This window comes from Pseudoalteromonas luteoviolacea, assembly GCF_021654285.1.
Lineage (GTDB): Bacteria > Pseudomonadota > Gammaproteobacteria > Enterobacterales > Alteromonadaceae > Pseudoalteromonas > Pseudoalteromonas luteoviolacea_J.
This window is the reverse complement of sequence record NZ_JAKFZS010000012.1, coordinates 1-57,671: the sequence shown is the minus strand read 5'-3', so window position 1 is coordinate 57,671 and position 57,671 is coordinate 1. Positions and strand designations below refer to the sequence as shown.

General features: G+C 40.9%; 56 protein-coding genes (1 of these 56 running past the window's edge). 30 read left to right on the top strand and 26 right to left on the bottom strand.

The features are described 5' to 3' along the window. A protein-coding gene (locus L1077_RS13135; protein ID WP_237137249.1) for a flagellin N-terminal helical domain-containing protein crosses the window boundary here: on the bottom strand, positions 1–761 show its 5' portion. Its footprint begins 28 nt before the window's first position; only the first 761 of its 789 coding nucleotides appear in the window; it begins with the start codon at positions 759–761; its stop codon lies beyond the left edge, outside the window. Positions 762–986: 225 nt separating this feature from the next. Here L1077_RS13135 and pseB point away from each other — a divergent pair, with 225 nt between their 5' ends. From pseB to L1077_RS13120, 3 genes are read left to right on the top strand one after another with little or no spacing between them, the layout of a single operon-like run. Beyond that, positions 987–1,988, top strand: coding sequence for a UDP-N-acetylglucosamine 4,6-dehydratase (inverting) (gene pseB, locus L1077_RS13130; RefSeq protein ID WP_237137248.1), 1,002 nt, complete (start codon positions 987–989; stop codon positions 1,986–1,988). Then, the gene (gene pseC / locus L1077_RS13125) at positions 1,985–3,163 is read left to right on the top strand and encodes a UDP-4-amino-4,6-dideoxy-N-acetyl-beta-L-altrosamine transaminase (protein ID WP_237137247.1); all 1,179 of its coding nucleotides are present in this window, start codon (positions 1,985–1,987) and stop codon (positions 3,161–3,163) included. Before pseB ends, pseC begins: the two co-directional genes overlap by 4 nt. 8 nt (positions 3,164–3,171) lie before the next feature. Beyond that, the gene (locus tag L1077_RS13120; protein ID WP_237137246.1) at positions 3,172–4,305 is read left to right on the top strand and encodes a Gfo/Idh/MocA family protein; all 1,134 of its coding nucleotides are present in this window, start codon (positions 3,172–3,174) and stop codon (positions 4,303–4,305) included. A 32-nt stretch (positions 4,306–4,337) separates the two neighbouring features. Here L1077_RS13120 and L1077_RS13115 read toward each other — a convergent pair whose 3' ends face one another. From L1077_RS13115 to pseI, 4 genes are read right to left on the bottom strand one after another with little or no spacing between them, the layout of a single operon-like run. Next, entirely contained in the window at positions 4,338–5,882 is a 1,545-nt protein-coding gene (locus L1077_RS13115) for a class I adenylate-forming enzyme family protein (RefSeq protein WP_237137245.1), read from the bottom strand. Next, positions 5,851–7,443 (bottom strand): PseG/SpsG family protein, encoded by a 1,593-nt coding sequence (locus L1077_RS13110; protein WP_237137244.1) that lies wholly within the window; start codon positions 7,441–7,443, stop codon positions 5,851–5,853. The genes L1077_RS13115 and L1077_RS13110 overlap by 32 nt, the downstream gene beginning before the upstream one ends. Continuing rightward, complete coding sequence (locus tag L1077_RS13105; protein ID WP_237137243.1) at positions 7,440–7,688, bottom strand: hypothetical protein; 249 nt, start codon at positions 7,686–7,688, stop codon at positions 7,440–7,442. Before L1077_RS13105 ends, L1077_RS13110 begins: the two co-directional genes overlap by 4 nt. Continuing rightward, positions 7,688–8,728: a pseudaminic acid synthase gene (gene pseI, locus L1077_RS13100; RefSeq protein ID WP_237137242.1), complete on the bottom strand. Its 1,041-nt coding sequence runs from the start codon at positions 8,726–8,728 to the stop codon at positions 7,688–7,690. Before pseI ends, L1077_RS13105 begins: the two co-directional genes overlap by 1 nt. A gap of 166 nt (positions 8,729–8,894) precedes the next feature. On the opposite strand from pseI, the gene L1077_RS13095 reads away from it, so the two are divergent. The 26 genes from L1077_RS13095 to L1077_RS12970 all read left to right on the top strand — a co-directional run bounded on the left by L1077_RS13095 (position 8,895) and on the right by L1077_RS12970 (position 34,318). Next, positions 8,895–9,638 carry a cytidylyltransferase domain-containing protein gene (locus L1077_RS13095; RefSeq protein ID WP_237137241.1) on the top strand — a complete coding sequence of 248 codons (744 nt, stop codon included), beginning with the start codon at positions 8,895–8,897 and terminating at the stop codon, positions 9,636–9,638. A gap of 8 nt (positions 9,639–9,646) precedes the next feature. Then, positions 9,647–10,711 carry an FkbM family methyltransferase gene (locus L1077_RS13090; protein ID WP_237137240.1) on the top strand — a complete coding sequence of 355 codons (1,065 nt, stop codon included), beginning with the start codon at positions 9,647–9,649 and terminating at the stop codon, positions 10,709–10,711. Between the two features lie 24 nt (positions 10,712–10,735). Continuing rightward, complete coding sequence (locus tag L1077_RS13085; protein ID WP_237137239.1) at positions 10,736–11,683, top strand: NAD-dependent epimerase/dehydratase family protein; 948 nt, start codon at positions 10,736–10,738, stop codon at positions 11,681–11,683. Next, entirely contained in the window at positions 11,680–12,291 is a 612-nt protein-coding gene (locus L1077_RS13080; RefSeq protein WP_237137238.1) for an SIS domain-containing protein, read from the top strand. Before L1077_RS13085 ends, L1077_RS13080 begins: the two co-directional genes overlap by 4 nt. After that, positions 12,284–13,279, top strand: coding sequence for a GDP-mannose 4,6-dehydratase (locus L1077_RS13075; protein WP_237137237.1), 996 nt, complete (start codon positions 12,284–12,286; stop codon positions 13,277–13,279). Before L1077_RS13080 ends, L1077_RS13075 begins: the two co-directional genes overlap by 8 nt. A 7-nt stretch (positions 13,280–13,286) precedes the next feature. Continuing rightward, complete coding sequence (locus tag L1077_RS13070) at positions 13,287–13,949, top strand: class I SAM-dependent methyltransferase (RefSeq protein WP_237137236.1); 663 nt, start codon at positions 13,287–13,289, stop codon at positions 13,947–13,949. Positions 13,950–13,957: 8 nt separating this feature from the next. Continuing rightward, on the top strand, positions 13,958–14,758 hold the full coding sequence (locus L1077_RS13065; protein WP_237137235.1) for a transketolase: 801 nt from the start codon (positions 13,958–13,960) through the stop codon (positions 14,756–14,758). After that, positions 14,755–15,675 carry a transketolase family protein gene (locus tag L1077_RS13060; RefSeq protein WP_237137234.1) on the top strand — a complete coding sequence of 307 codons (921 nt, stop codon included), beginning with the start codon at positions 14,755–14,757 and terminating at the stop codon, positions 15,673–15,675. The genes L1077_RS13065 and L1077_RS13060 overlap by 4 nt, the downstream gene beginning before the upstream one ends. Beyond that, positions 15,672–16,265, top strand: coding sequence for an HAD family hydrolase (locus tag L1077_RS13055; protein ID WP_237137233.1), 594 nt, complete (start codon positions 15,672–15,674; stop codon positions 16,263–16,265). Before L1077_RS13060 ends, L1077_RS13055 begins: the two co-directional genes overlap by 4 nt. Beyond that, positions 16,262–17,272 (top strand): aminoglycoside phosphotransferase family protein, encoded by a 1,011-nt coding sequence (locus L1077_RS13050; RefSeq protein ID WP_237137232.1) that lies wholly within the window; start codon positions 16,262–16,264, stop codon positions 17,270–17,272. The genes L1077_RS13055 and L1077_RS13050 overlap by 4 nt, the downstream gene beginning before the upstream one ends. A 57-nt stretch (positions 17,273–17,329) precedes the next feature. Further along, entirely contained in the window at positions 17,330–19,159 is a 1,830-nt protein-coding gene (locus tag L1077_RS13045) for a hypothetical protein (RefSeq protein WP_237137231.1), read from the top strand. After that, a complete protein-coding gene (locus tag L1077_RS13040; RefSeq protein WP_237137230.1) occupies positions 19,156–20,193 on the top strand; it encodes a zinc-binding dehydrogenase in 1,038 nt (345 codons plus the stop codon). The genes L1077_RS13045 and L1077_RS13040 overlap by 4 nt, the downstream gene beginning before the upstream one ends. A gap of 17 nt (positions 20,194–20,210) precedes the next feature. Beyond that, positions 20,211–21,179 carry a radical SAM/SPASM domain-containing protein gene (locus L1077_RS13035; RefSeq protein WP_237137229.1) on the top strand — a complete coding sequence of 323 codons (969 nt, stop codon included), beginning with the start codon at positions 20,211–20,213 and terminating at the stop codon, positions 21,177–21,179. Positions 21,180–21,181: 2 nt separating this feature from the next. Next, on the top strand, positions 21,182–22,342 hold the full coding sequence (locus L1077_RS13030; RefSeq protein WP_237137228.1) for an FkbM family methyltransferase: 1,161 nt from the start codon (positions 21,182–21,184) through the stop codon (positions 22,340–22,342). 2 nt (positions 22,343–22,344) lie between these two features. Further along, the gene (locus L1077_RS13025) at positions 22,345–23,628 is read left to right on the top strand and encodes a hypothetical protein (protein ID WP_237137227.1); all 1,284 of its coding nucleotides are present in this window, start codon (positions 22,345–22,347) and stop codon (positions 23,626–23,628) included. Next, positions 23,618–24,388 carry an AAC(3) family N-acetyltransferase gene (locus L1077_RS13020; RefSeq protein ID WP_237137226.1) on the top strand — a complete coding sequence of 257 codons (771 nt, stop codon included), beginning with the start codon at positions 23,618–23,620 and terminating at the stop codon, positions 24,386–24,388. Before L1077_RS13025 ends, L1077_RS13020 begins: the two co-directional genes overlap by 11 nt. 200 nt (positions 24,389–24,588) lie before the next feature. Next, the gene (locus L1077_RS13015; protein ID WP_237137225.1) at positions 24,589–25,104 is read left to right on the top strand and encodes a WbuC family cupin fold metalloprotein; all 516 of its coding nucleotides are present in this window, start codon (positions 24,589–24,591) and stop codon (positions 25,102–25,104) included. After that, complete coding sequence (locus tag L1077_RS13010) at positions 25,088–26,035, top strand: Gfo/Idh/MocA family protein (RefSeq protein ID WP_237137224.1); 948 nt, start codon at positions 25,088–25,090, stop codon at positions 26,033–26,035. The genes L1077_RS13015 and L1077_RS13010 overlap by 17 nt, the downstream gene beginning before the upstream one ends. Beyond that, positions 26,032–27,252: a DegT/DnrJ/EryC1/StrS family aminotransferase gene (locus L1077_RS13005; protein WP_237137223.1), complete on the top strand. Its 1,221-nt coding sequence runs from the start codon at positions 26,032–26,034 to the stop codon at positions 27,250–27,252. The genes L1077_RS13010 and L1077_RS13005 overlap by 4 nt, the downstream gene beginning before the upstream one ends. Positions 27,253–27,261: 9 nt before the next feature. Continuing rightward, positions 27,262–28,542 carry a class I SAM-dependent methyltransferase gene (locus L1077_RS13000; protein WP_237137222.1) on the top strand — a complete coding sequence of 427 codons (1,281 nt, stop codon included), beginning with the start codon at positions 27,262–27,264 and terminating at the stop codon, positions 28,540–28,542. Further along, complete coding sequence (locus L1077_RS12995) at positions 28,523–29,584, top strand: Gfo/Idh/MocA family protein (protein WP_237137221.1); 1,062 nt, start codon at positions 28,523–28,525, stop codon at positions 29,582–29,584. The genes L1077_RS13000 and L1077_RS12995 overlap by 20 nt, the downstream gene beginning before the upstream one ends. Continuing rightward, positions 29,563–30,447, top strand: a complete 885-nt coding sequence (locus tag L1077_RS12990) for a sugar nucleotide-binding protein (RefSeq protein WP_237137220.1) — start codon at positions 29,563–29,565, stop codon at positions 30,445–30,447. Before L1077_RS12995 ends, L1077_RS12990 begins: the two co-directional genes overlap by 22 nt. Further along, positions 30,435–31,898, top strand: a complete 1,464-nt coding sequence (locus tag L1077_RS12985; protein ID WP_237137219.1) for a PfkB family carbohydrate kinase — start codon at positions 30,435–30,437, stop codon at positions 31,896–31,898. The genes L1077_RS12990 and L1077_RS12985 overlap by 13 nt, the downstream gene beginning before the upstream one ends. 2 nt (positions 31,899–31,900) lie before the next feature. Continuing rightward, complete coding sequence (locus tag L1077_RS12980) at positions 31,901–32,605, top strand: nucleotidyltransferase family protein (protein WP_237137218.1); 705 nt, start codon at positions 31,901–31,903, stop codon at positions 32,603–32,605. A 68-nt stretch (positions 32,606–32,673) separates the two neighbouring features. Next, on the top strand, positions 32,674–33,351 hold the full coding sequence (locus L1077_RS12975; RefSeq protein WP_237137217.1) for a class I SAM-dependent methyltransferase: 678 nt from the start codon (positions 32,674–32,676) through the stop codon (positions 33,349–33,351). Next, complete coding sequence (locus L1077_RS12970) at positions 33,341–34,318, top strand: GNAT family N-acetyltransferase (RefSeq protein WP_237137216.1); 978 nt, start codon at positions 33,341–33,343, stop codon at positions 34,316–34,318. Before L1077_RS12975 ends, L1077_RS12970 begins: the two co-directional genes overlap by 11 nt. A 42-nt stretch (positions 34,319–34,360) precedes the next feature. Here the strand turns inward: L1077_RS12970 and L1077_RS12965 are convergent, their stop codons facing one another. The 21 genes from L1077_RS12965 to flgB form a co-directional block, all read right to left on the bottom strand. Beyond that, a complete protein-coding gene (locus L1077_RS12965) occupies positions 34,361–35,725 on the bottom strand; it encodes an NAD(P)-binding protein (RefSeq protein WP_237137215.1) in 1,365 nt (454 codons plus the stop codon). Positions 35,726–35,746: 21 nt separating this feature from the next. Continuing rightward, complete coding sequence (locus L1077_RS12960) at positions 35,747–37,063, bottom strand: DUF4910 domain-containing protein (protein WP_237137214.1); 1,317 nt, start codon at positions 37,061–37,063, stop codon at positions 35,747–35,749. 3 nt (positions 37,064–37,066) lie between these two features. Continuing rightward, positions 37,067–39,151, bottom strand: coding sequence for a motility associated factor glycosyltransferase family protein (locus L1077_RS12955; RefSeq protein ID WP_237137213.1), 2,085 nt, complete (start codon positions 39,149–39,151; stop codon positions 37,067–37,069). A gap of 22 nt (positions 39,152–39,173) precedes the next feature. Then, positions 39,174–39,470, bottom strand: a complete 297-nt coding sequence (locus L1077_RS12950) for a hypothetical protein (RefSeq protein WP_237137212.1) — start codon at positions 39,468–39,470, stop codon at positions 39,174–39,176. Then, on the bottom strand, positions 39,460–39,888 hold the full coding sequence (gene fliS / locus L1077_RS12945) for a flagellar export chaperone FliS (RefSeq protein ID WP_237137211.1): 429 nt from the start codon (positions 39,886–39,888) through the stop codon (positions 39,460–39,462). Before fliS ends, L1077_RS12950 begins: the two co-directional genes overlap by 11 nt. 17 nt (positions 39,889–39,905) lie before the next feature. Next, positions 39,906–41,327: a flagellar filament capping protein FliD gene (fliD, locus tag L1077_RS12940; RefSeq protein ID WP_237137210.1), complete on the bottom strand. Its 1,422-nt coding sequence runs from the start codon at positions 41,325–41,327 to the stop codon at positions 39,906–39,908. 21 nt (positions 41,328–41,348) lie between these two features. Beyond that, positions 41,349–41,759 (bottom strand): flagellar protein FlaG, encoded by a 411-nt coding sequence (locus L1077_RS12935; protein WP_237137209.1) that lies wholly within the window; start codon positions 41,757–41,759, stop codon positions 41,349–41,351. Positions 41,760–41,844: 85 nt separating this feature from the next. Then, positions 41,845–42,807, bottom strand: coding sequence for a flagellin N-terminal helical domain-containing protein (locus L1077_RS12930; RefSeq protein WP_237137208.1), 963 nt, complete (start codon positions 42,805–42,807; stop codon positions 41,845–41,847). 159 nt (positions 42,808–42,966) lie between these two features. Further along, a complete protein-coding gene (locus tag L1077_RS12925) occupies positions 42,967–43,932 on the bottom strand; it encodes a flagellin N-terminal helical domain-containing protein (RefSeq protein ID WP_237137207.1) in 966 nt (321 codons plus the stop codon). Between the two features lie 466 nt (positions 43,933–44,398). Then, positions 44,399–45,361 carry a flagellin N-terminal helical domain-containing protein gene (locus L1077_RS12920; protein WP_237137206.1) on the bottom strand — a complete coding sequence of 321 codons (963 nt, stop codon included), beginning with the start codon at positions 45,359–45,361 and terminating at the stop codon, positions 44,399–44,401. Positions 45,362–45,695: 334 nt separating this feature from the next. Then, positions 45,696–46,940 carry a flagellar hook-associated protein FlgL gene (gene flgL / locus L1077_RS12915; RefSeq protein WP_237137205.1) on the bottom strand — a complete coding sequence of 415 codons (1,245 nt, stop codon included), beginning with the start codon at positions 46,938–46,940 and terminating at the stop codon, positions 45,696–45,698. Positions 46,941–46,942: 2 nt separating this feature from the next. Next, positions 46,943–48,970: a flagellar hook-associated protein FlgK gene (gene flgK / locus L1077_RS12910; RefSeq protein WP_063363455.1), complete on the bottom strand. Its 2,028-nt coding sequence runs from the start codon at positions 48,968–48,970 to the stop codon at positions 46,943–46,945. A gap of 1 nt (position 48,971) precedes the next feature. After that, positions 48,972–49,964, bottom strand: a complete 993-nt coding sequence (gene flgJ / locus L1077_RS12905; protein WP_237137204.1) for a flagellar assembly peptidoglycan hydrolase FlgJ — start codon at positions 49,962–49,964, stop codon at positions 48,972–48,974. Positions 49,965–50,068: 104 nt separating this feature from the next. Further along, positions 50,069–51,163: a flagellar basal body P-ring protein FlgI gene (locus L1077_RS12900; RefSeq protein WP_237137203.1), complete on the bottom strand. Its 1,095-nt coding sequence runs from the start codon at positions 51,161–51,163 to the stop codon at positions 50,069–50,071. 11 nt (positions 51,164–51,174) lie between these two features. Then, positions 51,175–51,855, bottom strand: a complete 681-nt coding sequence (gene flgH, locus L1077_RS12895; RefSeq protein WP_237137202.1) for a flagellar basal body L-ring protein FlgH — start codon at positions 51,853–51,855, stop codon at positions 51,175–51,177. A 17-nt stretch (positions 51,856–51,872) separates the two neighbouring features. Then, a complete protein-coding gene (flgG, locus tag L1077_RS12890; protein WP_023401742.1) occupies positions 51,873–52,661 on the bottom strand; it encodes a flagellar basal-body rod protein FlgG in 789 nt (262 codons plus the stop codon). 18 nt (positions 52,662–52,679) lie between these two features. After that, on the bottom strand, positions 52,680–53,444 hold the full coding sequence (locus L1077_RS12885) for a flagellar basal body rod protein FlgF (RefSeq protein ID WP_063363459.1): 765 nt from the start codon (positions 53,442–53,444) through the stop codon (positions 52,680–52,682). Positions 53,445–53,554: 110 nt separating this feature from the next. Further along, a complete protein-coding gene (gene flgE, locus L1077_RS12880; protein WP_237137201.1) occupies positions 53,555–54,907 on the bottom strand; it encodes a flagellar hook protein FlgE in 1,353 nt (450 codons plus the stop codon). A gap of 38 nt (positions 54,908–54,945) precedes the next feature. Then, the gene (locus tag L1077_RS12875; RefSeq protein WP_237137200.1) at positions 54,946–55,623 is read right to left on the bottom strand and encodes a flagellar hook assembly protein FlgD; all 678 of its coding nucleotides are present in this window, start codon (positions 55,621–55,623) and stop codon (positions 54,946–54,948) included. A 15-nt stretch (positions 55,624–55,638) separates the two neighbouring features. Next, positions 55,639–56,070: a flagellar basal body rod protein FlgC gene (flgC, locus tag L1077_RS12870; protein ID WP_063363462.1), complete on the bottom strand. Its 432-nt coding sequence runs from the start codon at positions 56,068–56,070 to the stop codon at positions 55,639–55,641. A 2-nt stretch (positions 56,071–56,072) separates the two neighbouring features. Then, positions 56,073–56,486 (bottom strand): flagellar basal body rod protein FlgB, encoded by a 414-nt coding sequence (flgB, locus tag L1077_RS12865; RefSeq protein WP_063363463.1) that lies wholly within the window; start codon positions 56,484–56,486, stop codon positions 56,073–56,075. A 541-nt stretch (positions 56,487–57,027) separates the two neighbouring features. Here flgB and L1077_RS12860 point away from each other — a divergent pair. Beyond that, positions 57,028–57,540, top strand: a complete 513-nt coding sequence (locus L1077_RS12860; protein WP_239032987.1) for a phage virion morphogenesis protein — start codon at positions 57,028–57,030, stop codon at positions 57,538–57,540. Positions 57,541–57,671 lie beyond the last annotated feature (131 nt).

Below are 57,671 nucleotides of genomic sequence, written 5' to 3'. Positions count from 1 at the left end.
GATTGATTCGCTTGTCCTCTCAATGCAATCGATGTTTGAGATAGAATATCGTTTGCAGCTCTATCAGCTGATGCTTGTGCAAAGTCAGTATCAGCTATTCTACTTTGGCTCTCTGCAATACGATCGCTCTGATTACCTAAACCGCGTATTGTACTATCCAAAGTATTTTCAAATGCACCTAGTTGAGAGCGTTGTGAATTGACATCTTTTGCAACTTGATCAGCAGCAGTTATTGCTGCTTGAGCCCCTGCTTGAGTAGAAATATCTACACTTAAAATACCCGCAGCAACAGTACCGTCAGTTGGTGTAAAGCTTTGTGTGGTATTTGCATCTGGCCCAACTTGGAAGCTTGCCTGCTCACCATCAAAGAGAGGATCACCACCAAAAGTGGTATTTTCAAATGTCTCTGTGATCTGGGTTTGTAGCTGTGACACCTCGTCTTGCAAAGCTTGTCTGTCACTATCTGTTAAAGCCCCACTGCCAGCCTGAATAGATAGCTCTCTAATTCGGCTTACGGCATCATTAACACCAGATAATGCTGAGTCAGCAGTTTGAGAATAAGAGATACCATCATAAGCATTACGAATAGATTGCCCATATCCTTCTTGCTGCGAAGTTAAACGATTAATTATTTGCAGTGCTGCAGCATCATCTGCCGCCGAGTTTACTTTTTTACCCGTCGCTAGCTGTTGATTTAATTTATTATTCGTTTGCTCTGTTCTGTTAAAGAAAGAGTTACTCGGTGAATTGATTTGTAACATGCCACCTTCCTCCGCAATACTGACACTATAATCTTACGCCTATTAGTGCAAAAAGTCATCTATCGTTTAAAAATCACAATCCTGCTTGTGTTAAATACTGCAAAATTCGAAGAAGTGATATAAAGTGTTGAGTAATCACTTTTTTTAGGATGCAGGGGCACAATCTTTACCTAGTACTTTTTTCTATAGTGTAAAGAAATGATTGCACCTTTAGATGGGTAAAATATGTTTAATAACAAAACAATCTTGATTACTGGCGGAACTGGCTCCTTCGGCAAGAAATATGTTAAAACTCTGCTTGAAAGGTATCGCCCTAAAAAGATTATCGTTTTTTCACGGGACGAGCTAAAGCAGTTTGAGATGCAACAGACCTTTAACGCGCCATGCATGCGTTATTTTATTGGCGACGTGCGTGATAGGGATAGACTACGCAGAGCGATGCAGGGGGTCGATTACGTGATCCATGCTGCCGCACTTAAGCAAGTACCTGCTGCTGAATATAATCCCATGGAGTGTATTAAAACAAACATCAATGGCGCAGAAAACGTTATTGAAGCAGCGCTAGACTGTAATGTCAGTAAAGTCATTGCTCTGTCAACTGACAAAGCAGCCAATCCAATCAATTTATATGGCGCGACTAAACTTGCCTCTGACAAACTATTCGTTGCAGCAAATAATATCGCTGGCGGTCACAAAACCATGTTTTCTGTCGTAAGGTACGGAAATGTTGTTTGCTCAAGGGGCTCTGTTGTACCGGTATTTCAAAAGTTTATCGATGAACAACAAGACCACATCCCTATTACTCACCCAGACATGACGCGATTTTGGATAAGTTTACAACAGGGCGTTGATTTTGTTCTTAAAAACTTTGAGCGCATGTTGGGCGGGGAAATCTTTGTTCCTAAAATACCATCAATCAAAATTACTGACTTAGCGACTGCTATGGCCCCGGGTCTAAAACAAAAAGTTATAGGGATTAGGCCAGGTGAAAAGCTTCACGAAGTAATGTGTCCTGAAGACTTATCTTTTGACACGTTTGAATTTGATGACCATTTTGTCATCGCGCCTGGTATCAAGTTTAGTAGCCGTACAAACGATTTTGACGTTAACGCGCTTAACGAGAAAGGAAAAATGGTTCCACCTGGGTTTGAATACAATTCACTGACCAACGCTGAGTATCTATCCGTTGAAGAAATAGCTGAGTTTAATAAACAGGCACTGTTATGATCCCCTACGGTAAACAAGTCATATCTCAGTCTGATATAGAGGCAGTAGTTGAAGTCTTAAATTCACCTTGGTTAACGCAAGGACCCAAAGTGCCTGAATTCGAATCATCTGTTAGCCGATACTGCCATGCAGGTTACGCCACTGCGGTTAATAGCGCCACTTCGGCACTACATATCGCCTGCCTTGCTCTAAATGTTGGGCATAATGATATTGTATGGACGTCGCCCAATTCTTTTGTAGCCTCAGCAAACTGCGCGTTATATTGCGGTGCCAAAATTGACTTTGTCGATATTGACTCAAACACGGGCAATATGTGCATTCATGCACTTGAGTCAAAATTAATCACCGCAAGAGAAAATAACGCCCTCCCTAAAGTCGTCATTCCAGTGCATTTTGCAGGCCAACCCTGTGACATGGACGCATTGCACAAACTCAGTATCGAATATAACTTTAAGATCATTGAAGATGCATCTCATGCTATTGGCGGGCAATACAAAAGCGACCCAATAGGTAATTGCCAATACTCAGACATTTGTATTTTTAGTTTTCACCCAGTCAAAATTGTCACCTCAGCTGAAGGCGGTATGGCACTGACCAACTGCAAAGAATTAAATGAAAAATTGAAACTTTATAGAAGTCACGGTATCACAGCAGCGCCTGAACTATTAGAGCAAGACCCAGACGGCCCTTGGTATTACGAGCAACAAGCTCTGGGATTTAATTACCGAATGACAGATATACATGCCGCACTTGGTATGTCACAACTTGACCAGTTAAATCAGTTTGTCAACAAACGAAATGAACTCGCATCACACTACGATGCACTGTTCACCAAATATGATGAGATCAACCCGCTCACACAAAGCGATGACGTTTACAGTGCTTATCATTTGTATGTCGTGCGAGTCACCAACTCATCCCCACAATTACATAAACAAATTGTGACGAAGTTGAGAGCTAAAAATATCTTCTGTCATGTTCACTATATCCCGATTTACTTGCAGCCATACTACAGACAACAAGGGTTTGAACAAGGGCATTGCCCAAATGCAGAAGCGTATTATCACAGCGCGGTTACATTGCCTCTCTTTCCTGAGCTGGCACAACAAGAGCAGGATTATATTGTCACTACACTTGTTGAAACACTAACTGAATTGAGAAACGTGGAAAAATAGGGAAAATCATGTCAAAACGCTGTTTAAAACTTGCATTTATTGGGGGCGGCGCCAACTCAGCTGTAGGATATGTGCACTTTTCTGCTGCTCAACTAGATAACAGATTCCAAGTCGTCACAGGTGCATTTAGCCGAAATAAAGAGCAAAATGAACTTACGGCACAACAATGGGGTATAGACCCTAATCGCGTTTATGATAATTGGCAAGATATGCTCAAAGCTGAACGTCATAAAATTGATGCTGTGGTTGTATTAACACCCACACCGCATCACTTAGAAGCCCTTGAAACACTGTTTAAGCTCAACATTCCCACCATTTGTGAAAAGTCGCTTGTCTGTGGCAGTGATGAAATTCAGCAGTTAGCTCAAAAGTATGACGCACAAAAGCACTTTCTTGCGGTCACATTCAACTATTCTGGCTACGCCATGGTTAGGGAGCTTAAAAGCCTAATACAACATGGAAAGCTCGGCACGATCCAAAAAATACATTTAGAAATGCCACAAGAAGGATTCAAAAGACCACCTGAAATCGCGGGAAAGGCATCTCCACCTCAGGCTTGGCGTTTACAAGACTACGCAGTGCCGACAATCTGTCTTGATTTAGGTGTACATTTGCATCATCTATCTAGCTATTTACTTGAGCTAGAACCAGAAAAAACAAGTGCTCTATTCGCTACCCACTCTGAATACACTGATTTAGTGGATGATGTTCAAATGCTGTTAAAGTACCCAAACAACATCACAGGTAGTATGTGGATGTCTAAAACGGCGATCGGTCATAGAAATGGCTTAAAAGTACGTGTGTATGGCACCGAGGGAAGCGCACTTTGGTATCAGCTCAACCCAGATGAGTTAGAGCTCAACTTCAACGATGGGCGCAGAGAAATACTTGATAGGGCTGGCCAATGTCAGTATGCGAATCAATTTAGATACAATCGAATGAAACCAGGCCACCCGACAGGCTTCGTAGAGGCATTCGCGAATCTTTACACTGATATACATCTCGCTTTAGAGAGCTATCTAGCTTCACAAGACAATGCCAATGAATACGTATTTGGTTTTGAACAAGCCCGTGATGGCTTAGCATTGTTTGAAGCTGCAACACGCTCCAATCAATCTGGTACTTGGGAAAATATCAAATAATACCTATGAGTGAAGGCGATGCCTTCACTCATTTATTGGTTTTGTAGCTTAACGTCATTTCGCAGCACTTTGCCCATTTGATTTCTTGGCATCTCATCCAAACGTACAAACTGTCTTGGTTGCTGATAATCAGTTAATTCCTGCAAACACATTAGTCTCAGCACCTTATCTAAAAGTGCATCTCCTCGCTGCTCATAAGCCACTCGGATCACTTCCCCTAACAGAGGTTCTGCGATCCCAAATGCAACACATTCGATGATGTCAGGGTGGCGTTTGATCACAGCTTCAATGTCTTGTGGAAAAATATTAATACCACCACTAGAGATAACTTCTTTTTTTCTACCCACATAATATAAATACCCGTGTGCATCAAGATAACCCAAATCACCCGTGTAGAAAAAACCCTCAGAGTCATAAGCCGCTGCTGTTGCATCAGGCATCTTGTGATAACCACTAAACCCAGTAAGCGTTTTGCACGCAATCTCGCCCACTTCACCAACAGCCACTTGTTGACGCTCATCGTTACAGATTTTCAAATCCACAAAAGGAAGTGCCCGTCCAACACTGCCGTTTTTATCAGGCTCAGCCGACACACAAAAATCGGTTACAACGCCGACCTCAGATGCTCCATAGCATTCGTGAAATGCACAGTTCAACCTACTTAATAGCGCCTTTTTTGACTCCGCATTTAAAACCGCTGAAGAAGAAACAAGACAACGCAAAGAACTCAGATCAAAATTTGGGCCTTCATAGGCTAGGAAGCTCTCTAACTGAGCAGAGACTGCAAATAAAAAGCTTATTTTGTGAGTTTCTATGGCATCCAGCCAGCTTTGCAGGACAAACTTGGCCATGATCACTGTGGTTGCGCCTAACATCAACGGCATTAAAACGCCTCGCTGGGCGAGTGAATGGTACAAAGGTGTGGCCACTAAAACCTTGTCACTTTCAACCAAACCATAATAATTTTTAGTCGCTTCAATCGCACGCTGCACTTTACAATGCTGACTCAATACAATCGGTTTGGGTGCACCTGTAGAACCCGAAGTCATGGTCAAAATAAAAGGCGCATGCGCATCGACAGTGGTTTCAGCAAGGTCCAAAATCTCATTATCTTGTTCGTCAAAAACTTGCTGCCATGTCACTTCGTCTGCAACTGACTTTTCAAAGCTAATTAACTTGTCTTGCTCAATTAAGTCTTTCTCAAGCAATACCTTACTAATGGTTGGCCAAGCCAAAACGGCTGCAACAGGCGTTTTTTTCAAAGCAACTTCAAGGGCAGTACCTTTCAAACTCATTGGCAATGGCACAACAGCCAATCCCATTTTCGCAGCCGTCATTAATACCACGGGATACTCTATTCCGTTTGGTGCAAATAGCGCGATCCTATGTCCTGCTTTGAGGCCTATCTTAGTAAAATATAAAGCTAACCGACATACTTTTTGGTCCAGCTCTTGGTAACTTAAGCTGGTATGCTTGAAAATGACCGCTGTTTTATCAGGTGACGATTTCACATGGTCTTTAAAAATAGCGTAAATCCCACCCATCTTAGCCTCGGCTTGCTGGAAACTTTGCGACATAATTAAACTCTTCCTCTGATGCTTGGGGGAATATAATTTGTGTAACTAAAAACTCATCTGAAGCCTTATCTGCCTGGATAAATCCTTCTTTTTGGTTGAGTAAATTAACGAATTTATTCTCTTTATTAATCACAGCGACCCAAGTCGCGTTGGGATGTAACGCTTCACAATAGGCTAATTGCCATTTTAAAACCATTTGAGCATGAACAAAGTTTACCTTATCACTCGCCGCAAACCACCCTCCATACAGGTACTCTGTATCTTTGTGACGATATACTTGATGCCACACATAAATTAAAGGCAATCCATTGTCTTCCAATACAAATGAGTGTCGTTGATTGTTAAACCACCAAGTGTAATGATCAATGGACTTGATAGAGTCGGTGATTGTCATCCGCCACATATTTTCTGTACGATTGCGCGCTGATAAATAGCGATTAACATCTGACAATTGAACTTCTCGAACGCCCAAAGAGTCTGTTAATTGAGACACTAGGCCCTTAAGTGTAGGCGGCGCCTGATGCATGGGTAAACCACTCAACAACTGACCACTTGTCAAGTAATCAGCAATGCGCCTTGCTCCGTGACCATCGACCGATACCAAAGGGCTTAAGCGCTGTTTCTCAATGGCTGCTCTATACTCGAATAACGATTGGATCAGTCTGGCTATTTTATCAGCGGAAAAATTAAGCAAATCCTCAATATGATAAAAATGCCCCAGTTGCTCTAAGTCTTCAATGTTGTTGTTCTGGTTAACTGCGAGTGAAAAAGTCAGTGCAGGTGTTTTGGTCGCGGCCAGTTCATACAATGATGTACCTAATGCCCCTACAAACAACCCTGTTTTTCTGTAGTACTCAGATAAGCTACTTGGTGCATAAACCAGTGTTAACTGCGCGTACTGTTCACAAAGGGCCTCAAGCGCTTCAATATCTGTCGCTTTAGGGCCTATAATAGCAACAAACTCGCTAATTCCCGGGGCTTGTATGCATAGCTGCTCTATAACGGGTGTCAAAGCATGCCAACTACCACCGCCGCCAAGAGAGAAAGTAATACGATTTGTACGAGATAGCGAAGTAGACGCAGCTAAATGATACTCTGGAGATAAGATGGCAAACTCTGGCCCTAGTAGCTTATCTGTCTCAGCGGACACTAAGCCATCATATCGCTCTGAAGTCACGCTACCGGCCCATTTCATATCAAGTACCGCATCAGAAATATGTTGTCGAGCCAAGTCATCCACAGCCAGCAGCTTTATGCCATGTACTTTTGTTTCTGCTTCCCAGCTCTCACCAAACGTATAACCATCAACAACAAACCATTTAATCTCGTGCTTTTGTGACTTTAGATAGGTTAAACAGAAATTTGCGTCATCTTGGCAGCTGCCAGTTTGAGGGACGATGACAAGCTCAGCATTTAATTCGTTTTTAAAGTGCACTAATGCATCACTTTGATCAATAAAAAAAATGGTGGGTTCGCTGCGCTTTTCTAACTCTACTGCAAGCCATTTCATTCGCATAAAATGGCCCATTCCACATTGTGTATCTACACGAAATGCAATCATATGCTTTCCGTCAGAGCATTCACAAGGTTGCCCACTATGGCATTTTTTTCATCCAACAGTAATTCAGGGGCGACAGAGACAGAAAAGTGCGCCTCAATTCCCATCGTCAGTGTTAAAATTTCAAATGAATCCAACTCCCCCTCAGCAATGAAGTTATAACTCTCTAGTGAAGATACATCGAGCAATACCCCACGCTCTTCCAAAAATTGCTGAATATATTCAAGTAACGTCTCTTTAGAAATCATTATTGTAAGTCCTCCCAGCTTAGCTGTGTGCCACAAACAAGCGCCTTATTAACACGGCGGCCAATAAGCCTAGGTAACTCTTGGGGCATGATCTCACCACCTCCGGGACGCATTTGCCTTAAATGCGCTGCGGTCAGGACTTCATTTGCCTTAATATCTTTAATAATATAAACACAGCGACGGGCTTTTGACGCTTCACTAGGATAGTGAACCGTGCCCATCGCCTTTTCAATTTGACGCACACCATGTACCAGCGCTTTTAACTCATCCGGCGTCATTGAAAAAAAGCTATCTGCGGTATTATCTGTTTTATCCAAAACAAAATGCTTTTCAATCATGCAGGCACCGACTGCCACAGACGCCAAAGGTACATCATTGCCCAAGGTATGGTCAGATAATCCTACTGGACATCCAAATGCGTCACGCATATGTGGAATAGTTCGCAAGTTTATTGATTCAGCCGGTGCTGGGTAAGTGCTTGTGCACTTCATCAGTGCAAGCGCTTGTACACCTGCATCCTCAGCAACTTTGACTGCTTGTGCAATCTCGTTCAGCGTTGCACCGCCCGTTGACATGATCATAGGTTTTTTTGTAGCGGCTACATCTTTGATAAGTTGATGATCTATTAGCTCTGGAGATGCTATTTTATAAGCTGGTGCATCAAACTGCTGCAATAAATCCACAGCCGATTTATCAAATGGCGATGAAAAGCACGTCAAACCTATCTTAGCTGAAAGCTCGAACAGCTCCGCATGGAAATCCCAAGGCATATAAGCGCCTTTATATAAGTCATGGAGATACTGTCCTTTCCAGGGCCCCGTTGCTTCAAAATGCGGAAGCTTGCAGTCCATAGTTAGGGTGTCTGCAGTATAAGTCTGCAACTTTATAGCGTCTGCACCCGCCTCTTTTGCAGCGTGTACTAATTCCTTTGCTTTACTTAGTGATTGGCCGTGATTAGCCGACATTTCAGCAATGATGTAGCAAGGTGAGTCATGACCAACTTCCCTGCCTGATATCTGAAATTGAGATTTAAAATTCACAATGCTCTCTTCTTTTTTAGGCATATAATACAAATTGCGTAGCAAATTTCACGCCGACAATTAACAATGGTACAAAAAGCGCCCAACGCCAATAAACTCAACGCACACAATCAATTTTTTATTCTGTATTTGAGTGTAATGATTTGCTATATTGAACGCAATTATAATGATAACAACGACTTCGATGGAAAACGTTCAGATCATCATTCAAGCTAGAATGACCTCAACTCGATTACCGGGCAAAGTATTGCTCCCTCTGTGTAATTCTACTGTACTACAGGTCATGTTAGACAGACTTGCAGAATTTAAAGAGCACATCATTATTGCAACCACCAATGATGGTTCTGAAGCCCCCATTGTTGAGCTATGTAAAGAGCAAAAAATAAAATATTACCAAGGTAGTACTGAAGATGTGTTGTCTCGATATTACGAAGCTGCGACACAATATGGTGCGATAGATGATACTACTATCGTACGCCTGACAAGTGACTGCCCCCTCATTGATCCACATTTAACCAAGCAAGTCATCGATGAGCATCAACGCTCTCAATTTGACGTGGTCAATTTAGGGCCACACAGTGGATACCCTAGAGGGTTAGATTGCACAGCGTTTTCATATCAGCTTTTAAAAAAGACCCATCAGCTTGCAACAAGCAAAGCGGACAGAGAACATGTCACACTCGGCATGGCTAAATTTAGCTCGATTGCCACTTATTCATTCGCAGAAGGTGAATCGCTGGAGCATTGGCGACTGACTTTGGATGAGCCTGATGATTACACCGCAATCAAAGCAATTTATGCACATTTTGGTAATAACCTCGACTTTTCCTACCCTGAGCTAAAAAAACAATTAAAGGAAAAGCCTACGCTTACCGATATAAATAAACATGTAAATCAGAAATCTGTTTAGGGGAACCAATGGAATACATTATTTATGGCGCCGGAGGAAATGGTAAAGCTGTTTTCGACGCTATGTCTAAACAGGGAGATAAAGTTTTATTTTTCATTGATTTGTACTCAAATGAAAAAGATTACAAAGGGGTCCCTATTTTTAAGCCTGATGAAGTCTCACCAAGCCAGCATCCTGTACTTATTTCGCTTTCGTGCTTAAGCCATGTTGTAAAAGCACAAATGATTGAGAAAGGATTTCAAAATTGCTACGACCTTAATGAGGTTATGTCCGAGTTTAGCCATATTTTCAACCATTTTTACGACGAAAATCATAAACAAACATTGCAGCAAAGTGAAATTCAGTGCGCTGAAAAATTAAACGCATTACATACTAAACTCGTCAATGCTCAGAGCAAAGACTGCCTTGCGAGAATTCGGGCATTTAGACAAAACCCAAGCCACACAACCTATCTCAAAAATGATTGGGAAACGCAATACTTTCCCAAGGAGTTGATGAGTAAAGGCTTGATTAAATCGCCTCTTAAAATGATTGATTGTGGCGCGTTTAATGGCGACACATTGCAACTAGCTGTAAATATTACAAAAAAATATAATATAGAATTTGACAGTATTGTCTGCTTTGAACCAGACCCAACGAACTATAAAAAGCTACAAAATCGCTTGAGAAATAGAGATGCGCACTATCCGCGCGTTTTCACTCAACCAGCTGGTGTATGGTCTAAAAACACCCAATTGGAATTTAGTTCATGTGGCGATCAAAGCAAAATTGTCGAAAATACAACATCTGAAATTAATAGCTTACAAGTCGCAAAAATAGATGATATTTGTTTTGGACTTGCCCCTAATTATATCAAGATGGATGTCGAAGGCGCTGAAATAGAAGCACTTAAAGGTGCTAGTGAGATTATTAGGCAGTTTAAGCCTAATCTAGCAATTTCAGTCTATCACGAACCTGAACACCTATGGCAGATTGCGGAGTTAATTGAACAACTCCATAGTGATTATCAATTTTACTTACATTCTCACGGCGATTTTTGCAATGAAATCGTCCTCTATGCAATTGCCGAATAGACCGTAATTTAAAGTAGAGAAAATATGACAGACAAAACAATTTTAGTCACCGGTGCAACGGGTTACAAAGGCACCGTACTCGTACCTAAGCTTTTGGATAAGGGCTATAAAGTAGTCGCGTTAGACACGCAATGGTTTGGCAATTTTTTACCTGCACACAAAAACCTTTCCGTGATAAAAGGGGATGTAAGGGACGCAAACAGTATTGATTTAAATGGTATTGACGCCATTATTCATTTGGCATCTATTGCTAATGACCCCTGTGGTGATCTCAACCCTAAACTAACATGGGAAGTCAGTGCCTTAGCTACCATGCAATTAGCTGACAAAGCTAAAAAATCTGGAATTAAGCAATTTATCTATGCGTCCTCTGGCAGTGTATACGGCGTTAAAGATGAAGAGCAAGTGACAGAAGATCTCTCATTAGAACCAATTTCTGAATACAACAAAACTAAAATGGTCGCGGAGCGTGTGTTACTGAGCTACACAGATGACATGGCGGTGCAAATTGTCAGACCTGCAACTGTATGTGGTCTATCAGATCGTATGCGTTTAGACGTCTCTGTCAATATGTTGACGATGCAAGCGCTTAAAAATAAAAAAATCACTGTGTTTGGTGGTGCGCAAGTACGTCCAAACATTCATATCGATGATATTACCGATCTTTACATCTATATGCTTGAAAACCCAGAAAAGACTTCTGGCATATTTAATGCTGGATTCGAGAATATCTCGATCATGGATATAGCAAAAATGGTACAAAGCAAGGTTGATTGTGAGATTGAAGTCACACCGTCTAACGACCCGCGCTGCTACAGAATAAATTCAGATAAGTTATTGGCGACTGGCTTTGCGCCAAAGAAAAATGTCAGTACCGCTATTAGCGAGATAATAGATGCATTTGAAAATGGTCAACTTGAAGATCAAGACCGTTTCTACAACCTAAAATGGATGCAACGAGAAGTATTATGAGCAACAAACAAGGTGCAGTTTCTGAGCTGCCAATAGCACATCCAGCAGAGTCCATTACAGCGGACTATACAACGACATTAAGTCAGGTACTCACTCAACTGGACGGTAAACAAGTCGCTCAGCTCGTAGATACCTTGCTCGATATGAAAGCGCATAACGGCACCTTATTTATCTGCGGAAATGGCGGTTCAGCTGCAAACGCCATTCACCTTGCTAATGACTTTACTTTTGGTATACACCCTCAAGGCAACGCTCTAAAAGTAGAAGCGCTCGCTGCAAACAGTTCAATTTTAACCTGTCTAGGCAATGACATTGGCTATCAAAATATTTTTAGCCACCAGCTCAAAGTCAAAGCAAACAAGCACGATGTACTGTTAGTGTTATCTGGCAGTGGTAATTCTGAAAACATCATAAACGCCATTGCACAAGCACAAGTACTCGGTATGACCACGGTCGGGATATTAGGCTTTAAAGGCGGTACAGCCAAGCCGATGCTCGATCAGGCTTTTCATTTTGATGTACAAGATATGCAAATATCTGAAGATACCCAAGTGATCATCGGGCACATACTTATGAAAGCACTTTATCAGGAACTTAAAGATGTCTGATTCTCCTATTTTAGTACTTGGTAGCAATTCTTTTTCAGGCGCTTCTTTTTGTGCACATATGCTTAAAAAAGAGCAGCCTGTCATCGCTGCCAGTCGCTCAAAAGAGCCACATAATGCCCTGCTCCCTTACCGTTGGGTTGAACAAAAAAATAACCTTGATTTTCATCAACTTGATTTAAACCATCATCTCGATGAAATCATTGCTTTGGTTGAAAAGCATAAGATAAAACATATATATAACTTTGCAGCACAAAGTATGGTTGGACAAAGCTGGGATTACCCTGAACACTGGTTTATGACAAACTGCGTGTCTACCGTACAATTACACAACCGCCTGCGACATATTGATCACTTAGACAAGTACATTCATATCTCGACGCCAGAGGTCTACGGTAGCTGCGAAGGATTGGTGCCTGAACACCGCAATTACAATCCCAGTACACCTTATGCTGTTTCCAGAGCTGCTGCAGATATGAGCTTACATACCTTTTTTGATGTACATAACTTCCCTGTGTTATACACACGGGCAGCGAATGTGTATGGTGAAGGACAGCAGTTGTATCGCATTATTCCTCGCACCATTTTATTTGCGCTACTAGGCAAAACATTACCATTGCATGGTGGTGGCCATTCTACCCGCTCATTCATTCACATCGACGATGTATCAGCAGCGACTCACTCAATTGCTCAGCAAGGGCAGCTAGGTGACATCTATCATATTTCAACCGAGCGCACCATTTCCATCCGTGCACTTGTTGAGTTGATCTGTGACATGTTACAAGTCCCATTTGAGCAAGTGTGCCAAGTGACAGAAGACCGCCTAGGAAAAGATGCAGCATACTTATTAGATGCAACCAAGTTGCGTGAGCAACTTAATTGGCAAGACCAAGTGTCACTCGAAAATGGACTTGAACGTACCATTGGCTGGGTTAAAACACACCTTGATGATTTAAAAAATCTACCAGATTCATATATTCATAAACCGTGAGAAAGCTATGCTAGGACAAGAAATAGACCTATTAAAAAACTACCCAAAGTCTAAGCGAGACACTAAAGGCCGAGCCAACGTCATTACCGAAGCCGACAGAGAGATTGCAAGGCAATATGGTAAAGACTTTTTCGACGGTGACCGCACTTATGGTTATGGCGGATTCAGTTACTTCTCACGCTTTTGGCAACCGGTTGTACCAGACTTACAAGCTCATTTTGGCTTATCCGCACAAAGCCGCCTGCTAGACGTTGGCTGTGCTAAAGGATTCATGCTCTACGATTTACAGCAATTAATCCCTGGCATACAGCTACAAGGCTTAGATATATCTGAGTATGCTCTTGAGCATGCAAAAGAAGAAGTTAAAGACATATTGACTCAGGGTAACGCAAAATCTCTGCCCTACGAAGACAATAGCTTCGATGTGGTGATGTCGATTAATACTATCCATAACTTAGATGAGCAAGAATGTGCATTAGCACTGAAGGAAATCGAACGAGTAAGTCGAGGTAAATCATTTATTACTGTAGATGCTTACCGCAACGATGAAGAAAAAGAGCGTATGCTGGAGTGGGCATTAACAGCCAAAACCATCATGCATGTAGATGATTGGAAACAATTTTTCCAAGATAACGGCTACACTGGCGATTTCTATTGGTTTATTCCGTAAAGTAAATTATGAATCTTGAAACTATAGCGGCAAAAATGAGACATACATTATGTGATGTCTCTAGCCAGACTAAAACCCCCCACTTAGGCAGCTGCTTATCCTGCGTTGATATTTTAGCCACGCTCTACTGGCGCGTTTTAAATATTGACCCCAGCATGCCCAATGCCAGTGATCGTGATTACTTCTTATTAGGGAAAGGTCACGCAGCCAGCGCCCTTTATACAGCACTTGCTTACCGTGGCTTTTTTGACATTCAGGCTCTGTACGAGCATGGGCAAACAGGCAGCCAATTTGAAGAACACCCGGGTATCAATGCCCCCGCTGGTGTTGAAACGGTATCAGGATCGTTAGGACACGCACTTTCCCTCGCAGCAGGTATGGCACTGAGCACAAAGCTTCAGCAAAAAGAGAATCGTTTTTATGTTTTAATGGGAGATGGCGAGCTCAATGAAGGCACTGTGTGGGAAGCTGCTATGTTTGCAGCTGGGAAAAAGCTTGATAACTTGGTCGCAATTGTAGACTTCAATAAGCTTCAAGGTACTGGGAAAAGCTGCGATATCATGCACTTAGAACCATTGGAAGAAAAGTGGCGCGCTTTTGGTTGGCACACCATTCGTATTAATGGTCACGATTTAAATAGCTTGCAAAATGCTTTTGAACAGGCAAAGCAATACTCTCAACCAGTCTGTATTGTGGCGGATACCATTAAAGGTAAAGGCGTATCCTTTATGGAAAATGACAACAACTGGCACTACCGAATTCCAAAAGCTGATGAAGTAGATATGGCGAAAAAGGAGCTTGGACTATGAGAAATGCCTTTGCAAGGGTCCTAACCGAACTGGCGAAAGACGACCAACGATTACTGCTTTTTTATGCTGATATCGGTAACAGACTATTTAATCCATTAAAAGAGTTTGCATCAGACCGCACTGTTAATGCGGGCATCGCGGAAGCAAATATGGCATCTATGGCTGCAGGCAGTGCCATGATGGGGCACAAGCCTTTTATATATACCATCACGCCGTTTACCACTGCGCGTAACTTTGAACAAATAAAGATTGATATTGCCTACCAGAACCAACCTGTGATCATCGTTGGGACAGGGTCTGGACTATCGTACGCAAATTTGGGCCCAACCCATCATTCATTTGAAGATATCGCATTGATGCGCTCCCTACCAAACATGAATATTGTTTGCCCAGCGGATGCACAAGAGCTCGAAATTTTAATGCCTCAGCTTATTGAGCTCAATCAACCATGCTACTTTAGGATCGGTAAGAAAAACGAACCAAGTGTCCATGACGCTGAACCAGCTTTAAAATTTGGTCAGGCACATACTATGGTCGCTGGTGAAAAGGTAACTATCTTAGCGACTGGAACGATTATGCCACTCGCGCAAGCGCTGCATTATGAATTATCAGCAAAAGGAATTAACGCTGAACTAGTAAGTTTTCATACTGTGAAGCCTCTAGATGAAGACTACCTAACTTCAGCATCAGCTCGCTTTGATCACATTGTTACTCTCGAAGAGCACAATGTTAATGGTGGCTTTGGTAGCGCAGTACTAGAGTATGTATCAGATCACACGGCAGCGGTTAGAGTTCATCGTTTTGGTATACCCGATTTCTTTATTGACCAAGTGCACTCACCAGAGGATGCCCGTATCAAAGCAGGTTTAACCGTTAGTAACATATTAAATAAACTTGTTCACAGAGGATTGCTATGATTATTGGGATTGATTTTGATAATACAATAGCGGACTACACAGGTGTTTTCTATGATGTTGCATTAAAGTTAGACTGGATCCCCGAATCCACAGGACGATCCAAAACAGAAGTTAAGAGTTATTTTATAATTAGTGACAATGAGCGAAAGTGGACCGAGCTACAAGGTATTGTATACGGTAAAGAAATTGATCAAGCTCGCCCATATACTGACTGCCTGCAAGTCCTTGAACAATGGCATGCAAAAGGTCATACTTTGAAACTCATTTCACACAAAACACGCTATCCAATTATTGGCGAGCCTGTAGACTTTCATCATGCTGCAACTAATTGGCTAAAGAGCAATGGTTTTATAGGTTCAAATGGCGCGCCCTTTTCTGAGTCTGACCTAAACTTTAACGAGACAAAAGAAGAAAAGTTATTATGTATTGATAAACTAAATTGTGATTTATTTATCGATGATTTAGAGTCAATTTTTAATCATAAACTATTTCCTGCTCGCTGTAGAAAAGTCTTATTTAATAATAATTCTAACAACAAAGAAGGTTTAACTCACATTACCAAGTGGTCTGATATCCCTGAGGTAATATGATAAGTGAAGCAATAAGACTGTGGTTGAAACAGACATTAGAAACCGATGAACTGACTATAACTACATTAAGTGGTGGTGCTAATAATCGCGGCTATCAAGTTGCATCTCACCAAGGGAGTTGGTTTTTAAAATCATTCTCCCCTCACCATACACAATCAACTAATAAACTTACGAATGAATTCAGCTTCTCACAGCACCTATGGAACAACGGAGTCAAATCTATACCTGAACCCATTGCTTCTTGCAAACAGAATTATGTAAGTCTATTTAAATTTACACAAGGGGATAGCATCGAATGCTCTTCACCTAAATTAGTCTCAGATGCACTTCAATTTATTGAAAGAATTAATGATATTCCGTTAGATAATAAAAGTTTAAATGTAGCCTCAGAGAGCCCTTCGAGCCTTATTGGTTTTCATACCATAATAGAAAGACGCCTCGCCAGATTTAAGGCAACTGAAAACAGTAAATGTTTAAAAGAGCTGCTAGAAAAAATCCAAAACAGGGCTGATAAAGTACGTTGCCTATTACCCGAAAATGCGGGAGTAAAGCTAGAAAGAAATATCTTATCCCCCTCAGACTTTGGCTTTCATAACGCAATGAAAACTAAACAAGGGCTAGTTTTTTTCGATTTTGAATATGCTGGCATGGATACAAGCTGGAAACTCTTATGCGATTTTTTTTCACAGCCCGCCGTTCCTATTGAGATGAATTCTCTGAAGTTATTTTTTGATAGCCAATTATTTCAACATATTCCTATTCAACGAAATATCTTCTTAACAACATTAGAACTTACTCATTTAAAGTGGTGTTTAATTATGTTAAACGAGTTTATTGACGATATACAAACACGTCGAAAATTCTCTTGGAACAAAAGTTGCATAACATATGATGAACTTGAGGAAGTAAAGTCAAAACAGCTAGCTAAGAGTCAAAAATACTTTGAATCAATCGCAGCGAGAATTGAATCTGCAAGCACCTTTTGTGACTTAAGCGCGGTTAAATAAATAATTAGGTTTAGTACCATTAAAAAAAACTAACCTAATGAAATAGTGAGGATTATCATGTCTCAAATAACGACGAGATTTGAAGTTGTCTATCGAGAAAATAATTTATCAGACAACGATTATTACGTTTACGGATCTGGAGGCGGGAGCTTAGATATTCTGCAATTTATTGAAGAAAATGGCTTAAGAGCGCCAATTGCAGTGATAGATCGCGAAGCGAAGAAAACACCGATAGATGTACTAAATGCTTATGAATTGAAAAATGTAGACCACCCTGTGGTAGTGTCTTCTATTTCATTTTATGGTGAGATAAAGCATGCACTCGTTAAGCATAATGAGCAGTTCAAATCTAAGCTAATTCCCTTAATGCCCTACAGTGAAAACGTAACAAACCGGCTTTATATCTCTGAATCTGCTTGGAATGAATATCAGTCTCTCTCAGAATCGGCATACAGAGGCATACATAATTGGAACGGCTCCCAATTACAAAATCAAGGGTTCTATATTTCTAAATCTGGTGAAGACTTTGCTCATGGCTTTCGCTTACTCTGTGAAAAACTACCAGAGCAAGTACAATTGATTGACTCAAGTCAGTATGACTTTGACTATTTTTCCAATGCCCTAGGCGAACAAAACACAGATTTAAAACGCCTTGAAGTAACGCCTGCCGCTCAACTGGCGATTGAAGATTTCTTGGAAAAGCACTACGAGGAAATTGCTCAGCAATTAGGTAGTCATTGGAAAGTTGTTAATTGCCGCATCACTAAGCTCGCTAAAGTGTTAAATTCTAATGTGGGGTCAAACAAACTTCATTTGGACAATATGCCTAAACCAGTGAAAAAGATCCTACTATATATAACGCCCCCTTCTGCTGATACAGGTTCTACTATGATACAACTCGAAGATGGGAGCCAAATAACCGTTGAAGGTGAAGCTGGGACTTTTTTACTCTTCCAAAACAGCCGTCTTCAGCACAGAGGCCTATCCACCGATAAACTTAATAGATTGGTTTGTGAACTCACCATAGCAACGAATCAATACAAAGACACGCAAGTTCGTACAGTAGGCTTGGTTTCAGAATATCCTTATAAGCCTTGGCAACGGTGTGGTGCTTACAAAGTTAACCTTGGTGGAGGTGCTAACTTTAATGGTGAAAACTGGATTTGTTACGATGAATGCGATGGGGCTAATATCCAACCTATTAGCTTTACTCCAAAAACGATTTTACCCAATTTGGATAACTCATGTAGCCTCGTATATTCTTCACACTTTTTTGAACATATTGATCATGAAACACTGACAAACTTACTAACAGAAAGCTGGCGGATCCTTCAACCAGATGGTGACCTATTGATCAAAATCCCTGATTTTGACTCTGCTAGGACTGCAGGTTTAAATGGTAACATGCAGTATTTCAATCAATTCTCACAATCAAAAGAGCTACTTAAAAACTGGCAAAAACATGGTGTTGATCCTAAGTGTGCTTTATCACATGCCGCGAATGTAATTACTAGTTTCTGGAATTCAGATTATGGTCATCTATACAAAGATCAAGCATCTGCTCGTTCTGGGTATTGTGGACCTGTGAGGCTAACTAGTGAAGAATATGCCGAGATCTTTAAGATAGAGTCCATAAACGAAATTTCGAAAATCTTGACGCAAAAAGTACGCGACAGCGAAAAAGACTTCCAATTTAATCATCAAAATGCGTGGACCAAATTAGAGTTTATAAATTTAGTATCTAGTTTTGGCTTTGAATTAGTTTCAACAAGCTATGAATTGATAGAGTATGCATTTCCGGACGTACCTGACTTCGAAGCACACAAACCAATTAGTAACTATTATTATTTCAAAAAAATAGCCAATACCAACAAGGGGAAATCATGAAAGCAGCCGTTTTATTCAATACTGGTGAACCTTTAGAGATCATTGATGGTATTGAAATGCCTCCGCTTACACGAGGACAAGTTCAAGTTAAGTTATTATATAGCGGTCTCTGCCACTCACAGCTGATGGAGGTCCAAGGCGGCAGAGGCGAAGATAAGTACTTACCTCATTTACTTGGCCATGAGGGTGTTGGTATTGTAGAAAAAATTGGTGACGGGGTGACCAAGATTAAAGCCGGTGATAAAGTCGTGGTTGGCTGGATCCAAGGGGAAGGGCTAAATGCACCAGGCGGAAAATACCCCCATAAAGATTATTTAATAAATTCAGGCAGCGCTACCACCTTATGTGAGAACTCCATTGTTGCAGAAAACAGGCTTGTGAAATTACCCACCAGCTTTCCCGACAAACTTGCGGTACTATTAGGCTGTGCTCTACCAACAGGCCTAGGATTAGTATTCAACGAACTAAAACCCGAAAAAGAAAGAACAATTGCCATTTTTGGTCTTGGCGGCATTGGTATGAGTGCATTGCTGGCGGCAAAACTCAGTGAGCCTACTAAATTAATTGCAGTGGATGTAAATGAAGAGAAATTATCTTTAGCAAAACAGCTTGGTGCTACCCACACTGTTAATGCAAGTAAAATAGATGCAGTAAAAGCAGTTCTCGATATTACTGATGGTGTTGGTGTTGACTATAGCTTAGAAGCAGGTGGAACTGTAAGAACCATTGAGCAAGCATTTGAATCTGTCAAAGATGGTGGCGGACAATGTGTATTTGCCTCACACCCTAGTAACGAGCTAAAAATTTCTTTAGAGCCACATGCCTTTCATCGTGGCAAATCTATTCGCGGTAGTTGGGGCGGTGGTAGTAACCCTGATAAAGATATTCCAAAATTCGTAGAGCTATATCAGCAAGGCCAACTGAACTTGGAAGCATTGCTAACCCATAGCTATGAATTAGAAGATATAAATCAAGCACTTCAAGACTTACATAACAAAAAAATTGTGAGAGCTCTGATTAAGATTGCGCAATAGCAACTTAGGAGATGCAAATGAGTACATACAAATTACCCCTCGAGCCATACCCAAGTAGGGTTTTGATGGATTTAAGCTCAGACTGTAACCTGAAATGTCCTATGTGTGTTGTGCATGGCAGCACAGATGACCCCAAAGTTAACGCAATCATCAAAAAGCACATGAAGGTTACTGATGCCAAGCAAATTCTAGATGAAATAGAAGGTCATACCAAGACCATTGGCCCTGGCCTTTGGAGCGAACCGTTAATGGGCCGTGATATTTTAATGCACTTGCGCAGCATGAAGCGCAGGGGGTTCACAATTTCAATGAACTCCAACGGCCTGCTTATGAATAAAAAAATGGCATCGTCACTGGTAGAGATTGATGTTGACAGCATTACAGTCAGCGTTGATGCAACCACGAATGAAACATTGAGTAAAATTCGCGGTGTTGAGAAACTTGAAAAAATTGAGGCGCATGTAAAGCAGTTGCTGGCAATCAGAGGTGATAATCCAAGCCCTCGAATTGGCGTATCCTTTACTAAGCAACCTGAAAATGTCCATGAAGTTCAGGACTTCATAGACAAATGGGTCGAAATTACTGATTTTGTGCGCATTGGTGAAATATTTGAAGATGGAAAATTTCCACACATTGATATAAACCACGAGCAGAGAAAACCTTGTGCCGAGCTCTATGAAACAATGTCTATCCATACTAATGGTGATGTCTCTATTTGCTGCCTTGACGGTTTTAAAGATGTTGTCGTGGGGAACGTCGTAGAAACCAGTGTTAAAGAGGTCTGGCAAGGTGAGGCGATGACAAAAATACGTGAGCATCATGAAAATGGCGAATGGGATAAAGTTCCATTTTGTAAAAACTGCGATCGCTGGGCATCAAATATCTTTGAAGAAAAACAAGAAGGCAACCTGCTTATTAGGACATCAGCCGAATTCACTTTTTACAATCGATTGGACAGATTAAACTCTTGGAAAAAATGTAGGTAGATATGGACAACACTTCTTATCTAGAAAAATTAATTAAAGTCATTGAAGGTAAAGACGTTGAACAGCTTCGTGATTCTCAACGCTGTAAGCATATTGATCTCAATACTTTAATAAATCAGCCCATCACAATCGTTGGTGCTGCTGATGAAGGAGTTAGACTCCTCACTATCTTTAATTCTCTTCAAGCGTCTGATGTGCGCATTGTTGACATGAATGAAGAAAAAGTAGGAACTGAAGTACTCGCAGACAAATACATCAAGCAATTTTGCGCTGAAAATATCGTCAATCGACACGTTATTCTTGCCACACACCGTACTTACCGCGTCTATATTAAGTGCAAAGAGCTTAAAGCAGCCTCTGTAAGCACATTTATGCACCTTCAAGCTTTATACCCTGAAAGCTTTGAGCCGCACTTTTTTCATAAAGATATGCTAGAAACTCTAGTAGATAATATATCTTCTTTAAAAACTCTAAAGTCTAACCTTGCAGATGACGTGTCTGTTGGTGTGCTTGCATCGTGCTTAGATTATCGCTTAAATGGCGACCCCACCGTTATGGGAGATTTTATAGATTGGGACCTATATCTTCCGACCAATATTGATTTATCGCCTTTCGCACATAGCTATGTTGATTGTGGTTCTTTTGATGGAGACAGTGTCGCTATACACTTAAGCCGTTATAAAAATACCGTCAAACAAGTTTATGCATTTGAACCAGATCCGAATACATTTGATCGTCTCAAAGACAACATGTCAGCTTACCAGCAAGTACAATGCATAAATAAGGGTGTTGGGGATAAAGTTACTAAGTTAAATTTTTCCGCCAATAATGAACGAGCTTCACTATTTTCAGAGTCAGGTGAACTGAGCATTGATATTACTTCGCTAGATGCTGAATTAGAAAATGCTGCCCCCTCATTTATTAAAATGAACATTGAGGCGTTCGAACCACAGGCAATTGAAGGAGCACGAGGTATTATCAATAAAAATACTCCTTTGTTAGCTATATCAGCTTACCACCAGCCTGAGCATCTATACTCTCTACAATTTCAGATAGAAAGTGTTGCACCTAACAAGTATGACTTTTATTTAAGGCAACATGATGGCGGTCTTGTTGAGACCGTACTCTATGCAGTGCCAAAATCATCACAAGGTCATATCTAAGCATGAATACATCTTACATCGTGCTCTATGGCATAAATAGCGTCACCGATCTGCTACTTAAGCAATATCCAAACGCATTATTAGCGACAACAAATGGCGGTGAAAACTATAATGGTAGACGTGTTTACAGCCTTAATGAACTTGCACGTAAAGAAAAACAAAGTATTGAAAAAATCATTATTTGTTCTATGTTTGTCGATGATATTGCCAATTCATTAGTTGAGACTGGCTTTGAGCTAGACAAAATTGAATTTTATAATATTACGTACAGCCAAGTTATGCGCTGCATTGACACCATCAGGAAAGACAATAAACCAGAGCAAATATTGCATGTCGTTTATGACCTTAGTGTAAATCTCCCATGCTTCGATGCATTGAGCTTTGCAGCAGTAGCTGAAGCGCACAGAGTTAAGCTAGGTCTAAAACATATTCACTTTTATATACTATCCCCTGAAGTGAATAAGGAGAAGCTTTCATTCTCTGCACACTACTCTCAGAGTGAAATAAACTGGCGCATTGCCAATATAGTCAGGCCAATTTTCGAAAGCTTCTCTTCCTATATTGGCACAACAGATATTACTCACCGAGACGAACTGTATCACTTCATTGGGTCCAAAGAGCATGTGTTCCCTTCTTCAATATTGTCTGAAGGGACGGGAAAAGCATATGGTTTGCTTAAATTAGAAACATACTATGATGCTGGAATACCATTACCCGAGCTGACAGTACCTTATTCAGCCCAAGTTATGGTAGATAAATTACTACAGAGTGAAGAAGCCTTTGGGAAAAAACTAATTACGCTAACGCTTCGTAATACAACGACACACCCTGAGAGAAACTCCCCTATTACTCCTTGGTTGGAGTTTATTGAAACACTCGACAAAGAACAATATTTCCCCATTGTAATCAGGGATACATCCGAGTGCTTAAGCCCCAGCCCACTCTCACACCTTGCCTTAGAGCTACCGGCGGCTTCTGTTAGTTTTCATTTAAGAATTGCACTATACAATTCGGCATATATAAATTTGAGCTCATCAGGTGGCCCAAGTTTTGCCTATTATTTCCTGAAAAACTGCTCTTCTATAAGGTATTCTCCAATTGACGATAGTCATTTTGCAACATCAAAAGCAACCCTAGAAAGAGCTGGCTTTAAAATAGGTCAAGAACAATTTTTCGCGCAAAATGGTACTCATCAAATACCGTATGATGTAGAAACCACTGAATCTATTTGCTCTTATTTCAATCAGCAATGTGTAATTTTGGAGCGCCAAATTGATGAGATTTAATAATTGGTTAGAAGACGCCTTGTTCCGTCCTATGAGCGTAAACCGCCAAAGCACTGTAATGGTTCACAGTGCCTTCACACAGTTAAGTAGGCAAGATGTGCAAGCAGAGTCATTGTGCCAATTTCTAACACGTTACTTTTGCGAAGGTAACGTGATAATGCCAACCATGACATGGCGTACAGTTAACAAAAACAACTGTGCTTTTGATGAAAAGGCAACGCCCTCTCATACGGGTGTACTCACTGAGATATTTAGGACACAGTTTGCGACCCACCGTAGCCTGCACCCTACTCACTCTGTCGCAGCGCTAGGTGTTGATGCTCAATACCTCACCCATTCTCATCATTTAGACTCTGGCCCTTGCTCAACAAGAAGTCCCTATGGCCTTATCGAAAGCTCCGATTTGAAAAGTTCTTCTTTTATTCTGTTAATTGGGGTTGCGCTGGAAAGTTGCACCTATATTCACTTATTTGAGGAAATCTATAATCCTGATGCTTTTCTTGTTGATGACGACACGCCCTATTCACTGAAAAGTAAATCAGGCGAAACCCATGTTTATACGTTAAAGCGCCACACTAAACGAACTCGGGATTTTCATCAGTTTGGTAAGAAATTGGCCAATATCGGTGGTATTAAAATGTCTCAATATGGTGACTGTGATATCACATTAGTGAATGTTGAAAAGTTATCACAGGTATTGCATGAAGAATTTAACAAGTCACCACATGCAACCTTCTGTAATCACTCTTATCAAATGTAAAACATAGGGCGCACGATAAGCACTTAACTATATTCAACAAGGCAAAAAGTGATGTTGGCTTAGCGTGTTCTATAAGAAACACATCATTACCGATATCTAAAAGTAATTTAAGTCACAATTGAAGTTAAGTAAGGTGCTTAATCAAACTCAATAGGAAATATTTTTGGTACTCTGAGTACATTTGATAAAGACGATATAAAATGATTAACGCAAAACAAATTGATGAGCCAATAATACAACTTTCTTCGCAACACCTTTGTGAATTGAAACAGCTCGCAAAAAATTCTGAAATTGGGCGGTTTAGATTTTGTCTACACAAAGATCACGAAGCTGCGATTCAAGAAATGATTATTTGTCTATACGGGGATAATTACTTTGCACCACATCGCCACCCAGAAGGTGTTATAGAATCGTATCATATGATTGAAGGCGCAATGGATGTTTACACTTTTAATGACGAGGGAAGTGTTATTGGTTGTAGCGCATTGTCTGCTTTAAGCCATTCCTCTACTGAAGAAAATAGCTTTTTCCATAAAGTTACGACACCCATATACCATACTGTGGTGCCAAGAACAGAATACGTTTTATATCATGAAGTGCTCAGCGGCCCTTGGCTCCCTGAACATACCAGCCAAGTGGCGCCTTTTGCACCTGATAGCTCAGATGACCAAGCCATCAAAAAATTTGTCGAGAACTTGAATGCATTTAAAAAGTAAAGATACATTAAAAATTGCAGTAGTTGGTGTAGGCCGATGGGGAAAGAACGTCGTTAGAACAATACGCGAAGAAATGCCTAACGTTCGCCTTACTCATATTGTCACAAGTAACCCTGCGGTTAGAGTAAAATACGAGAATGAGTTGACTGTATTTAAAAGTTGGTCGACCTTACTAGAACATAGAAACGAGTTTGACTGTATTGTGGCTGCGCTTCCGCCTGATATTAACTTTTCTCTCGCGAAAGATGTCTTACCATTGGGGATCCCGCTGTTTATTGAGAAGCCTTTGGCGATGAGCCATAACATTGCTCAACAATTACTAGACTTAGCGAAACAGCATAACAGTATCATTCAAGTCAATCATATCGACTTATACAACCCTGCTGTTAACGAAATTCAATCTCGCTTAGATAATAGTAATATTCACATCAAAGGGGCTATTGGCGCAGCATACCCACACCATGCTGTAATGACACCACTTTGGGAGTATTCCCCACATTTCATAGCTGCAGCACTGACAATCATCTCTGGGTCTCTAATTTCTCTTAAGGCAAACTACTTGCCGATCCCAGAAGATCTAAAAGATGATGAAAAAAGAGAAGTTGTAAAATTAAAACTGAGTTTTAGTGATGGCTCACATGCAGAAATTTGTGCTGGTAACGGTATGCCCGAAAAAACGCGATGGCTACACATTCAGCAAAACCAAAATCAGTACCTGTTTAAAGATCGTGCTGAAGTTCCATTAACAATTAATGGGCAAAAAATAAATATTGATACTCGCCTCCCATTGACTAAATCTTTGCTGCATTTTGCCGATAAGGTAAATAATCAAGATACTGATCTACAGGACTTTATTAGTGCTATAGAAGTTATTAAAATTCTTGAACTAGCAGATAAATCCTTAGCACAAGGGCAACCTATTAAATTATGAGTACAGCAAAAAGCACCTTAGCATTATATGGTGGAACTCCTATAATTGAATCAAGCTTTCCTCCACGAAAAGCATTTGGTAAAAATGAAGAAAAAGCAATTCTTGAGGTATTAGATTTTTATCGAGAAAAAGGGGAAGACCCATGTTATAGGGGCCCGTTTGAGCAACAACTCTGCGCTTCATTTTCTGATTATATGGGCGGAGGGTATACAGTTGCTGTCGCTACTGGTACTGCTTCAGTTTACGTTGCACTAGCCGCATTGGAACTGCCAAAAGGCAGCGAAGTAATAATATCACCAGTAACCGATGCGGGCCCGCTGAGTTCTATTATCATGCAACAAATGGTCCCTGTCGTTGCTGATTCAGAGCCGAACAGCTTCAATACAAGCTGGCAGCAAATTGAGAAAAAAATTACCGACAGAACCAGCTGTATCATGTTAGTGCACTGCGCAGGTCTACCAACGGACGTCGACGTTATTGCCAGAGAGGCCAAAAAAAGAGGGATTAAAGTGCTCGAGGATTGTGCTCAAGCACCAGGGGCAAGCCTGAATGAGAAACTCGTCGGTAGCTATGGTGATATCATGGCAACCTCAACAATGTATCGTAAAAATATAGCCGCTCCTGGCAGTGGTGGATTGGTATTCTGTAAAGACGAAACTCTGTATCAAAAGGTACTTGCCCACTCTGATCGCGGTAAACCTTTATGGTCTGAAGACTATATAGAACGAGACCCATCTCAACACTTGTTCCCTGCGCTCAACTGGAACACCAATGACTTTAGTTGTGCTGTCGCACTCTCATCTTTAAAACGTTTGCCGCAGACCATTGCTAAAAGAAATGCCTTTATGGAAGCAATCCAAGCGCGCTTAAATGAACAGTCACAAGTATGCAGCATAGCACCGTGGCATGGTACCCCGTCAGTTTTTTACATTCAGGTTTTACTCGATGTTGAAAAAATTGCTCAGAGAAAGGATGAGTACTGCCAAGCCCTCATAGCAGAAGGAGTACCAATGAACCCGAATTATAAATTTTTGATCTCTGATTGGAATTGGTCACATGAATATTTCAACACGCCTACTGAGACACCCAATGCAACCAGTGCCCGTGACCGTTCTTTTAACCTTTATGTTAACGAAAACTATGACGAATCACATGTGAATGCTATCGTCGAAGCTATTTTGAAAGTAGATCAATACTTTACAACTTTTACATCTTAAGTGAATGATATGAAAGCAGAACAACATCAATTAACGACAAAACGAGAGAACTGTAGACTATGCTTAAGCGAAAATGTGCCCGTGGCAATTCCTTTTGCCGCTACGCCTTTAGCTGAAAAATATGTTTCTGATCCTAGCAGCCCTCGAGCACCAGCTTTACCTGTTGATCTATATATTTGCAACGATTGTGGCCATGTCCAAATCCTCGATGTTGTTGACCCAACTTATTTGTGGGCTGACTACACCTACCATTCTGGGCAAACAAAAGGCATTGTCGATCACTTCAAAGAGGTGTCTGAAATGATACTGGATCTATATGGTCCGTTTGATAAGCAATTCGCCATTGATGTGGGAAGTAACGATGGCACTTTTTTAAAGTGTTTTAAACAAAAAGGCTTCAAAGTTTTAGGTATTGATCCCGCCACGGCTATCGCAGAAAAAGCGACCCGTGAAGGTGTAGAGACAATTGCCGATCTAATGACGGAAGAAAAAGGTACGTTCATTAGCGAGCAATATGGTACAGCCGATTTGGTGACGGCATTTAATGTGTTTGCACATGCAGATGAAATGATTGACCTACTTAAGGGCATTACTAAAGTGTTGAGTAAAGATGGACTCTTTGTTTTTGAAGTGTCCTATTTGAAAGACATAATAGATAAAATGCTGATTGGTACCATCTTCCATGAACACCTGTGTAATCATTCACTACAGCCACTAGTCAAATTTTTGGCCGCTGAGGGACTTGAAGTGATTCATGTTGAGCATGTTTCTATTCAAGGTGGTTCTATCATCGGATTTGCTCAGCATAAAGGGGCGCTAAGACAAGCACAGCCATCAGTTGCAGCAATGATAGCGAATGAAGAATCTGCCAACCTTCACTCCATGGAATCAATGAACTCGTTCGTCGAAAGACTAAATGCTATGAAACAAGAAGTAAAAGCAATAGCAGGCTCGGCCTTAGCTAATAATGGTGTAATTGCCGGTTATGGGGCCGCACGCAGCGGTCCAATGCTTGTAACACAATTTGAGCTAGGTAGCCAAATTAGTGAAATTTACGATGATCACCCTCAGAAAATTGGCAAATATACACCAGGCGATCATATTTTAGTTAAAGCAACCTCTGAACTCAGTGAAACACAGCCCAATTTAGTCGTAATTTTAGCTTGGATACATGCTAAAGCAATCGTCAAAAAACATATTGACTACCTTGAAAGTGGCGGAAAATTTTTAACATTAACGCCAAAAGTGCAAGTAATTACCAAAGAGAACTATGCAGAATTTATCGCCTAAAATAAAACTTGGCTTTGTCGGTGCTGGCTTTATTGGCCAAGTTGCACATATCGAGAATTATGCACAACTTGAAGAGTGTGAACTAAAAGCGATTGCTGATTTACGCCCCGTACTGCGTGAGGAAGTAGCCGATAAGTTTGCTATCAAACAACGCTATGAGTCCCATAAAGAGCTTTTAGACAATGCAGATATTGATGCAATTGTCATTGTAACAGCTCGTGTTCATACTGCGGATGTAGTAAGAGACTGTTTACTTGCAGGTAAGCATGTATTCAGTGAGAAACCTATGGCAGGTAACAGTTTAATTGCCGCAGAGTTGGTTGAACTGGCGGCACAAAAAAACTTAGTGTACTGTGTTGGCTATATGAAACGACATGATCTTGGAGTCATCAAAGCAAAACAGTTATTTGATCAAGTGATGGCGAACAAGTCGTTGGGTAACTTGCTACAAGTCAGTGCACAATGCTATATGGGCGACAGCTATTGTAAAGCAGCAGGTTATATCCACGGCCAAGAACAACGACCCCAAATGCAAGATGAAGCATTGTTTGCTCCTGACTGGCTAAGGGATGAACACAAATCGTTATTTGCTCGTTATGTTAACGTGCATTCGCATTTGCTAAACTTAATCCGTCATTTTTTAAATACAACACCACGCGTTGAGTACTTCAACTATTTATCCCCGTTGGCACATACATGTGTAATGCGCACCGAATCACAGCTCATCGTATTAGAAACTGGCGAAGTAAATCAAAAAGACTGGCAAGAGAAATGTACTTTCATCTTCGAACTAGGCCAGCTCATCATTACCTTACCTCCTGCACTGTTACGTAATGTGCCAGCTCATATAGAGCTACGCAAGCATGGTGAAGTATCTGAAAATACTCACTTCCAAGTAGAGTGGTCTTGGTCATTTAAAAATCAAGCAAATGCATTTATTAAGGATGTTAAAAACAAAAACACTGACAGTACAATAAGTGCGCAACAAGCTTTGACCGATATTCAGTTAGCAGAGGCAATATGGAAAAAACTCAGCAATTAACACCGATAGTGTTTGGCGCAAGTGGCCTACTCGGTGGTCACTTGTTCCAGCATTTCTCTAAACAAGACCCCAACACATTAGGGACCTATGGCAAACACCCTGCTACTGGTTTACAACACTTTGATTTAGAGACATCATCATTAGATGACCTGCAACTCGATCACAACCTTAATTATGTTGCTATAATTTGTGCTTCGTTGACAAACATTGCCCAGATTAATGCTGCCCCCGAGAAAACAGCCAATATTAACGTGCATGCAACCATTCGCTTAATTAAATCTCTGTTTGACCAAAAAATCCCTATTGTATTTATTTCGACAGATAATGTCTTTCCTGGAACACAAGGCAATTATTGTGACAGAAACCATGATGCAGCTGTATCTGAATATGGTATTCAAAAGCGCAAAGTAGAGTCACAGCTGATGTCAATAACAGATAGCGCTGCCTGTGTACTTCGTTTGGCAAAAATTATCGGGAACAAGCCAAATGATGGGACCTTGCTAAATGATATCGCTAATCAGCTCACCTCTGGTGAGACTGTCAGAGCGGCTTCAGATTTAATATTTAATCCGACAGCAATTGAAGATATTGTTAAGGCTGTTGATTTCATTGTTAAACAAAGAGCTCAGGGCACTTATAACTTTTGCAATCCACAACCATATAGTCGACTGGAGTTAACGTATCTAATGGCCAAGGCGTTAGATAAAAACGCGAATAAAATTGAGCCCATTTTATTCTCTGAATTAGATCCATCTGGTAAGCGTCCACTAAACACCAGCATGATTAACTCGACACTATTTGCAGACTTTAACTTCAAATCAATTGCTGCATGTATTGAGGAACAAGTTGTATGGCAGAGATAAATATTACTCCTAGATGCGTCATTGTTCAGGGTAACTTTGATGTGTTGCATCCCGGCCATATACGACTGCTAAGCTTTGCCCGTAATTGTGGTGATAAGTTGATCGTTGCAGTCAACACAGATCAAGCAATGGCTGTTAAAAGTAGGATCAATGAAACTCACCGCCTTGAAATGGTCAGCTCTCTTGAATGTGTAGATGAAGCTTTTTTAACGTCTGAATCTCCACAATGCATCGTTGAAAAGTATAAGCCTTATGCGATTGTGAAAGGCAAAGAATTTGAAAGTCGACACAATCTTGAACTTGAAATGCTCAACCAATATGGCGGGAAGTTGATTTTTGGTTCAGGTGAATATGAAACAATTGCAGAGCAATATATTCGTAAAGCGAACAACCTAACACATAACTTTGATTATTCCGAAGCAGCAGCATTTGCTCACCGACATAATATTACGCATAGTAAGCTGCGTAATGTGATGAGTCAGACTCAAGCGTTAAAGGTCATAGTGATTGGCGAGGTAATTGTAGATGAGTATGTACAAGGAACAGCCGTTGGTATGTCTCAAGAGGACCCAACAATTGTCATGACTCCAAACAAAACGGAAAAGTTTTTAGGTGGAGCAGCTATAACGGCAGGACATATCAAAGCTCTCGGAGCTCGAACAGTCTCGTTGTTCTCAGTTGTAGGTAATGACAACACGGGTACTTATGTCAAAGAAAATATCAATCTGTACAACTTAGATGCAAACCTTTTTACAGATACCACACGGCCAACCCCCTTAAAGACAAGATACCGTGCTTCCAGTAAAACCTTGCTGAGAGTCAATCAAGTTAGACAGCACAAGATATCCAAAGAGCTACAAACCGAAATCTTACAGCAATTAAAAACTGCAACTTTAGATGCTGACTTACTGGTATTCTCTGATTTTAACTATGGTGTTTTACCACAATCATTTGTCGAAAGTATTGCTAAACTATGTAAGGAAAATAACGTTAAAATAGTTGCTGATAGTCAAACATCCTCTCAAGTTGGGGATATTTCGCGCTATCATGATATGGATTTGATCACGCCGACAGAAAGAGAGGTCAGAGTTGCATTAAATAACCCAGACGATGGTTTAGTCATATTGGCAGATAAATTAGCAACCTGTTCAAATCCAAGAAATTTGGTCATTACATTAGGTGAAGAAGGCATCTTTATCCATATTCCAAATCGAAAAACAGGTGGATGGGAAAACGACAGGCTCCCAGCATTAAACTCTAATGCAATTGATCCGGCAGGCGCGGGCGATTGCTTTTTAGCAGCAAGTTCATTGGCTCTTGTTGCTGGTGCCAGTTCATGGGAAGCCTTTTATTTAGGCAGTTTGGCAGCTGCTTGCCAAGTTTCTTCATTAGGAAATGTGCCACTTTCAATCGACGTATTCGAAAAAGCAATTTCAGAGTCATTCCATTAGATATGAAAGCTATTTTACTTGCAGCGGGTCTTGGGACCCGCCTAAAACCAATTACAGACTCACTTCCCAAGTGCTTAGTACCAATTCATGACCAACCGCTGCTCGGATTATGGATTGACAAGCTCGCCGCCTTAGGGATACAAGAAATCTTAATCAACACTCATTACTTTAATGAGCAAGTGGAGCAGTATATTGATTCCCACCCCCACAAGGCTTTTATAAAACTAGTCTACGAACCGAAACTGTTAGGGACCGCGGGCACCTTAATTCAAAATAGAACGTTTTGGCAAGGTGATGAATGTTTAGTAATACATGCCGACAACTACTGCCAAAGCAATTTGCAAAGTATGCTAAAGACACATCAAAACCGTGATAAAAATACTGATTTGACACTGCTACTATTTGAAACTCCGACACCACATAGCTGTGGTATCGTAAAATTAAACGAGCATCAAGTTGTCACTGAGTTTCATGAGAAAGTTACAAACCCTCCAGGCAATCTCGCCAGTGGCGCCTTATTTCTATTTTCCTCGAGTGTATTTGATAACTACTTCTCAACGTTAAAGGTAGGGGAACACTACGAATTAAGCACTGACATTGTCCCTAAAATGGTCAATCGGATCCAAGGCTGGCAAGTAGATGGTCATTACCTAGATATAGGCACACCTGAAAGCTATGGCCAAGCGTTGAAGATAAGCAAAACATAAACAAGACTTAAAGGGATAACTAGCATAAATCTTGCTATAAAACCTAAACACAGATAAAGGTAATTAACATGTCATTTTGTCAAAATTGGGATAATTTATACCGCGCCAGCCAGCACATGTCTATTTGGCCATGGAGCGTAGTAGTTGCAGCTTCACTGCGTCACACACAACTTCGAAACGCCGATGAAGACTTCAGAGTATTAGAAGTAGGATGTGGTGCAGGTGCTAACTTCCCATTCTTCTTGTCTTACTGCAAAAATGTGTACGGTATAGACGGAAGTGAATTCATCATTAACCAATTAAAGTCTCGCTTTCCTGACATCGCTGACACGCTATTCACTGGGGATTTTACCCAACCATGGCCATTTGAAAATGACTTTGACTTAATTGTGGACCGTGGTGCATCCGTGCACAACCCAACAGCAAGTATTGAGAAGTATTTAAAGCAAGCTTTTGAAAGGCTCAAACCAGGCGGTATTTTATTAATTACAGATTGGTTTAGTACAACTCACTCTGATTACGACAAGGCACCAGTTTCGATTGATAAGTACACTAAAACAGGCTATACCAGCGGTTCGTTTGCCGAAGTTGGCAATGTAAACTTTTTTGATGAGCCACTGATTCGAAACCTTGTTAGTGCATTTGAAATTATTTCACTAACGCACGGTTGCGACGAAGATATCGCATCAGGGCATAAACATGCATGTTGGAATATGATTTTAAGAAAGCCACAACATGAAAAGTAAATTCAAATTAGTACAATGTGAACTAGATGGTGATTGGGATAATTTTATAAATCAATCACCAAATGGGGCTGCATTTTTTCAAAGTGACTTTATACACAACCTTGGCGTCCCTTACCATGCCTACTATTGTTGTAAAGGCAACGAGAAGTTTGCTGCAATACTGGTGATCACCAATTCAGAAGGCAGCGCTATTGTTGGGCATCATGATGTCATATACGATGGTATAGTGCATCGAGATACCAAACATTTGAACACCGCTCAAAGCCACTCAGAACAGTTTTCTGTTCAAGAAACTATCGCTGAATTTCTCGCCCATAACTATAACTCAGTGTACTTAAAATTACATCCAAGCATTTTAGATATCCGATCTTTCCTTTGGGTAAATTATCATAACGCTGGTCCAACTTTTACAGCCATTCCGCGTTACACAACATGCATAAATATCTCTGAATTCGCAGATGAATTTATCTCCTTAGAAAACAGCCAAAACTACTTGAATAGCTCAGTATCAAGACGTCAGGAAATCAGATACGGTATTAAAAAAGGCGTCGTTGTTACCCAATCGAAGCAATTTGACACGTTTGCGCAGTACTATTCTCTCACGATGGCAAGGCAAGATATCCACATTGAGCAGGTTGCTATTGAGCAACTTGCCCAACAACTAAAGAACCTTGCGCATTGTGGTAGGTTGATCATGTTTGAAGCGAAAACCCAGTCAGGTGAAACAGGAAGCTTTGCATCATTTTTACTCCATAAAGATACAGCCTACTATTACTATGGTGCAAATAAACCAGACATGAGAGATTCACACACAGGTACTGCCGTGATTTGGCAAGCCATGCCGGTTTTAGCTGGATTAGGTATAAAAAAGATCGATTTAGAAGGGATTAATAGCCCCCAAAGGGGCTGGTTTAAACTCAGTTTTGGTGGAGATATTTCACCATACTTTCATTTGCAGCTAAGCTAGCAACACGCCAGAATCACTGCTGTAATTCTGGCTTTACACACATTAAAGCTCATTAATAGAGTTATACGCATCAATCAAAACATCTGCCTGGCGCCAACATTTACCACTATATCGTCCCGACACAATCAAATTATCTACACTTTTATCCAATAACTCAAAGTTATGAAGATTGACATCTTTAAACTCTTTCGTCGGAACAGGGAATGTATTATTAATAACCTGTGTTTGAGAACTTATCACCTGTGCGCTTTCATCGACGATAGACATTGCTTTAAGCTGCGCGACTACATCTTCAAGTGAATAAGAGGACACGTCGTCTGGTGAGCACAATATCTCTGCTGACAAATGATTATGGGATACACTTTTATCCAAATTAGGGTATAAAGTCAGTCTAAAAATATCGGTGCTACTGTCCCAAACCCAAAGATAATGAGATTTTTGATTAGTCAGAGGTTTATCAAAGTTTAAGTGAAATATAACCGCTGTTCTTAATTCCATTTGACCTCGTTGCGGCTCTATACCTAACGCATTCAGCGCTATAAACGGCGGTGCACTCCAAAACAGCAGATCGCATGACAGTACTCTGTCCGAAGCCAGTTCAATATGGGTGATTTTCGTACCCGAACGAACTATCTTTTTAACTCGCTCTGATGTAATTACTTCGACGCCAGCTTTTTCAACTTGAACAAGCAACTCTTGAACCCAATGGCCAATGCCTTCCCCATTATTCGGATAAAAGTATTTCACATCAGGTAATTTATCACGCTCTTTTCTCGCTAAAAAATCCTGCTCAGTTTGATATCCCAATTTACTGTCAAACGCTGGGAGCTCTTTAAGCTGAGCAGCAACATCAGCAGGTAATGCCAAGATACGCGTGAAACCAAAAAGACCAGCTTCCATAGTCAGTCCGCGAATATCCGTTAACTTACCATAAAGCTTTTGCAAGATAGGCACTACAATGCTGTGTGTAAACACGACCCCCAAAGAATTAATGCAATGGTCATAAATAAATTGCTCTGATGGCTGGTGAGTTAAATTAATCAACTCACCACATCCTTGGGAGTAAACCGCTGGCTCTAATTTTTGAGCATTTGGAAAAGGGCTTGATAAATCCCAGCTTCCGGCAAAATAATTACCCGACTCGAGTTTATCAATCGTATTCCACTGTGATTTACCGTCTACATGACCAAATAATATTTGGTCAAGTTCTTCTACGCCCGTTGCGTTAGGTATGTGCGAGCCCATATCATATGCTGCACCTTTACTATCCTTTATCGAGCAAAACAGCCCACCTATGCACTCTGCTTGTTCTATCAAAACAACGTTATACCCTCTTTTTTTTAACAACAAAGAGGATACCAATCCACAGACTCCACCGCCTACTATTACTGCGTTTTGATTTACCATGACAACTCCTACACTGCTTTTTTAGGATTCAACCATCTTCAAGAGCGCTTGTTCTTCCAACTTGTGAATAGCCGTTGCCATATCACCGACAGATACCCCCAGTTTTTTCGCAATATCAATGGTGTCATGTTCACCATCACCGTAACTAAGCAGCATCTTTATTTGATTTAGCTCATCCACCTGCTTTTTTCTTTCTTCACTAAAAAAGCTAAGTGTTGGATATAGCCCACGATCACCAAGTTGTGGCTCACCATAAGGATACTGGTTTTCAAACACAGCGGTTTGTTCCATCTCAAGGAAAATTCGCTCTAGTTTATCAATGCTATCTAGCAGCGGTTCAATACCCATATATTCTTTATCGTCCAAAGACGTATGATATTGAGAGTAACCATCATGAAAACTGCGACTTACACAGCAAACTGGTAACTGGAAACCCGGTGAGTTGTACTGCCTTTCATCTGAGCCAGATAAAGGTGAAAAAGCAATATTGCGATGATCATGTCCATGATCATTGAGGTGATACAGTAACTTGTCTAATAGACCGCTATCATTACGGCTGTGTTTGAAGGTTAATTCTTCCTGTTTGCCCCCAACACAGTTAATCACCAAGCCTGCAACCATATTCTTTGAAAAGTTCTTGTGCTCTAAATGCAACAGGCCAAGACTACCTATGGTTTCTGGATGAAGTGCAAATCGATAAGTATAGCGCCTACTTTTCCATTTTTTAATACGATGATATAACCCGAGTAATACTAGTGGACCGCTCAGCTCATTATTCGCCATAGATGGATGGCATAAATATGAACTTAATAAAACCTCTTGTTTACTTTCACCTTGTAATACCGATTGCGCTATATCTAACTGACCGTCAACAAATTTACTTTTGATTACTGCTTTGTAGCTGCCTTGAGATAGCTTGTCTCGTTCAGCTTGTGCTATGCAAAATCCCCAGCGACGTTTGTAATAACTGGTGACATAAGGGATAGCTGTGGGCTGCTCCGGCAAACTATACAAATGGTTTTGCAATTCATCCAAATTAAGCGCTTTATCCACCGCCTCTGAATAATTTACTACCTCAAGATTCAAGCGATGCATATCAGCAACCCGCTCCCCATCAGGTGCTTCTATATAAGCTTCCGTACAATGCCACTCCTGGGGGACTTGCCAATCAAAGATTTTTTCGCCAGTTTTAATGGAGTTTATTTCCAAGGGAATATAACGATTAAATATATCGTAACTTTGGCGCAGACCGGGTCCAGTTATGGATCGTAAAATAGGAAAAAGCTCGTCAAATAATTGGCTATAGAAATCCACTGATTCTTGATACTGCGAACTCACTGCTTACTCCTTGCCCAAGTCACACTTGGCACGATAATTAAGTTCATAAAAGTCTTTCATTTCAGATATGTAGCTTATCCATAGCGTATTTAATTTGGTGTAACTTTGTAAAGTATAGTGCTCGTCTTCATAGGTATAAAGTAACGTCAACAATGGGCAGTGGTAATATAATAAAGCGCCTTTAACCATATGAAATAAATGCGACAATGGCGTGTTTTTATAAGAATAGACAAAACGAGCTTGACGCATTAAGCAATCAGATGCTGCTTTTCTATTTTTAACATCTTCATTCGCTAATTCGATTAAATGGTCACATAATTCATTAAAAGCTGAAATGGCTACATATTGTTCATCGACTTTATCAATATCGAATCGCTTGAAGAAATCAGATTTAATCGCTTCAACTTGCACCTGTTTATTAAGCTTTTCTGGAATTGGTAACAGTTCCTCTGCAGGAACAGGGTGAGCGCCTTCTAATCTTGCACCATTACCTACATTGTAAATAGCTCTTTTAGGGTAATAATCGATTAACTTTTCCAATTGGCTATGGGCAACAGCAAAGAGTTCATTGGTTTCTACCTGTCCACCAAAATTCGCGGGTAAGTATTTACCATCCATTGTCAGGCATATCATCCCTTCTTCATCATCATCATTCTGATCGACTTTATATATGCTGTCTTTACTATGGTGCTCTCCTGTTGGTAAATTACCATTGTCGACACCGAACAAGTAAATATTTTTAAATCCTGCATACATGGCAAATGATAAAGCCGCATTTGCAACAACAGGGTTACAAAATGGGATCAAAGGCAATCCTTTACCACCATTAAAATGATTCAACATTTCAATCAAAAAGGTTCCTGCCTCATTATCCTTTGCGGCAATACCTGCCCATTTATATCGCTCTACGTTATCAGGATATAAAGTATTTAAACCAATTAAATTTGTTTTCTGGTATATTTCTTCTGGCACTATATCGCCAAAGATTTTGTAATTAGAATAAGGCCTTTCTACCAATATATGAAAATCTACTGGTATGCCTTTGTTATATAAAGTCGCAATAGAAGTTCCCGCTGCTAGTACTATTGCGTTTTCATGATTTTGTTTAATGAACTCTTCCGCTTCATCAAGTGAAGGGCCATTACCAATAATAAAAATAGGTGTTGAGTAATCTACATTTGAAGACTCTTTGCTAGCTAGAAAGGCAACGTTTTTTTCCATTAAATGAATACTGTGCGCCAACCCAGTTATCGCGTCATTAAAAAAACCATGTCCAAATTGAAAACGGAAGTATTCACTTGACCACTGTTGAATTAACGCAACGATTTCAGGCTGTGGAGTATGCTGGTAGCAAAAACTTTTCACAATTGAAAAAGCGCCAACTTTATTGGCAATAATTTCTAAATCTTTTATGAACGTATTGGTGTCTGCACCCAATTGAAAGAACAAATTACCACCTTGCTCATCAACCGTTTTAATAATATCAAACCAATCAGCACAAAATAAGCTTGCAAAAAACGTCTCTAAATCAGGCTCAACAAAAAATAAATAGTCAAACGTTGTCTGCTCAAGTAAAAGAGGTATGTGATAGCCTAGGCCAACGCCAAATATAAGCCCCGTCGGAAAATTTGCAGGTAATTCATTGAGACGTTCAGGTTCATCTTTTTGAACCTCCTGCAATGCTTCAGATAGTGCAGCCATATAACGAACATGTATTCTATCGTCATCACCAGCTGAAGGATAAGAGCTATAATCAGTAGAGCAAAACACCGGTTTTTGTATGCTATTCATCACCTGAACCCTAGTTTGCTCGATTGGGTCCTCGCTGTAGATCGGTGCGCTATAACCTTTTGGTACAAAGTTTCCATGCCCAGTCTTGGTTACATGGATACAGAAGTCCTCACGGACGGAGTAATTTTTAAAAGTTTCAGCAATATCAGGGAAATACTCTTCAAAACATGCAATATTTTTTGAAAAACGTTCATTTGCTTCTGTAGCAAATTGAGCTTCTCTTTGCTGCTGCTCGATTGACACATTAAGCTGTTCGCTCAAAGATTCGATTTGTTGTTCTAATGATTTATCTTTCATATGGGTAGAGTTTTGTGGTGGGTCACACGCTTTTGTACGCGTTAATTTTTTTCTTGTTTCCTTGCTGTGTTATCAACTGCTGAGAAACTTTTACTTTTTGCTTGGTCAAATATTGATTCAGCTGGCTCAAACGCTCATTAAACTGATTAAGAAGGCTCAATTGATACTCAGAGACCTCCCCATTACAATCAGAAAAAAACTGTTTAACACCTGTGTCTACGTCGACCATCAGCGTTTCCGCATCATCAAGTTCACCAGCCTTACATAAAGACTCTAGCCGCGTCAGGTTATCTTCTACATTAGATAAACTAGCCGACATTGGCATCTGCGCCATTTTGAGACAAGGTCTTTTCCCTAACATCGTAAGGAATAGCGTCCCAAGCTGACTTGATCTCTTTCAATAGATTCGTTACTTCATCAATAATTGAAGGATCATTTTGTAAGCTTGCATCAAGTAGCCTATCTAGCATGTAAGAATATAAAGCGTACAAGTTTTCAGTCACCTCGCCTCCCACTTCAAAATCAAGACAATCTCTCAACGCAGAAATAATTGCAGATGATTTAGAAATATGTTCAGCTTTTGCCTCAAGATGCTTTTTCTCAATCGCAACTTTAGCCAACACCATTTTCTCAATTGCGCCTGCCATCAGCATTTGGATCACTTCGTATCTATCGGCACCTGCAACTCGAGTTTTAAGTGCCTCACGCTGATAATTTTTGACTCTTGCGTTATACATAACGGCTCCTTAATTTGTTATTTCTTAGAAGTAAACCCAGGTAGATTGGCAAGCTGGGCTCCTAGATAGTTTTGCGTTTGCTGCATCTGCGCAATCAAAACATCCAAGCCAGCATATTGCTTACGTAGTCTATCTTCCAAAGATGCCATCCGATATTCATGGTTTAAAACATCTTCTTCTAGTTCCTTAATCTGACCATTTAAGCTATCTTCCCGCTGCTTAAGTATTCCACTTGAGTCTACGTAGTTACCAAGTAACGATTCAAGTTGTTTGGCAACCCCATTCTCTCCTGCAAACGCTGTGCCAATATCATCAAAATTTGAATCCATCGCTTCATTTAAACTGCGCACTAGAGTCGATTTTTCTAGATACCCTTCGTCATCCACACCTAAACCGATATCAAATATAGACTCAAACGGACCTGCATCCGTTAACGACGTTGATAACGCACTAATCAATTGGTCGTCTAAACTTCGCATTGACGAGTCACCATTCAGCGGCTCACCAATTCGAGTCCTAAACCCTATCTGCCCAATGACCGCGTTGTAGTTTGTTATTAGTTCATCGATGAGTGTGTTAACAGACTCTCTATCGTAGTCAATGTTAAGTCTAGCCGTTTCATACTCACCACCACTATCTTGCACACTCTTGGCTTTTGCTGTAATGGTCATATCTTGAACGGCGTCTTTAAAAGTATTTGTCTCACTGTTAACAAGTAAGCCATCGATAGTAATTATAGCGTCTTTCGCCTCATCATCCGCACTAATGACCATCCCACCAGTCGGATTCAAAGTATCATCATAGGTCTCCAGTGCATCCATCTCTGCGGTATCACTGGTAATAACTAAATTATTACTTGACCCAGTTACACTTGATGTTAGAACAAGCTTACTGCCAACGCCAGTAATGCCCGTATTAACAATGTTTGCAGTTAACCCAAAGTTATTATCATCCGCATTGATAGCATCTCTGAGCTCATTGAGCGTCATCCCAGCAGTCACGGATAAATCGAAAGACTTGGAACCCGCAGCAAATGATAAAGTGCCCCCTGAGGCGCTAACAACCGAATCAGCATTATCAAAAGCACCGTCTGTACTAACAGCTCGACTGCCTTGTGCTAGCTGTTGTACCGCGATATCAAAATTACCTACCGAAATATCAGAAGTTGGCGTAACACTGATAATATCTCCGCTAGTGGGTTGCGTTATATTTGCAACACGCTTATTGAAGTTCTCAATGTCCGCCAATTTTTCGACGGTATCATTTAAGGTAGACAAGGAAGACTTTACTTCGCCAATCGCTGAAAGCTCAACACTCAGGCGTTCATCTTTAATTGCGAACTGTTGCATCTTGGGTCTATTTTCAGCATCTACCGACGCTTTAATAATACTTTCAAGATCCAAACCGGAGCCTACTCCAGCAGATGTAATAAGTGGCATTTTGCTACCTCCAACTAATAATCAAGCTGTTCTATCAAACAACAAGCCCTTTCCTGATACTTTATCGGCAAATTCATCTAAAGCCTTAGCAACTTCTCGAAACTCTTCTGAAGGTATTTCCCTAATCACTTCTTCACTGTCTCTGTCAATCACTCTAATGAAAGGAGGATCTCCATTTTCATCAAACTCAAAAGACAAATTAGTGGAAGTAACAGGTAAAACATTGTTAAGCCTGTCTAGGTTAGCCTTAACCTCTTCAAACAATTCCGGTTTTACCGGACCCTTATCTTCCTTTTTTTCTGGGGATTGCTCAAGCTTAACTGTGTCTTCGACCGCTCGTAGTATTTCATTTCCGTCTTCGGGCTTCACTATGTCAGGGGTTGGCATCATGTTGTTCGATCCCACTCCCAATGCAGATTGAACATCTTTCATAATACACCTCCAAGCAACAAGCCTAGATTACAGTATACGTCAAGTTTGATATGAGTCCCAAACTTGACGTAACCGTAACGCCAAATTAACCAAGTAGAGAGAGTGCGACCTGAGGTCTTTGGTTAGCCTGACTCAAAATTGAACTACTTGCTTGTTGTAGGATCTGCATTTTAGTCAATGCCGCCGTTTCCTGCGCAAAGTCAGTGTCACGAATTCGCGATTGTGCAGCTGATAGGTTTTCAGAAACGTTCGACTGGTTACGGATAGTAGATTGGAATCGGTTTTGAACCGCACCTAGCTCCGCACGCTTTTTGTCAACAACCGCAATCAAAGCGTCCATACCCGCTAGTACTGCCTGCGCATTCGCCTGTGAAGATACAGAGATACCACTGGCGGTGAACACGGTAGCAAATGTCGCGTTATCCGCTGACGAGCCAACTGTGTCACTGATTGTACCAGCTGTAGCACTTAAAGAAGCACCTGTTACTGCACTGGCTACACCTGCAATACCCGATAAGGTAAACCCGCTATTAGCTTCAATTGAATTAGCTGTACCACCAATATTCTTCATGCTAAAGCCAATGGTTTGCACAGCATCTGCACCCACCTGGAAATTAGCATCATAAGAGCCGTCAAGTAAGTTCTGACCACCAAAGGTGGTATCCGCTGCAACCCTATTAGCTTCTTCAGACAGTGAGCGAATTTCCTCTTGGATCGCTAATCTGTCTTCATCAGTATTTGAGCCGTTTGAAGCCTGTTGCGCAAGAGTTCTAATACGCTGGAACATTTGCGTTGTTTCATCTAAGGCACCCTCAGCTGTTTGCGCTAAAGAGATACCGTCATTTGCATTTCGAATACCTTGATTTAAGCCATTAATTTGGCCTGTCAAACGGTTCGAGATTTGCAAACCTGCCGCGTCATCTTTCGCACTATTAATACGAAAACCTGACGATAGTCTTTGGAAAGATGTATCCAAAGAGCTCGACGAGTTATTTAACTGTCTTTGTGCGTTCAATGAACTCACATTGGTATTTACATACAAAGCCATAATAGCCTCCGCTTTATCGATTAACTCGCAATAGCGGGATACCCCTACCCTGCTATTACGAAGTATTAGAGTCCTAGAGTTATAGTTCTCTAACTCTGCTATCGACCGATAAAGTGAAAGCTTTAGCTAAATTTGCAAATATTTTTAAAAATTTATTAATTAACCTTGTAAAAGACTTAATGCAGCCTGAGGTCGCTGGTTTGCTTGACCTAAAATTGTTTGGCTAGCTTGCTGTAAGATCTGGTTTTTAGTAAGTTTAGCGGTTTCCATAGCAAAGTCAGCATCTCTGATCCTAGATTTTGCAGCCGCTAAATTCTCGGAAATATTAGACTGGTTTCGAATCGTAGACTGAAATCTGTTTTGGACCGCACCCAGCTCTGCTCGCTTTTTATCTACCACGGCGATCAATGCATCCATACCTGCCATAACAGCCTGAGCATTGGCTTGGGATGAAACACTGATACCACTTGCAGTATAAACCGCAGCAAAAGTCTTTTGATCAGCCCCTGTTCCTATTGCGGTACTAATCGTTGCTGTTGTAGCACTTAATGATGCACCACCAACGCCACTTGCAACACCTGCAACACCAGATAATGTGAAGCCACCGTTGGTAGCCAGTGAATTAGCTGTTGAACCGACATATTGCATACTGAAACCAATTGTCTGAACAGCATCAGCACCCACTTGGAAATTAGCTGAATAACTACCGTCTAACAAGTTTTGACCACCAAAGGTCGTATCTGAAGCAACACGGTTAACCTCTGACGCTAGCTGCCTTATTTCCTCTTGTATTGCCAAACGATCTTCATCAGTATTTGAACCGTTTGCAGCCTGTTGTGAAAGCGTACGTATACGCTGGAACATGCTTGTGATTTCATCCATGGCACCCTCGGCAGTTTGAGCCAAAGATATACCATCGTTTGCATTTCGGTTGCCTTGGTTTAATCCAAGTATTTGCGATTGCAAACGGTCGGAAATCTGTAAACCTGCCGCATCATCAGCAGCACTATTAATACGTAGACCAGATGATAGTCTCTTAAATGACGTATCAAGTTCTACGCCTGATTGTTGCAGCTGTCTCTGTGCGTTCAACGAGCTGACGTTAGTATTTACAAATAAAGCCATGATTCACTCTCTCTATTCAAAAGCTCTTATGAAGAGCTATTTATTCGTCTAAGAGGCAATCCAAATCGTTAAATGTTTTTTAACGATGGGGCAATGGACTGCCACTTAACACAACTTTTTAAAGTTTGAATATAAGAAAGCAAGCAACGTGCCAAAAATAAAATTTAATATTTGACGCTTATTTAATTTAAAGGTGAGATTAATAAAAACAAGGGGAGTTTCTTTTAATGCACTGAATTTAAAAATAAAAAAGGAGGCATCGCCTCCTTTTTTGAAAGTTTGAGAGTGAGTGTCAATATTTTATTCTAAATATTGGCACGGAAAGTGCTAACATTAATGTGTTCATTGAATACATGAACTGTTTTGGATTTTAAGCTCCTCCGCTTTATCATCCAATTCTGGTGTCTGTGTTAATACCCCATCAAGCACAGACACCGTTTTCCTCCGCTTTATCAAGTACCTAAGATTAACCTAGAAGACTTAATGCTGCTTGTGGACGCTGATTTGCCTGACTTAAAATTGTCTGTGACGCCTGCTGAAGGATCTGCATTTTAGTTAGGTTAGCTGTTTCAGTCGCAAAGTCTGTATCTTTAATACGAGATTTCGCAGCTGAAAGGTTCTCAGCGATATTTGACTGGTTACGAATAGTCGATTGGAATCGGTTTTGTACCGCACCTAGCTCCGCACGTTTTTTATCAACAACTGCGATTAATGAATCAACCCCAGCTAATACCGCTTGCGCATTTGCTTGAGATGACACTGAAATACCACTTGCTGTAAATACGGTTGCAAATGTCGCGTTATCTGCTGATGAACCCACTGTCGAACTAATATTACCGGCTGTTGATGAAAGGTTTGCGCCAGTTACACCACTAGCAACACCCGCAATGCCTGACATTGTAAAACCAGCGTTAGCTACCAAGCTATTATCAGAGCCACCCACAGTTTGCATACTAAAACCGATGGTTTGTACTGCATCCGCACCAACTTGGAAGTTTGCAGAATATGAGCCATCAAGTAGGTTTTGACCACCGAATGTGGTGTCAGCAGCAACACGGTTCACTTCTGATGAAAGCGAGCGTATTTCCTCTTGGATAGCTAAACGGTCTTCATCTGTATTTGAGCCATTCGAAGCTTGTTGCGCCAGCGTACGAATACGTTGGAACATTGACGTTACTTCGTCCATCGCCCCTTCTGCTGTTTGCGCCAATGAAATACCGTCGTTCGCGTTACGGTTACCTTGATTAAGACCGTTAATCTGTGAAGTTAATCGGTCTGAAATTTGTAGACCTGCTGCATCATCAGCTGCGCTGTTGATTCTGAAGCCTGATGATAAACGCTTAAATGAAACGTCTAATGCATTGCCTGAATTATTTAACTGTCTTTGAGCATTCAATGAACTTACGTTAGTATTTACATAAAGTGCCATGGTAATTCTCCCACTGTAAACTGAGTACTTACTCTCAAACTTGTAACTCTCTGCGCCTTCGAGCTAAATGAACTGTCCGGCTTGGTTAATTAAGTTATCGGACGGCAAAAAGTTTCCTTTAGACTTTTTTTAATTTTTTTTTCAAGACATTGAAAATATTGAGCTTATTTTGTTTTTTTCGTGGTTTTTATGGAAAACGGTAAATGCATTCCGCATGAGGAAACAAGTTTTTTACTATATATTTTTAAAATAAAACTAGTGAGTTAGAGTAGAAAATTGAATATTTGGTGGGTTTAACTAAAAAAGCCGCCAAACAACTGGCGGCTAATAGGTATTAGCGAATATAGTCGAGTAAAGATAGATTAGATAAGCGCCCATACGTTGCTTGAGACGCTTGCAATTGCGTTTCATGCTTAGTCAGCTCTGTAATCGCTTCCGCCATGTCTAACTCTATCAAATCTGCTCGCGCAATTTTATTATTAATGTCTAAGTCAATATTAGCGTCAGTGATCCGGGTGGCCGTATTCTTTCTTCCTCCAAGGCCAGATTGCACTTGAGATACTCGGTTTTTTGCATTCTCTAAACCAATCATGGAGTCAGCCAAAACCTGTCGATAATCTTTATCAGACAAAGTTGGATCTTGCACAGCATTAATTAGATTCTCAAGTGTATTTAATACATTGTCTTTTTCAGGCTTTTCTAACTCAAACGTAATCGTATCAGCTGCCCCCGCAGTGCCAGTAAAACTAAACTCCATCCCAGCAACCTTGATATTATTTTCTGTATAGGTGCCACTTTCAAAAACTGTTGCACCTTGCATCAAACGATAACTAGGCGGTGCCGTCGTGCCATTTAGCTCCAACTGAAAGTCGTTACTACCTGCCGGTGCAGTTGGATCTGGGTTAAAGTTAGATTTGTGAAACAAATCAAAAGGGCCTTGTTGAGTGACATAAACATCCGCACTTACAATACCACCTGTCGGCGTTGCTGTATTGTTCACAACATTTAAGCGCTGTTCAACACTCTCAAACACATCATAGCCATTATCACTTGACTTTATTTCTACTCCTTCTGCCACCTTTATTTTGTGTTGGCCTTGGTCCCCTCTGTATGCATATCGATTATTATTGCTATCGAAGTCATAAGTTCTCGTATTATCCTGATAACCTGAAAATAAGTAGCGACCATCTTCCGTTTTTGCATTCATGAGTTCTAGTACAGCAGTCTGAATGGCTTCTAACTCTTCAGATAATGACGCTTTATCTGGTGCAGTTAATGCACCGTTACCTGCGTTTACTGTCAGCTCAATTGAACGCTCTAATGATTCCTTGATATTTTCAAGAACACCTTCCTGGGTATCTAAACGACTTTTTAGCATCGTTAAATTTTTCGTATATTGCTCATTCGTCTGTATCTTATCTGAATAAAGTAGCGACCTCGCCATTGCTGAAGGATCATCTGATGCCGTTAATACCCGCTTCTGAGTATTAACCTGCTTCATTGAATTATTGACTTCTTGCTGACTATTTAAAATAGAATTCAAGTTGTTCTTAAAAATCATATTATGAGATAAACGCATAATTACCTCGCAGCATTAATTAATGTATCAAAAACAGTTCGCGCTGCACTCAAAATCTGTGCAGATGCCGTGTATGACTGTTGAAAACGGAGTAAATTTGCCGCCTCTTCGTCTAAATTTACACCAGCAACTGATTCAAACCACGCTTCTGATTGCGCCGCAAGTGCGTCATAGGCAGCACCATTAGTTTTTGCTTGGTTAGCAACAACGCCTATTTCTGTGACCAAGCCCGCATATGCTTCATTAAACGTCTTATGATTATCCGCCACGGTTGTTGTAACCACATTCTGACGTACTAACTGTCCTGACTGTAATTGGCTGAGGATCAATCCATTGCGGTTGTCATCAAAGCCGCCTTCATTAAATTCAATCGTGTATGTATCACCAGTAGCAGGCTCCCCATCTATATCGAAGTCAAACCCATAATTTGCATACACACCACCAGCGGACGCCAAAATATTTTCTCTTGGTGCCGCAGCTGTAAATGTTGTCGTACCGTTACCATCCGTAATAGTGTATTCATCTGGATTGCCAGTTTTCTGTATGGTAATCGTACCTTGCGCAAGCGACGGTGGATTTGTCGCCGCAAAATTGCTGGTAGCAGGATCGGTATTGGTCACTGAACCAACAGAAATTGTCGCATTACTTACATTATCAGCTGAGGATTCAGTTCTGATCGGTGAAGCTAAGGCGACGCTTTCTGGTCTATCTGTTGCTAACGACAATGTCCCAGCGGCTGCTGAATTAAGCTTAATATCAAAAATATCTCCGTCATTGGGTAGCGCAGCAGCACCGCTTACATCAGTGAAGTTAATTTGCAAACCATATAATTCAGTTCCAGCTGGTGCTGTTGTCGAATTTAATGGATCCGTATAAGCCACATTTGTTGGAGTGCCGATGGTATTACCATATGCATCGATTGCCGCAATGGTTACATTACCTGCGTTATACGTAACTCTAAAATCTGTTGCAGGGATCTGATCACCTTTTCCTGGCTCTAGCGTTGCGGATAACTGAGTTGCACTGGTGTTCGTCCGATGCGGAAAACCAGACGTGGTCGGTATCGAAAATAAATCCCCTCCCAAGTTACCATCCAAATCCATGCCTAATCTATTCTGTTGGTTGAATGCATCAGCAAGAGATAGTGCAATTTGCCCCAATTGATTTTGTGCTGGGACTAAAATTTCATCTCTAAATGCCAACAGTCCACCAATTTTACCTTGAAGCTTTGTTTGATCGACTTCTAATGCAATGGCACTGCCCTGTGTAACATCAAGCGTTAACTCTTTTCTATTTGGATCTGGATCCCCATCAAGAGAAAATAAATTAAATGTGCCATTCTCCATCACTACAGCTTGACCGGTACCAAGAAAAACTAATTTTTCACCATTTGAACCATCAAGTACCTCTATATCAACGAGTTCAGATAGCTCTTTTATTGATTGGTCGCGCTCATTCAGTACAGAATTAGCATTATTGCTATCAGGATTAGCGTTAAGCGCGCCGACTTGGCCGTTAAGATCACTAATTTTTTGAATTAAGTTATTTGCTTCTTGCGAGTATATTGCGAGCTGCTCATTAACAATATTACTTTGATCAAAAACGATACCTGATAGACGATCCATTTGATCAATCATATTTTGTGCGTCGGTCAAAAATAGAGAACGTGTTACCGTTGAAGAAGGCAAATTCATTGCTTCTTGCAAATTATTAAATAAAGAGTTAATACTGGTGTTTAAGTTATTCGACTCTTCACCAAATAATGTATCTACACGTGCAGATTCAGTCACAAACTGTTCATAGTAAGACTGGCTGGAGATGTCTCTGTATAATTGCTTTTGCGCAAACTCATTTATTAGACGAACGGTTTCACCTCGCCCTACCTGATTACCAACTAAAGTTGAGTGCTCTGTTCGCTCGCGGACATACCCGACTGTATTTAGATTGGCAATATTTCTACTGGTCGTTTGCAATAACTCACTACTTGCTCTGACGCCAGAAGTACCAATGTTCATCAAGTTAAAAGACATATTAGTTTACTCCTTGACGCATAAACGATGTCACTGCGGACTGAAAGTGCGAGCCGCCTAATACATTTTTTATCTTGTTGGCATAATTAGGATCGGTTGCATACCCAGCTTGTTGCAAAGCGTCTAAATATTCACTAGGTTTAGCCGCTTTTTTGAGGGCGTCTTCATAGCGGGGGTTAGACTGTAAAAAGTTTACGTAATCACTGAAACTATCTTTTAGTGACTCGTAAGCCCGAAAGTTTGCTTGTTTTTTAACAGGTAAGCCCTGTTCAAATTCGAGTGTCATTTTACTGGCACTGTCTCCTGTCCAGCGGCTATCCGCTTTGATATTAAATAAGTTAAAACTGCTATTTCCGTCAGGTTTTGCAATCACATGTTTTCCCCAACCCGTTTCTAAGGCAGCTTGAGCCACCATAACAGCTGGGTTTAATCCGATTTTCTCAGCAGCTGATTTCGCGTAATCCCACAAGGTATTAATAAACTCTTCTGGGCTTTCAAAAGCTTGAGGATCAGTTTGTTGTTGCTGAGCGACTTCTTTAGGTGCTGAGGTAGTCAACTCAGTACTGTCTGGAGTATTTACATGTGAAGTTTGGCCATTGGCTATTTTATCGCTTTGGATCTCCGCCCCAGTGCGAATAACGGAGGAAGGCATATAACCATCTTTTTGCGGAGAAAGTTGCTGAACAATTAAATCAGCTAAGCCTAAACTACCTTTACCTGACAGCTCTAATGCCATCTGCTGGTCATGCATGTCACGGTAAAATTTAACACTGCTAGAATTGAAAGGACTATCTTTGTCCTCGAATGCTTCATTGGCTTTACGCATACTGCTCAATAGCATTTGCGTAAAGATTGATTCAAACTGCTCTGCAGCTTTTTTCAACGCCTGCTTTGATGCATCACCGTCCCCTGCACTTTTTAATGCATCCTGTCTCAGTGAGTTCAGGTTGTTTAAATCAAAAAAGCTTTGATTATGTGTAGGATCAGTATTCATGGTCAAAAACACGTCGTTAAAAAATGAATACTTAATTAAATGCAAATATTAGGCCAAAAAAAAGCCTCATAAATATGAGGCTAACTTTTTGATTATAAAACAAACTATATAACGACTAATTGACCATGTATTGCACCCGCTTCTTTTAGTGCTTCTAATATCGCCATCAAATCACCGGGAGCTGCACCAACCGCATTAATTGCACGAACTAGATCATCCAGACTGCTGCCTGGGTCAAAGACAAATGCACGCGAGTCATCTTGATCAACATCCACAATACTTTGTTGCGTAACAACTGCGTCAGCATCTGTCAAAGGCTGTGGCTGTGACACATTTGTTTGCTCAGCAATTGTCACGGTTAATCCACCGTGTGTTATCGCTGCTGGCTGTAACTTAACATCTTTACCAATTACAATCGTACCCGTTCTTGAATTAACGATAATTTTTGCCGAAGTATCTGCTGGTTTAAACTCAAGGTTTTCCAGAGTAGACAAATATGCAACACGTTGTGATGGATCTCTTGGCGCGATGACCCTCACAGAGGCCGCATCCAGTGCACTAGCACTATTAGGCCCCACTAGTTCATTAATTCTGTCAGCTAGGCGTTTCGCAGTCGTGAAATCAGGGCGGTTCAAATTAAACGTAATATGATCCCCTTGTGTAAACGGACTTTTAACTGCTCGCTCAACCATAGCACCGTTGGGAATTCTGCCGACTGTCGGGGTATTAATCACTACTCGGCTGCCGTCTAAACCTTCAGCGCCTAAACCGCCGACAATCATGCTGCCTTGTGCTATTGCATAGACGTTACCATCGACACCTTTTAAAAATGTCTGTAATAATGTACCGCCTCTCAAACTTCCTGCACTACCAATGGATGAAACAGTGACATCAATACTTTGTCCTGGTTTTACAAATGGCGGTAAATCAGCATGCACAGCAACAGCTGCTACATTCTTAATCTTCGGTTTTAAGTTACCTGGCAGCGTAATACCAAAGCTGTTTAGCATCGCTTTAAAGCTTTGCTCCGTAAATCGACTTTGCTCCCCCGTCCCAGGCAGACCAACCACCAAACCATAACCTATAAGTTGGTTACTTCTCACTCCTTCAACAACGCTGACGTCTTTAATTCGCTCAGCTTGTGCATTGACCGATATGAAAAGGAACAATGATAAAATAAAACTTTGAAAAATACGCATAATCTATTTCCTTAAAACGGCATTAATGTGCTCATGAAGAACTTAGTTAACCAGCCTGCGCTCTGCACTTCTTGCGTCTGTCCTTTACCCGAGTACTGAATACGTGCATTAGCAATTCGATTTGATTCAACTTCATTTTCTGCTGAAACATCTTGCGGCCTCACTAACCCCTCTAAACGAATAAACTCTTCACCCGTGTTAAGCGTTAGCCATTTCTCACCTCGGATCACCAAGTTACCATTGGGCAATACTCGCATGACATTTACAGAGATGTTACCAAACAAACTATTTGATTGATTCGCTTGTGCATCACCTTGATAGGAAGAATTCGCTCCCATATCTAATTGAATGGCATCGCCACCAATATTGACCGGTACGTTACCAAGACCAAGAAAGGGATCCACATTGACTTCACTGTCTTTATCTAATTTGGAATTAGCCGCTTTAGAGGCTTGGGTAGATTCTCTCAACACAACTGTAATTATGTCGCCGACTCTCACTGCTTTTTTATCTGAGTACAGATCATTTGAATATGAATTGAACAGTGAACCTGTTGTGACAACTGGCTCAGCCTCCATTTCGGGATACATAGGTGCGTAATAAGGATCATCTCTAACAACATCACTGTTTTCCGTAGACATGCACCCGCTTAAGCCTAAACCTAACGCAACTATCAATATACATTTACGCATGATCTGCCCTACCCTACTTAAAGTTGTTGATTGATGTAACTCAGCATTTCGTCAACCGACTTAATGACTTTCGAGTTCATCTCATATACACGCTGGGTCTCAATCAGGTTTACCAATTCTTCAGTCACGTTCACGTTTGACGTTTCAAGAGCACCTTGAACCATAGAGCCCAGCCCTTCAACCCCCGGGTTACCTTGCACTGGGGCGCCACTTACAGCTGTTTCTGTATACAAGTTTTGTCCAATCGGCTCTAACCCTGATGGATTGATAAAATCACTGATAACTAATTGACCAATGACCGTGTTTTCAGCCTGACCATTAATACTTACGGATACTTCACCATCTTGGGAAATAGTAATGGAATTCGCATTATCTGGTACTGTCATTTCTGGCTGTACCGGGAAACCTGCACCAGATGTAACAACACGACCGGTTTCGTCCGTCGTGAACTGTCCATTTCGAGAATACGCAATGGTGCCATCTGGCATTTGTATTTCAAAAAAGCCAGGGCCTTGTATCATCCAATCCAAAGAGTTTTCAGTGCTTATCATGTTGCCCTGAGAAAAGTTCTTTTGGTTGGCCACCACTTTTGAACCTGCACCAAGCATTAAACCTGAAGGTAGCTCAGTATCCTGTGATGAGCGCCCACCGGGCTGATTGATATTTTGATACAGTAAATCTTCAAAAATAGCACGGCTCTTTTTATAACCAACCGTACTGGCATTCGCCAAGTTATTTGAAATAACTGAAATATCAGTTTGCTGAGCATCAAGCCCTGTTTTACTTATCCACAACGCTGGATTCATAATCTATACCTCACTCTCTTAAACTATGCGCAGGAGCGAAGTGTGTCGCTCGTCAATTTCTTCTGCTGACTTCATTAATTTAATTTGCATCTCAAACTGTCTCTGGTGGTTTATCAAATCCACCATCTCATGAACAGGGTTTACATTAGACATTTCTAGATAACCACTCATCACTTTTGCTGTTGGAGATACTTCGCAAAAACCACAATGCCCATCATCAAGCTGGTCTTCTTGTGGTCTAAATAAACCATCATTACCCTTTTCAAGCTGGTTATTATCAGCGGTAATTATTTTCAGCCTATCAACGGTTTCTAAAAAGTTGGCAGGTGCTCCTTGAGGGCGAACTTGAATGGAGCCATCATCACTGAATACCACTTTATCGATAGGCAAAGGTAATATAATCGGTCCGCCTTCGCCAATTAATTGACGTCCATGACTTGTGACCAGAGCCCCGTCGCTAGTAATGTTCAAGGTACCTACTTTTGTATACGCCTCTTCACCACTGGCATCCATAACACTGATCCACGACTTCTCATCAACCGCGATATCTAAATCACGACCTGTTTCTGCAACTGCGCCGCTTAACATATTAGTACCAGGGCGCTCTTGCATGGCAAATACCCGTGTTGGTAAGCCTTCACCAAAAGCTTGCATAGAGCGAGCTTGAGCAAAGTCTGCTTTAAAGCCTGTCGTATTAGCATTTGCTAGATTGTTCGCCTTGAGCGCCACACCTCGCAAGCTTTGCTTAGCACCTGACATGGCGATATAGAGCATTTTATCCATGAGAACGACCTAAAACTGTTCAATATATAGTGATAAAAGCAATATTGGTGCCAAGGTGAGTGTCAAAAAATAAAAAAGCCGCAAATGCGGCTTTTAAGAAGAGATAAATATTATCGGATCTGAAGGATATTCTGTTGCAGTGTTGAGTTCACTTCAAGTGCACGCGAGTTTGCTTGGAAGTTTCTTTGCGCACTGATCAAGTCAACTAATTCATTTGTTAAGTTTACATTCGATTGCTCTAATGCTGATGAATTAATCGTACCTAAAGTACCTGAGCCTGGTTCACCGGCAATTGGCTCACCAGAGGTTAAACTTTTCTTCCAACCTGTATTACCCGCTTCTGTCAAACCTTGTGAGTTTGAAAATCTCACCATCGCAACCTGTCCTAAGAAGGTTGAGTCACCATTACTGTATGACGCAACAATCTTACCATCAGAGCCAATGTCGATACCTGCAAGACGGCCCGTTGTCGCACCATCTTGATCAAGTGCCTTAACTTCAAAGCGGCTCGCAAACTGCGTTGGTAATTTATTCGTTGTATTCGCTTCGTCGCGCCAGTTTAACTGAATATCAGACGGAAAGGTTGCACCGTTGGTCAATAACCCTGATACGTTGGCTGCTGTTAAATTAAGTGGGTTAAAGGTTGTACCTGTATTAGCGGTTTCTGCAGCACCAGTATGCGCTGGAAAACCCTGCGCATTAAATCCAAATTCAGTAATGGGCGTTATTGCAGCAGGTGCAACAATTTCATTACCGTTCGCGTCAAAAGGCTTTCCACCTAACGTTGCATAGACCTGCCACTCATTTGCGTCGGTTGTTGGGTCTTCTTTACGGAAAAATAACTGTAGGGTATGTGGCTCACCCAAAGAGTCATACACTGTCGTCGACGTTGAGCTATTATAAGATGCTGTTGTATCTGGGTCGAATGCAATGGTTGGTGCCGTCGCTGTCGAATCTAAGTTAAATGATGAATAAACATTTGTTGTTGCACGCGGAGAGCCTGACGCGTCAGGTATTTGCAACGGTGACGACGTACTTAAGCTCACTGATGTTGTATCACCCGTACTTGGGTCAACAGGGAAACCCTGTAAAAAGTTACCATTCGCATCAACAATAAAGTTATCTTTATTCAGCTTAAATGCACCTGCACGGGTGAATGTATAATCTTGGCTGCCTAAATCTTCACTTGTCGCAAAATAACCCTCACCTGTAATAGCAAGATCAAGCGAGTTTTGTGTAAAGTTTAATGAACCTTGGTGGAATTGCTGAGCAACCATGGTCGTTGATACACCATCACCATTTTTGGTTTTACCAGCACTGAACACTGACGATGCATAAACAGAAGCAAACTCCGCACGGGATTCTTTAAAACCTGTGGTATTTACGTTTGCAATGTTATTAGCTGTGGTGTCCAAATCTTTTTGGGCTGCAGCTAGTCCTGTTAAAGCAATATTAAAACTCATACTCTAATACCTCTATAAATGAAGGTTAAATCTTTTGATTAAGCTATCTCTGCAACGTCAGATAGTCTAACTGCACCAGCTTTAGTATTAATGACAATGCCCTGAGAGCCATTGACATTCACACTATCAATATTTCTAAATGTTGCTGTTGGCAATGACTCAAACTTACCGTTTGTTTGCCCTTCAGCTTTAATTGTGTATTCACCTGGAGGGGCTGGCTCATCATTATCAGTCAATCCATCCCACTCAAAACGTGTTGCACCTACGCTTTGCTTACCTAATTCAATCTTTCTTACAAGCTCATTCTTATCATTGACGATACTCAAAGTAAGCTTTTCGACAGGCTCTGCCACAATGATGGAGCCTCTTGCCTGCATCCCAGGTCCATGCTCAATGGTGTCAGATTCGAGCAAAGCTTTTTTACCTATCAATGTCGACGCTTGAAGTGCTGAATTTGATGTCATCGATGCCGCCAATGATTCAAACTTCGTATTTAAGTTTGAAATACCCTCAGCCATCGTAAAGTTGGTCATCTGGGATATCATCTGATCATTATCAGCTGGTTTACTCGGGTCTTGAAAAGACAATTGCTGAGTAAGTAGCGCAAAGAAATCTTCCTGCTTTAGCTCATCATTTTTCTCAGTTGGCACTTTTTTATCTTGCCAACGCAACGAGTCAACAAAGGACGAAGTTGCGGAATTGACATCATTACTCATCAGCTATACTCCCAATTAGCGCTGACCAAGCAACAGAGTTTTACTTAACATCTGCTTTGCTGCGTCTGCTACTTGAACATTCGTTTGGTACGACCGTGAGGCGGAAATCATATTTGTCATTTCTTCCACCACATTCACATTCGGTTTATAGATATAACCATCTTTATCAGCACTTGGGTGGTTAGGGTTGTATTCAACTTGCAGAGGCTTGTCGCTTTCAACAATACCTAAAACCTTAACTCCCACAGACGAACTCAATGTATTAGGATTTGCCGCTGCGGCCTTATTTAATTCGGCTGCAAATACGGGGTGCCTAGCTCTATACACTTTATCCTGACTAGAACTGATGCTGTTTGCATTGGATATATTACTGGCAGTAGTATTCAAGCGTACATTTTGTGCACTCATGCCAGAGCCCGCGATATCAAAAACGTTATATAAACTCATAATTAGGCTCCTTGACCACCACCAAGCGCTTTTTTCAAGCTTTTAAATTTACCACCCAAAAAGTTCAAACTAGCTTGGTACTCTAATGCATTTTGTACATACAAGTTTCGTTCCACCTGTATATCAACCGAGTTACCATCGCCCGTATCTGTTTGATTTGGATTGCGAAATAATTCTTCACTGTTAGTCAATCTTGTCCCACCACTAATGTGTTTTTCGTTGGTACGGGTCATCTGATTGCCGCTTTGCTGTGCCGACTTTGCCGCGTTCAACGCTCGGCCAAAATCTATATCTTTTGCTTTGTAACCGGGAGTATCAGCATTTGCGATATTACTCGCTAAGATCTCTGCACGTTGAGAACGGATCAACATTGTATGCTGATGCACCCCTAGCGCTTTATCAAAACTAATTGCCATAACCAACTCCAAAAATTTGACTATATACAGGTTAATGCAAAAGTAGGACCAACTTTATATTTAATTTAGACCTTAACCTTAGCCTATAAATATCAATAAGTTAAACAGTAATAATGAGTAAACCGATTTTGTAAATAATGTATTTTTAACTCTTACATAGCTGTCTTTAAGCAGGTTTTATTCCAGCAGATGTAAGAACTCTGACAATAACGATTCAAAGGATGGCACTTTGTTTGGGTTGGCATTTAGATTACTGCAAACAGCTTATCCAAAATGTGAAGCACTGAGACAAGACTCAGTGAGTAAATCAATAAATTAATGTCAAATCTCGGTATTTAAAAGCCTAAATTTATTACGTTTTCTCAAGTTGTCCAATTAATCCTTAGTAACATTTAAAAACAAAGGCGCGGACTTAGATACCATCAATATGTTTAAAGTTAAAAGCTCAGCGATAGAAAAACGTATTCAAGGTGGCATATATGAATTGTGGCGGTAGGGTGAGACTCGAACTCACATCATAACTGACGTTAACCGTTACCCATTGGAAACACTACCACCGCTACTAATTATTACTCATGTATTAGGTAGTTACAATATAAGCAACACACTAGAAATCCTCACACACGGGGATGCAGTAAACATCTTGCCAGAGATTGCTGACAAGTTCACAGACCTCAGCGACTCCATGAATGAAATTGCCGCCATTATGGAGGGAGCCAGTGAAAACGCCTTTGCTAAAGAACGAAGTCCAGTGACAGGTGAAGCTTGGCAAGGGCTCAGTGAGAACTATCTCAAGCAAAACCCCAAACGTGTTGGCGGCCAAATGCTGCAAGTCAGTGCAGGCGGTTTAGCTGCTAGCATTGCTGCGGACAGTGGCGACTTCTGGACTGAGATTGGCAGCAACAATCCTTATGCCGCGATTCATAACTTTGGAGGTGAGCCGGACATGGCACCAGGTCCGGCAGCCATGCCACAGCGCCAATACTTGGGTGTAAGTGCTGAGGAAGAGCAACAAATCATTGAGGTGTTAGCAAGCTTTATCATAGAAAATTAAAAAACGCGCTAAAACGTCCTCTATGGCGCTAAGCGCGTTTACCCGCCGCAATGATATCTTTATTCAGAGAAAACAGCGTTAACCCCGTTTCGGAACGTTTCCGAGACCATAAATTCAATCAAACGCTGAAG

What these genes read in the sequence shown, in the direction of transcription:
- pseB (WP_237137248.1), top strand. Translation starts at nt 987, where the DNA reads ATGTTTAATAACAAAACAATCTTGATTACTGGCGGAACTGGCTCCTTC.
- pseC (WP_237137247.1), top strand. Translation starts at nt 1,985, where the DNA reads ATGATCCCCTACGGTAAACAAGTCATATCTCAGTCTGATATAGAGGCA.
- L1077_RS13120 (WP_237137246.1), top strand. Translation starts at nt 3,172, where the DNA reads ATGTCAAAACGCTGTTTAAAACTTGCATTTATTGGGGGCGGCGCCAAC.
- L1077_RS13115 (WP_237137245.1), bottom strand. Translation starts at nt 5,882, where the DNA reads ATGTCGCAAAGTTTCCAGCAAGCCGAGGCTAAGATGGGTGGGATTTAC.
- L1077_RS13110 (WP_237137244.1), bottom strand. Translation starts at nt 7,443, where the DNA reads ATGATTGCATTTCGTGTAGATACACAATGTGGAATGGGCCATTTTATG.
- L1077_RS13105 (WP_237137243.1), bottom strand. Translation starts at nt 7,688, where the DNA reads ATGATTTCTAAAGAGACGTTACTTGAATATATTCAGCAATTTTTGGAA.
- L1077_RS13095 (WP_237137241.1), top strand. Translation starts at nt 8,895, where the DNA reads ATGATAACAACGACTTCGATGGAAAACGTTCAGATCATCATTCAAGCT.
- L1077_RS13090 (WP_237137240.1), top strand. Translation starts at nt 9,647, where the DNA reads ATGGAATACATTATTTATGGCGCCGGAGGAAATGGTAAAGCTGTTTTC.
- L1077_RS13085 (WP_237137239.1), top strand. Translation starts at nt 10,736, where the DNA reads ATGACAGACAAAACAATTTTAGTCACCGGTGCAACGGGTTACAAAGGC.
- L1077_RS13080 (WP_237137238.1), top strand. Translation starts at nt 11,680, where the DNA reads ATGAGCAACAAACAAGGTGCAGTTTCTGAGCTGCCAATAGCACATCCA.
- L1077_RS13075 (WP_237137237.1), top strand. Translation starts at nt 12,284, where the DNA reads ATGTCTGATTCTCCTATTTTAGTACTTGGTAGCAATTCTTTTTCAGGC.
- L1077_RS13070 (WP_237137236.1), top strand. Translation starts at nt 13,287, where the DNA reads ATGCTAGGACAAGAAATAGACCTATTAAAAAACTACCCAAAGTCTAAG.
- L1077_RS13065 (WP_237137235.1), top strand. Translation starts at nt 13,958, where the DNA reads ATGAATCTTGAAACTATAGCGGCAAAAATGAGACATACATTATGTGAT.
- L1077_RS13060 (WP_237137234.1), top strand. Translation starts at nt 14,755, where the DNA reads ATGAGAAATGCCTTTGCAAGGGTCCTAACCGAACTGGCGAAAGACGAC.
- L1077_RS13055 (WP_237137233.1), top strand. Translation starts at nt 15,672, where the DNA reads ATGATTATTGGGATTGATTTTGATAATACAATAGCGGACTACACAGGT.
- L1077_RS13050 (WP_237137232.1), top strand. Translation starts at nt 16,262, where the DNA reads ATGATAAGTGAAGCAATAAGACTGTGGTTGAAACAGACATTAGAAACC.
- L1077_RS13045 (WP_237137231.1), top strand. Translation starts at nt 17,330, where the DNA reads ATGTCTCAAATAACGACGAGATTTGAAGTTGTCTATCGAGAAAATAAT.
- L1077_RS13040 (WP_237137230.1), top strand. Translation starts at nt 19,156, where the DNA reads ATGAAAGCAGCCGTTTTATTCAATACTGGTGAACCTTTAGAGATCATT.
- L1077_RS13035 (WP_237137229.1), top strand. Translation starts at nt 20,211, where the DNA reads ATGAGTACATACAAATTACCCCTCGAGCCATACCCAAGTAGGGTTTTG.
- L1077_RS13030 (WP_237137228.1), top strand. Translation starts at nt 21,182, where the DNA reads ATGGACAACACTTCTTATCTAGAAAAATTAATTAAAGTCATTGAAGGT.
- L1077_RS13025 (WP_237137227.1), top strand. Translation starts at nt 22,345, where the DNA reads ATGAATACATCTTACATCGTGCTCTATGGCATAAATAGCGTCACCGAT.
- L1077_RS13020 (WP_237137226.1), top strand. Translation starts at nt 23,618, where the DNA reads ATGAGATTTAATAATTGGTTAGAAGACGCCTTGTTCCGTCCTATGAGC.
- L1077_RS13015 (WP_237137225.1), top strand. Translation starts at nt 24,589, where the DNA reads ATGATTAACGCAAAACAAATTGATGAGCCAATAATACAACTTTCTTCG.
- L1077_RS13010 (WP_237137224.1), top strand. Translation starts at nt 25,088, where the DNA reads ATGCATTTAAAAAGTAAAGATACATTAAAAATTGCAGTAGTTGGTGTA.
- L1077_RS13005 (WP_237137223.1), top strand. Translation starts at nt 26,032, where the DNA reads ATGAGTACAGCAAAAAGCACCTTAGCATTATATGGTGGAACTCCTATA.
- L1077_RS13000 (WP_237137222.1), top strand. Translation starts at nt 27,262, where the DNA reads ATGAAAGCAGAACAACATCAATTAACGACAAAACGAGAGAACTGTAGA.
- L1077_RS12995 (WP_237137221.1), top strand. Translation starts at nt 28,523, where the DNA reads ATGCAGAATTTATCGCCTAAAATAAAACTTGGCTTTGTCGGTGCTGGC.
- L1077_RS12990 (WP_237137220.1), top strand. Translation starts at nt 29,563, where the DNA reads ATGGAAAAAACTCAGCAATTAACACCGATAGTGTTTGGCGCAAGTGGC.
- L1077_RS12985 (WP_237137219.1), top strand. Translation starts at nt 30,435, where the DNA reads ATGGCAGAGATAAATATTACTCCTAGATGCGTCATTGTTCAGGGTAAC.
- L1077_RS12980 (WP_237137218.1), top strand. Translation starts at nt 31,901, where the DNA reads ATGAAAGCTATTTTACTTGCAGCGGGTCTTGGGACCCGCCTAAAACCA.
- L1077_RS12975 (WP_237137217.1), top strand. Translation starts at nt 32,674, where the DNA reads ATGTCATTTTGTCAAAATTGGGATAATTTATACCGCGCCAGCCAGCAC.
- L1077_RS12970 (WP_237137216.1), top strand. Translation starts at nt 33,341, where the DNA reads ATGAAAAGTAAATTCAAATTAGTACAATGTGAACTAGATGGTGATTGG.
- L1077_RS12965 (WP_237137215.1), bottom strand. Translation starts at nt 35,725, where the DNA reads ATGGTAAATCAAAACGCAGTAATAGTAGGCGGTGGAGTCTGTGGATTG.
- L1077_RS12955 (WP_237137213.1), bottom strand. Translation starts at nt 39,151, where the DNA reads ATGAAAGATAAATCATTAGAACAACAAATCGAATCTTTGAGCGAACAG.
- L1077_RS12950 (WP_237137212.1), bottom strand. Translation starts at nt 39,470, where the DNA reads ATGTCGGCTAGTTTATCTAATGTAGAAGATAACCTGACGCGGCTAGAG.
- fliS (WP_237137211.1), bottom strand. Translation starts at nt 39,888, where the DNA reads ATGTATAACGCAAGAGTCAAAAATTATCAGCGTGAGGCACTTAAAACT.
- fliD (WP_237137210.1), bottom strand. Translation starts at nt 41,327, where the DNA reads ATGCCACTTATTACATCTGCTGGAGTAGGCTCCGGTTTGGATCTTGAA.
- L1077_RS12935 (WP_237137209.1), bottom strand. Translation starts at nt 41,759, where the DNA reads ATGAAAGATGTTCAATCTGCATTGGGAGTGGGATCGAACAACATGATG.
- L1077_RS12930 (WP_237137208.1), bottom strand. Translation starts at nt 42,807, where the DNA reads ATGGCTTTGTATGTAAATACCAATGTGAGTTCATTGAACGCACAAAGA.
- L1077_RS12925 (WP_237137207.1), bottom strand. Translation starts at nt 43,932, where the DNA reads ATGGCTTTATTTGTAAATACTAACGTCAGCTCGTTGAACGCACAGAGA.
- L1077_RS12920 (WP_237137206.1), bottom strand. Translation starts at nt 45,361, where the DNA reads ATGGCACTTTATGTAAATACTAACGTAAGTTCATTGAATGCTCAAAGA.
- flgL (WP_237137205.1), bottom strand. Translation starts at nt 46,940, where the DNA reads ATGCGTTTATCTCATAATATGATTTTTAAGAACAACTTGAATTCTATT.
- flgK (WP_063363455.1), bottom strand. Translation starts at nt 48,970, where the DNA reads ATGTCTTTTAACTTGATGAACATTGGTACTTCTGGCGTCAGAGCAAGT.
- flgJ (WP_237137204.1), bottom strand. Translation starts at nt 49,964, where the DNA reads ATGAATACTGATCCTACACATAATCAAAGCTTTTTTGATTTAAACAAC.
- L1077_RS12900 (WP_237137203.1), bottom strand. Translation starts at nt 51,163, where the DNA reads ATGCGTATTTTTCAAAGTTTTATTTTATCATTGTTCCTTTTCATATCG.
- flgH (WP_237137202.1), bottom strand. Translation starts at nt 51,855, where the DNA reads ATGCGTAAATGTATATTGATAGTTGCGTTAGGTTTAGGCTTAAGCGGG.
- flgG (WP_023401742.1), bottom strand. Translation starts at nt 52,661, where the DNA reads ATGAATCCAGCGTTGTGGATAAGTAAAACAGGGCTTGATGCTCAGCAA.
- L1077_RS12885 (WP_063363459.1), bottom strand. Translation starts at nt 53,444, where the DNA reads ATGGATAAAATGCTCTATATCGCCATGTCAGGTGCTAAGCAAAGCTTG.
- flgE (WP_237137201.1), bottom strand. Translation starts at nt 54,907, where the DNA reads ATGAGTTTTAATATTGCTTTAACAGGACTAGCTGCAGCCCAAAAAGAT.
- L1077_RS12875 (WP_237137200.1), bottom strand. Translation starts at nt 55,623, where the DNA reads ATGAGTAATGATGTCAATTCCGCAACTTCGTCCTTTGTTGACTCGTTG.
- flgC (WP_063363462.1), bottom strand. Translation starts at nt 56,070, where the DNA reads ATGAGTTTATATAACGTTTTTGATATCGCGGGCTCTGGCATGAGTGCA.
- flgB (WP_063363463.1), bottom strand. Translation starts at nt 56,486, where the DNA reads ATGGCAATTAGTTTTGATAAAGCGCTAGGGGTGCATCAGCATACAATG.